The organism is Rhizobium sp. BK313 (assembly GCF_014193655.1).
In the GTDB taxonomy this organism is placed as follows: domain Bacteria; phylum Pseudomonadota; class Alphaproteobacteria; order Rhizobiales; family Rhizobiaceae; genus Rhizobium.
In genome coordinates, this window is the sequence record NZ_JACHZQ010000006.1 from 1 (window position 1) to 57,671 (window position 57,671).

51 protein-coding genes and 2 pseudogenes (1 of these 53 running past the window's edge) are annotated in these 57,671 nt (G+C 58.9%); 18 read left to right on the forward strand and 35 right to left on the reverse strand.

The features are described from left to right. Positions 1-191: 191 nt before the first annotated feature. From FHT86_RS26430 to FHT86_RS26465, 8 genes are all read right to left on the reverse strand, one after another. Positions 192-716 carry a DUF992 domain-containing protein gene (locus tag FHT86_RS26430; protein ID WP_133710222.1) on the reverse strand — a complete coding sequence of 175 codons (525 nt, stop codon included), beginning with the start codon at positions 714-716 and terminating at the stop codon, positions 192-194. 154 nt (positions 717-870) lie between these two features. Beyond that, positions 871-1,569 (reverse strand): class II aldolase/adducin family protein, encoded by a 699-nt coding sequence (locus tag FHT86_RS26435; RefSeq protein ID WP_133710221.1) that lies wholly within the window; start codon positions 1,567-1,569, stop codon positions 871-873. Next, a complete protein-coding gene (locus FHT86_RS26440; protein WP_133710220.1) occupies positions 1,562-3,046 on the reverse strand; it encodes an FGGY-family carbohydrate kinase in 1,485 nt (494 codons plus the stop codon). Before FHT86_RS26440 ends, FHT86_RS26435 begins: the two co-directional genes overlap by 8 nt. Before the next feature lie 86 nt (positions 3,047-3,132). Continuing rightward, complete coding sequence (locus FHT86_RS26445) at positions 3,133-3,981, reverse strand: sugar phosphate isomerase/epimerase family protein (RefSeq protein ID WP_133710219.1); 849 nt, start codon at positions 3,979-3,981, stop codon at positions 3,133-3,135. 5 nt (positions 3,982-3,986) lie between these two features. After that, positions 3,987-4,982: an ABC transporter permease gene (locus FHT86_RS26450; protein ID WP_133710218.1), complete on the reverse strand. Its 996-nt coding sequence runs from the start codon at positions 4,980-4,982 to the stop codon at positions 3,987-3,989. After that, positions 4,979-5,980 (reverse strand): ABC transporter permease, encoded by a 1,002-nt coding sequence (locus FHT86_RS26455; protein WP_133710217.1) that lies wholly within the window; start codon positions 5,978-5,980, stop codon positions 4,979-4,981. The genes FHT86_RS26450 and FHT86_RS26455 overlap by 4 nt, the downstream gene beginning before the upstream one ends. Continuing rightward, complete coding sequence (locus tag FHT86_RS26460) at positions 5,973-7,487, reverse strand: sugar ABC transporter ATP-binding protein (RefSeq protein WP_133710216.1); 1,515 nt, start codon at positions 7,485-7,487, stop codon at positions 5,973-5,975. The genes FHT86_RS26455 and FHT86_RS26460 overlap by 8 nt, the downstream gene beginning before the upstream one ends. 87 nt (positions 7,488-7,574) lie before the next feature. Continuing rightward, positions 7,575-8,564, reverse strand: a complete 990-nt coding sequence (locus FHT86_RS26465) for an autoinducer 2 ABC transporter substrate-binding protein (RefSeq protein WP_166656947.1) — start codon at positions 8,562-8,564, stop codon at positions 7,575-7,577. 243 nt (positions 8,565-8,807) lie between these two features. On the opposite strand from FHT86_RS26465, the gene FHT86_RS26470 reads away from it, so the two are divergent. Continuing rightward, positions 8,808-9,866, forward strand: a complete 1,059-nt coding sequence (locus FHT86_RS26470; protein WP_133710215.1) for a LacI family DNA-binding transcriptional regulator — start codon at positions 8,808-8,810, stop codon at positions 9,864-9,866. Positions 9,867-9,876: 10 nt separating this feature from the next. Here FHT86_RS26470 and FHT86_RS26475 read toward each other — a convergent pair. The 3 genes and pseudogenes from FHT86_RS26475 to FHT86_RS38190 form a co-directional block, all read right to left on the reverse strand. Then, positions 9,877-10,132 (reverse strand): annotated as a pseudogene (locus FHT86_RS26475) (IS5/IS1182 family transposase); the annotation flags it as partial. Positions 10,133-10,163: 31 nt separating this feature from the next. Next, positions 10,164-10,550 (reverse strand): alpha/beta fold hydrolase, encoded by a 387-nt coding sequence (locus tag FHT86_RS38185; protein WP_246779670.1) that lies wholly within the window; start codon positions 10,548-10,550, stop codon positions 10,164-10,166. Between the two features lie 22 nt (positions 10,551-10,572). Then, on the reverse strand, positions 10,573-11,010 hold the full coding sequence (locus FHT86_RS38190; protein ID WP_246779671.1) for an alpha/beta fold hydrolase: 438 nt from the start codon (positions 11,008-11,010) through the stop codon (positions 10,573-10,575). 256 nt (positions 11,011-11,266) lie between these two features. Between FHT86_RS38190 and FHT86_RS26485 the strand changes: the two genes are divergently transcribed. Beyond that, complete coding sequence (locus FHT86_RS26485) at positions 11,267-11,932, forward strand: alpha/beta family hydrolase (protein ID WP_133710214.1); 666 nt, start codon at positions 11,267-11,269, stop codon at positions 11,930-11,932. Positions 11,933-11,974: 42 nt separating this feature from the next. Here FHT86_RS26485 and FHT86_RS26490 read toward each other — a convergent pair whose 3' ends face one another. The 16 genes from FHT86_RS26490 to FHT86_RS26565 form a co-directional block, all read right to left on the reverse strand. Continuing rightward, positions 11,975-12,760 (reverse strand): SDR family oxidoreductase, encoded by a 786-nt coding sequence (locus tag FHT86_RS26490; protein ID WP_133710213.1) that lies wholly within the window; start codon positions 12,758-12,760, stop codon positions 11,975-11,977. A 156-nt stretch (positions 12,761-12,916) separates the two neighbouring features. Then, positions 12,917-13,690, reverse strand: coding sequence for an SDR family NAD(P)-dependent oxidoreductase (locus tag FHT86_RS26495; RefSeq protein ID WP_133710211.1), 774 nt, complete (start codon positions 13,688-13,690; stop codon positions 12,917-12,919). 9 nt (positions 13,691-13,699) lie between these two features. After that, positions 13,700-15,034: a dihydroorotase family protein gene (locus tag FHT86_RS26500; protein WP_133710210.1), complete on the reverse strand. Its 1,335-nt coding sequence runs from the start codon at positions 15,032-15,034 to the stop codon at positions 13,700-13,702. Between the two features lie 21 nt (positions 15,035-15,055). Continuing rightward, a complete protein-coding gene (locus tag FHT86_RS26505) occupies positions 15,056-16,849 on the reverse strand; it encodes a thiamine pyrophosphate-requiring protein (protein WP_312862521.1) in 1,794 nt (597 codons plus the stop codon). After that, on the reverse strand, positions 16,773-17,696 hold the full coding sequence (locus FHT86_RS26510) for an allantoinase PuuE (protein ID WP_133710208.1): 924 nt from the start codon (positions 17,694-17,696) through the stop codon (positions 16,773-16,775). Before FHT86_RS26510 ends, FHT86_RS26505 begins: the two co-directional genes overlap by 77 nt. Further along, the gene (locus tag FHT86_RS26515) at positions 17,696-18,739 is read right to left on the reverse strand and encodes an NAD-dependent epimerase/dehydratase family protein (protein WP_133710207.1); all 1,044 of its coding nucleotides are present in this window, start codon (positions 18,737-18,739) and stop codon (positions 17,696-17,698) included. Before FHT86_RS26515 ends, FHT86_RS26510 begins: the two co-directional genes overlap by 1 nt. A 36-nt stretch (positions 18,740-18,775) precedes the next feature. Beyond that, on the reverse strand, positions 18,776-19,564 hold the full coding sequence (locus tag FHT86_RS26520; protein WP_246779674.1) for an SDR family NAD(P)-dependent oxidoreductase: 789 nt from the start codon (positions 19,562-19,564) through the stop codon (positions 18,776-18,778). Continuing rightward, positions 19,561-20,994, reverse strand: coding sequence for a dihydropyrimidinase (gene hydA, locus FHT86_RS26525; protein WP_133710206.1), 1,434 nt, complete (start codon positions 20,992-20,994; stop codon positions 19,561-19,563). The genes FHT86_RS26520 and hydA overlap by 4 nt, the downstream gene beginning before the upstream one ends. After that, positions 20,991-22,262: an MFS transporter gene (locus FHT86_RS26530; protein WP_312862523.1), complete on the reverse strand. Its 1,272-nt coding sequence runs from the start codon at positions 22,260-22,262 to the stop codon at positions 20,991-20,993. The genes hydA and FHT86_RS26530 overlap by 4 nt, the downstream gene beginning before the upstream one ends. A gap of 2 nt (positions 22,263-22,264) precedes the next feature. Continuing rightward, the gene (locus tag FHT86_RS26535; protein WP_133710205.1) at positions 22,265-24,361 is read right to left on the reverse strand and encodes an ABC transporter ATP-binding protein; all 2,097 of its coding nucleotides are present in this window, start codon (positions 24,359-24,361) and stop codon (positions 22,265-22,267) included. After that, positions 24,358-25,233 (reverse strand): ABC transporter permease, encoded by an 876-nt coding sequence (locus tag FHT86_RS26540; protein ID WP_133710204.1) that lies wholly within the window; start codon positions 25,231-25,233, stop codon positions 24,358-24,360. Before FHT86_RS26540 ends, FHT86_RS26535 begins: the two co-directional genes overlap by 4 nt. A gap of 3 nt (positions 25,234-25,236) precedes the next feature. After that, positions 25,237-26,271, reverse strand: a complete 1,035-nt coding sequence (locus FHT86_RS26545; protein WP_246779676.1) for an ABC transporter permease — start codon at positions 26,269-26,271, stop codon at positions 25,237-25,239. Positions 26,272-26,319: 48 nt separating this feature from the next. After that, positions 26,320-27,993: an ABC transporter substrate-binding protein gene (locus FHT86_RS26550; protein ID WP_133710203.1), complete on the reverse strand. Its 1,674-nt coding sequence runs from the start codon at positions 27,991-27,993 to the stop codon at positions 26,320-26,322. Positions 27,994-28,181: 188 nt separating this feature from the next. Then, entirely contained in the window at positions 28,182-29,234 is a 1,053-nt protein-coding gene (locus tag FHT86_RS26555; protein WP_246779677.1) for a GlxA family transcriptional regulator, read from the reverse strand. Between the two features lie 247 nt (positions 29,235-29,481). After that, the gene (locus tag FHT86_RS26560; protein WP_133710202.1) at positions 29,482-31,314 is read right to left on the reverse strand and encodes a methyl-accepting chemotaxis protein; all 1,833 of its coding nucleotides are present in this window, start codon (positions 31,312-31,314) and stop codon (positions 29,482-29,484) included. Positions 31,315-31,532: 218 nt separating this feature from the next. Further along, positions 31,533-31,805: a hypothetical protein gene (locus tag FHT86_RS26565; protein ID WP_133710201.1), complete on the reverse strand. Its 273-nt coding sequence runs from the start codon at positions 31,803-31,805 to the stop codon at positions 31,533-31,535. A 223-nt stretch (positions 31,806-32,028) separates the two neighbouring features. On the opposite strand from FHT86_RS26565, the gene FHT86_RS26570 reads away from it, so the two are divergent. After that, positions 32,029-32,982 (forward strand): DUF4118 domain-containing protein, encoded by a 954-nt coding sequence (locus tag FHT86_RS26570; RefSeq protein ID WP_246779678.1) that lies wholly within the window; start codon positions 32,029-32,031, stop codon positions 32,980-32,982. 51 nt (positions 32,983-33,033) lie between these two features. Here FHT86_RS26570 and FHT86_RS26575 read toward each other — a convergent pair whose 3' ends face one another. After that, on the reverse strand, positions 33,034-34,236 hold the full coding sequence (locus FHT86_RS26575) for a sensor domain-containing diguanylate cyclase (RefSeq protein ID WP_133710200.1): 1,203 nt from the start codon (positions 34,234-34,236) through the stop codon (positions 33,034-33,036). 250 nt (positions 34,237-34,486) lie between these two features. On the opposite strand from FHT86_RS26575, the gene FHT86_RS26580 reads away from it, so the two are divergent. From FHT86_RS26580 to FHT86_RS26590, 3 genes are all read left to right on the forward strand, one after another. Then, positions 34,487-35,662, forward strand: coding sequence for an adenylate/guanylate cyclase domain-containing protein (locus FHT86_RS26580; protein ID WP_133710199.1), 1,176 nt, complete (start codon positions 34,487-34,489; stop codon positions 35,660-35,662). 179 nt (positions 35,663-35,841) lie between these two features. Continuing rightward, a complete protein-coding gene (locus tag FHT86_RS26585) occupies positions 35,842-36,864 on the forward strand; it encodes an LLM class flavin-dependent oxidoreductase (RefSeq protein WP_133710198.1) in 1,023 nt (340 codons plus the stop codon). Between the two features lie 148 nt (positions 36,865-37,012). Further along, positions 37,013-37,303: a hypothetical protein gene (locus FHT86_RS26590; RefSeq protein ID WP_133710197.1), complete on the forward strand. Its 291-nt coding sequence runs from the start codon at positions 37,013-37,015 to the stop codon at positions 37,301-37,303. A gap of 320 nt (positions 37,304-37,623) precedes the next feature. Here the strand turns inward: FHT86_RS26590 and FHT86_RS26595 are convergent, their stop codons facing one another. Further along, positions 37,624-37,971 carry a hypothetical protein gene (locus FHT86_RS26595; RefSeq protein ID WP_133710196.1) on the reverse strand — a complete coding sequence of 116 codons (348 nt, stop codon included), beginning with the start codon at positions 37,969-37,971 and terminating at the stop codon, positions 37,624-37,626. 478 nt (positions 37,972-38,449) lie between these two features. Here FHT86_RS26595 and FHT86_RS26600 point away from each other — a divergent pair, with 478 nt between their 5' ends. From FHT86_RS26600 to FHT86_RS26620, 5 genes and pseudogenes are all read left to right on the forward strand, one after another. Further along, complete coding sequence (locus FHT86_RS26600) at positions 38,450-38,773, forward strand: helix-turn-helix transcriptional regulator (protein ID WP_133710195.1); 324 nt, start codon at positions 38,450-38,452, stop codon at positions 38,771-38,773. Beyond that, positions 38,770-39,180 (forward strand): SRPBCC domain-containing protein, encoded by a 411-nt coding sequence (locus tag FHT86_RS26605; protein ID WP_133710194.1) that lies wholly within the window; start codon positions 38,770-38,772, stop codon positions 39,178-39,180. Before FHT86_RS26600 ends, FHT86_RS26605 begins: the two co-directional genes overlap by 4 nt. 157 nt (positions 39,181-39,337) lie before the next feature. Continuing rightward, complete coding sequence (locus FHT86_RS26610; RefSeq protein ID WP_133710193.1) at positions 39,338-39,559, forward strand: hypothetical protein; 222 nt, start codon at positions 39,338-39,340, stop codon at positions 39,557-39,559. An 11-nt stretch (positions 39,560-39,570) separates the two neighbouring features. Further along, positions 39,571-40,040: pseudogene (locus FHT86_RS26615) on the forward strand (DUF1801 domain-containing protein). Between the two features lie 114 nt (positions 40,041-40,154). Beyond that, on the forward strand, positions 40,155-40,595 hold the full coding sequence (locus tag FHT86_RS26620; RefSeq protein ID WP_133710250.1) for a DUF1801 domain-containing protein: 441 nt from the start codon (positions 40,155-40,157) through the stop codon (positions 40,593-40,595). A gap of 22 nt (positions 40,596-40,617) precedes the next feature. Here FHT86_RS26620 and FHT86_RS26625 read toward each other — a convergent pair whose 3' ends face one another. Further along, entirely contained in the window at positions 40,618-41,142 is a 525-nt protein-coding gene (locus tag FHT86_RS26625) for a DUF4334 domain-containing protein (RefSeq protein WP_409527626.1), read from the reverse strand. A 426-nt stretch (positions 41,143-41,568) separates the two neighbouring features. Between FHT86_RS26625 and FHT86_RS26630 the strand changes: the two genes are divergently transcribed. The 3 genes from FHT86_RS26630 to FHT86_RS26640 all read left to right on the forward strand — a co-directional run bounded on the left by FHT86_RS26630 (position 41,569) and on the right by FHT86_RS26640 (position 44,475). Beyond that, complete coding sequence (locus FHT86_RS26630; RefSeq protein WP_133710191.1) at positions 41,569-41,811, forward strand: DUF982 domain-containing protein; 243 nt, start codon at positions 41,569-41,571, stop codon at positions 41,809-41,811. 267 nt (positions 41,812-42,078) lie between these two features. Next, complete coding sequence (locus FHT86_RS26635) at positions 42,079-42,333, forward strand: DUF982 domain-containing protein (protein WP_133710190.1); 255 nt, start codon at positions 42,079-42,081, stop codon at positions 42,331-42,333. Positions 42,334-43,044: 711 nt separating this feature from the next. Then, a complete protein-coding gene (locus FHT86_RS26640; RefSeq protein WP_133710189.1) occupies positions 43,045-44,475 on the forward strand; it encodes a family 16 glycosylhydrolase in 1,431 nt (476 codons plus the stop codon). Positions 44,476-44,584: 109 nt separating this feature from the next. Here FHT86_RS26640 and FHT86_RS26645 read toward each other — a convergent pair whose 3' ends face one another. Both FHT86_RS26645 and FHT86_RS26650 read right to left on the reverse strand, forming a co-directional pair. Next, positions 44,585-45,895 carry an HlyD family type I secretion periplasmic adaptor subunit gene (locus FHT86_RS26645; protein ID WP_133710188.1) on the reverse strand — a complete coding sequence of 437 codons (1,311 nt, stop codon included), beginning with the start codon at positions 45,893-45,895 and terminating at the stop codon, positions 44,585-44,587. Beyond that, entirely contained in the window at positions 45,892-47,637 is a 1,746-nt protein-coding gene (locus FHT86_RS26650; protein WP_133710187.1) for a type I secretion system permease/ATPase, read from the reverse strand. The genes FHT86_RS26645 and FHT86_RS26650 overlap by 4 nt, the downstream gene beginning before the upstream one ends. A gap of 636 nt (positions 47,638-48,273) precedes the next feature. On the opposite strand from FHT86_RS26650, the gene FHT86_RS26655 reads away from it, so the two are divergent. Next, on the forward strand, positions 48,274-49,638 hold the full coding sequence (locus FHT86_RS26655) for an FAD-containing oxidoreductase (RefSeq protein ID WP_133710186.1): 1,365 nt from the start codon (positions 48,274-48,276) through the stop codon (positions 49,636-49,638). A gap of 79 nt (positions 49,639-49,717) precedes the next feature. Here the strand turns inward: FHT86_RS26655 and FHT86_RS26660 are convergent, their stop codons facing one another. After that, positions 49,718-51,208 (reverse strand): globin-coupled sensor protein, encoded by a 1,491-nt coding sequence (locus FHT86_RS26660; protein ID WP_133710185.1) that lies wholly within the window; start codon positions 51,206-51,208, stop codon positions 49,718-49,720. A 524-nt stretch (positions 51,209-51,732) separates the two neighbouring features. Here FHT86_RS26660 and FHT86_RS26665 point away from each other — a divergent pair. The 3 genes from FHT86_RS26665 (at position 51,733) to FHT86_RS26675 (ending at position 55,223) form a co-directional block, all read left to right on the forward strand. Continuing rightward, positions 51,733-53,406, forward strand: coding sequence for an arylsulfatase (locus tag FHT86_RS26665; RefSeq protein ID WP_133710249.1), 1,674 nt, complete (start codon positions 51,733-51,735; stop codon positions 53,404-53,406). A 98-nt stretch (positions 53,407-53,504) separates the two neighbouring features. Then, the gene (locus FHT86_RS26670) at positions 53,505-54,164 is read left to right on the forward strand and encodes a hypothetical protein (protein WP_133710184.1); all 660 of its coding nucleotides are present in this window, start codon (positions 53,505-53,507) and stop codon (positions 54,162-54,164) included. Between the two features lie 219 nt (positions 54,165-54,383). After that, positions 54,384-55,223: a class I SAM-dependent methyltransferase gene (locus FHT86_RS26675; RefSeq protein ID WP_133710248.1), complete on the forward strand. Its 840-nt coding sequence runs from the start codon at positions 54,384-54,386 to the stop codon at positions 55,221-55,223. 267 nt (positions 55,224-55,490) lie between these two features. Here FHT86_RS26675 and htpG read toward each other — a convergent pair whose 3' ends face one another. Then, entirely contained in the window at positions 55,491-57,383 is a 1,893-nt protein-coding gene (gene htpG / locus FHT86_RS26680; protein WP_133710183.1) for a molecular chaperone HtpG, read from the reverse strand. Between the two features lie 274 nt (positions 57,384-57,657). Then, positions 57,658-57,671: the end of a hypothetical protein gene (locus FHT86_RS26685; RefSeq protein ID WP_133710182.1), read on the reverse strand. Its footprint extends 469 nt past the window's final position; the window shows 14 of its 483 coding nt (coding positions 470-483); its start codon lies beyond the right edge, outside the window; it ends in the stop codon at positions 57,658-57,660.

The following is a 57,671-nucleotide window of genomic DNA, read 5'->3' on the forward strand; positions in this document are numbered from 1 at the left end:
CAACGACGGCCGCCCGCTCGCCCAGAACCGCCGCGCCGCCTAAAGCCGCAACACGGCAAACATACCGAACCGCCGGAGAGATCCGGCGGTTTTGCCTTATCGGGATGGCAAAAGCTCCCTATCCCTCAGAGATCGACATCTTCACGGTGAGCGCCTTACATGGCACCCCGCGAATGCGTTTCTCAGGGCATTTATCTAGCCGGGCGCAATTGCAGCCTCGACACGCCGGCAGCAACGTTAAGTCCCGTACCCGCTTCGCCACTCAACGGCTGCAGGCCGAAATTTTTGGAATTGCCCCCGATCAGGGCGTTTGCCCCGAGACCGACACCCACCGCAGCACCGGCAGATGCGCCGACATAACTGCCGGCCAAAGCACCCTCACCCGCGCGGGTCGCATTGATGCTGTAAACCACCCAGCTCAGATAGGATTTCCCCGTCACGCCGATGTCGATGCCGAGCTTGCCGATGGAGCCAACATAGTGCTCGGCCGGACCTGATCTTCGCTTGAACGTACAATCGACGGACTTGCTTGAGCCAATCACCATTCCAACGCCCCCGGCAATCTGGCAGGACAGGGTGCCGAGACGTTCTTTCGGTCCGGTCATGGCCTGTTCCTTTTCGGGGTGTCTTTGTGATCGATGCGCCGTTGCGGCATCGGCCGTGGGAATGCCGAGCACAAGCGAAGCGGCAGTGGCGATAAGAGCGAGCTTTTTCATAGGGGTTCCTCCTTGACCGTTCGCACCTCACTCAACGCGCCGAACCCGAGTTCGTTCGAACCGAAGAAGAATTCCCTCAAAGCTCGAAACGAGCGTCAACAACACCACGCTCCTCTGCCTAGAATTTTTCGCGAAGGCAGAGGGGACGGAATTATCAAGTTGCTCTTGGCCGAGCCAAGTCGTTTACGCCTTCAGCATCGGGAGCGTGCCCGTAACTCATCTTGCGCATTTGCTCGATGACGCGATCCATTTCGTCGTCGGGAAGCACCGGAGGCTCGCCGATGGTCAGGGCCTGCACATACATGCGCGACAATGTCTCGATCTCAATCCCGAGCCAAAGGGCGGCCTCGAGCGTCTTGCCAAGCGAGATCTGACCGTGCTGCCCGAGCAGGCATGCGAGCCGGTCTTTCAATGCGATGAGCGCGTTGTCCGACAGAGCCTGCGTGCCGAAGGTGGCATAGGCGGCACAACGCACGGTATTTCCGCCCGCAACACCTGTCATGTAGTGAAAGCTTGGGATGGTCTTGTGGTGACAGGCAAGCGTCGTCGCATACAGCGAGTGGCAGTGGAGAACGACGTTGATGTCCTGGCGTTCACGCAGAATATCGCGATGGAAACGCCATTCGGATGAAGGACGGCGGCCGACGTACGTGCCATCGAAATCCATTTCGACGATGTCTTCCGGCTGCATTGCTTCATAGGGAAGAGACGAAGGCGTGATCAGAAAACCACCCTCGACGCGGCATGAGAGATTGCCCGCGGTTCCTTGGTTGATGCCGCTGGAATTCATCCGCCGGCAGATGTCGACCATCTCGCGGCGTGCCGCCGTCTTGTCGCTCGGTGCGTCATGCATCGGAAAACCCTTTCTTTCCGTAGGTAGTGCTGTCGTTGAGGCCTGCCGTTCGCGCGCGGGTACGCCAGAGGGCGGCATAGGCCGCAAGAGCGGAGGCGAAAGCACCCAACCCTCGTGGCGTGGTCAGATTGATCGGCGCCGGCTCGCGCCGGTGGACGTGACCGGCCAGCAAGGCTGCCCCGGATGTCACCCCGACGGTATCGAGATTGAAGAGGATTTCGCGCCCGGGCAGCATCGCTGCGACAAAAGCAGCATAAAGCGGATCGCGCAGGAAATTCCCATCGAGCACAAGCAACCGGCTGCTGCCGAGCGCTTCGACGCATTCGGTCGTCAGAAGCGCGCCATAGAGAACGGCGAGCGCCTTTCGTTCGGCAGGATTTGCCGGCGCCGGCCCAACGAAACGGCCCTTGCCGGCACTTCCGGGAAACAGCCCGTCATCATGGCTGAAAGACGGAAGCGCCATGGTACCCTGCGTGACAAGCCGAATAGCAGCATCGAGTTCGATTTTTCCTTGAGGCGCATCCGGGCCGGCAAGCTGCGTGAATTCACGGCCGCCCATTGTGAGCACCCCGCCAAGAGGCGCGCCATGCACATCGCTGTTGCAAGTCATGCCGCGTCGCTCGTCGAGTGCGGCAAGCGGCGTCGTATCCGAAAGACCGACAATCCATGTCCCCGTCGAGACGAGTGAAAAGTCCTTCAGTCCGGCTGCCTGATAACGATAGTGATTCAGGCTGCTGTCGTGGCCTCCGGCCAGAATAGCGATATCAGTCGGCAACCCGTAGCGCGCCGCCAACGCCGGGCTGATGGTCCCGATCACATCCCAGGCATTGGCAAATGGCGGCATCAGTCTGCGCCAGCCACGCTCTTTAACGATCGACGTCCAGCACCTCTCGGCGGCGTTCCACAGATGTGACTGCGCACCCAGACAGGTTCTCTCCGATACGGCGACCCCGCTCAGGCGCCAGGCCCAATATTGCGGCACGCCCAAGAACCATTGCGCGCCGGCGACGGCATCAGGTCGCTCGCGCTCCATCCAATAAAGCTGCCGCGCCTGGTGGGTCGCCGCCAGCATGATCGCGCTGCCGCGGTCGAAGAAAGAGCCGCTTTGAGGCGCATAGCCGTCGCGGACATCCGCTGGCAGCGGCTGCTCGTAGTCGATCATCGGAAGCGCCGCCCCATCGCCCTCTTCCGGGTCTGCACTCGTCAGCACACCACCGGATCCGTGTCCGGAGCAGACGATGCTTCCTATGGGATGGCGGTGCACGACGGTACTCAGGGCCTCGAAAATCCAGTCGCCGAGCCGCCCCAGATCGTGATGGCGCCAGGGAGGGCCATCCCTGACGATATTCGGCAGGCTCATGGTTTCAAAGACAGTTCCGCGTGGCGATGCTGCGCTCAGCTTTACATTGGTCTTGCCGATATCGAGAACAGCCACCGACGCCTCGTCGTCGGCACCTCTTCTATCGGTCGTCACCATCGCATCCCTCCTGAGCAGTGCCCAATTCGATCGCCCGGGATGACCTCTCACCGCAGACTGGGAAGGAGGACATCCCGCCATCGCCGTCAGATCAATCCATACTGCTTCGCCTTATTGCGAAGGAATGGCAGGCCGTTGCCCATGACCTCTTCCTCGTCCTTGGCGACCGGGCGCCAAACCGACAGCCCGTAGGCGAGCTCCGGCGGCATATTGATGAAGCTTTCCATTGCAAGGCCGCCCTTGAAGCCGATCGCGGCCAGGGTCGCGTAAATCTCGTCCCAGTCACAGGTGCCATAACCCGGCGTACCGCGGTCACTTTCCGACAGGTGGATGTATTTCAGGTGATCGCGTGCTGCCAGGATGCCGTTGCCGACACCCTTTTCCTCGATATTCATATGGTAGGTATCGAGATGAACGAAGATGTTGTCGGCGCCGACGCGCTCGATCATCTCCACCGCCTGGCGGCCGGTATTGATCAGGTGGTTCTCGTAGCGGTTGACGGCCTCCACACCGAGCTCGAGACCACGCCCCTTGGCATGCTTGGCTGCTGCCGTCAGAGCCCGCGCGATGTTGTCATATTCCTGTTGTGTCGGCGGAACGCCGGTACGCTCGCCGATGCCGCCGTAGATCACGCCCGAAAGGGCCTCGCCGCCAAGATCGGCGGTTTTATCGATAGCGACGGCAAGATGGTCGATGGCGGCTTCGGGGCGGACTGACGCCCAGGCGCGTTCGGGGAGGCCAAGTGAACAAACGGCCCTAAGTCTATGCTTTTCCAGCAAAGCTTTGGTATGGGCCGTATCGATTGTGGTTGGATTGAGCATCGGTATTTCGATGAAATCCACCTTGTATTTAACGGCAGCGGCGACGGCGCGCTCGGCCCCTGCGCGGTCCCAGTTCATCGTCCACATGCTCGTGTGAACACCAAAGCCTTCCATAGCTTTCATCCTTTTCTATTGTTGAAGAATTTATAGTGGGAGGCGACCCAGCGCAGGAACATCACCCCGACGAGGAGCAGGCCCCAGACCGCGGTTGCCAGATGCTGATTGGCTCCCATCAGGTTCAGTCCCGAGGACAGAAGCTGAAGAACCACAAGCGCGACGAATACGGGGATCACACGGCCGAAGCCGCCGAATGGATTGACGCCACCCAGGAAGCAGGCAAGCACCGTTATCAGCAAATAGGACTCGCCGTGACCGACGCGGACGGAGTTGAAACGCGCGAGCATGATGAGGCCCGCCACAGCGCACATGGCGCCGGACAGCGTATAGACGAGGACCACGACCTTGCGCGTGTTGACGCCTGAATAACGGGCGGCTTCGATATTGGAGCCGATCATATAGGTATTGAAGCCGAGCTTCATGCGCGTCAGCAGCAGATGCCAGATGAGAACGCAGACAATGAAGATGATCAGAGGCACGGGAATGCCCAGCAACGATCCATGCCCCAAGGGCCGGATAAAGTCCGGAAAGCCCGATACGTCACCGCCCCTGGTGAGGAATTCGCCAAGGCCGCGCAGGAAGATCATCATCGACAGCGATACGAGAATGGGGTGGGCGCGCGTATAGGCGATGACCAAACCCATCACCACGCCGCTCGCCGCTCCTGCCGCCAGCGCCAGCACACATCCGAGGGCGAATGCCAAGGGTCCAGCATCCACACCGCCATTCGCTTGCAGCACCCAGGCAACCGTCAATCCGGCGATGTTCGCGGTGAACGTTATGGCCAGATTGAGCCCGCCGGTCAGAATGGGCAACAGCATCGCCAGCGTCAGGAGGCCAAGCTCAGGCAGTTGGAAGGCGACCGAACCGAAGGTCGCCTGGCTCAGAAATTGCGGCGATGCGACCCCGAAGAAGATCATCACGGCAATGAAGGCGAAGAAGGGTCCGGCCATTTCCGAACCGAAGCGTTTCTGGAAGCTTTCGACGAGAACTGTCATCGCACCTGTCCCTCCCGACGCAGTAGCGGCAAAAGTTTCTCGATCCGCGTATTCGACAGCGTGATAGCGACCAGAATGATGGCGCCGATGATCATCTTGAATGCGAAGGGCGAGACGCCCATCAGATTGAGCCCGTTTTGGGTGATGGAGATCAGCAGCACACCGAGAACGCAGCCGAGCACCGATCCCTTGCCACCGCCAAGACGCGCGCCCCCGAGAACGACGGCGGCAAGCACGTCGAGTTCGCGCCCATAAAGTGCGTTCGGGACGACCTCCTGCGCATAATGCGCCTGCACCAGACCGCCGATACCCGCCATCAAGCCCAGCCAGCCAAATGCAATGAATTGCATGGCGCCGATATTGATCCCGAAACGGCGCGCGCCTTCCGGATTATCGCCAAAGGCATAGAGCTGTCGCCCGATGGTGGTACGGGTTATGAGCACCCACGTGGCGACGACGCAAATTACCATGACCAGGACCGGAAGGGTAATCTCGATCCAAGTGCCGTCAGGCATCTCATGCTCGAACAAGACGACCTTGTCCGTGAGCCAATCGGGCAGGTCGTAGATCGACACGCCCTTCGTGAAGAACATCAGAAGCCCGAAATAGATGTTGAAGGTCGAGATGGTCGCGACGATCGAGATGATCCGGAAACGATGAATCAGGAAGGCGTTGATCGCTCCGAGCAGGATGCCGATCGATCCCGCGATGATGAGACCCGAAACCCAGCCTCCCCCACCGATCCAGCCAAGCGCGATCGCCGTCACGTATTGCACGACGGACGCACCGACCGCGAAGGAAATATCGATTCCGCCGGCGATCAGAACGACCAGCAGACCGACCGCGAAGATGATGTTGACCGAGCTGGTGTTGAGGAGATCGAAGGTATTGCCAAGCGAGAAAAAATTGTCAGTGGCGAAAGACAGGAAGGCGCAGATGACGATCATCACCGCCAACAAGGAACTCTCCGTCGCATGGGTGCCGATAAAACTACGCATAGACGGCAGCCTCGATATCGTGAAGGGAACATTGCCGTGGATCGAACGAGCCGACGACCCTGCCCTGCGCCATATGCAGCACACGGTCCGCATTGAAATAGACCTCGGGCACCTCGTCGGAGATCAGGATGATCGCCAGGCCACTTTCCGCGAGCTTGGCGACAATGTCGAAGATGCCGGCCCGTGCGCCGACATCGACGCCGACGGTCGGTGCATCGAGGATCAGCAGCTTCGGATCGGTCGCCAGCCATTTTGCGATGGCGACGCGCTGCTGATTGCCGCCCGACAATGTCGAAATCGCATCCTCCTGCCGCCCGATCTTGATGCCGAGCTCGCGGATCCAGCGCGCAACGAGGCTCTCCTTCCTTTCGTCGGATAGCAGCCCGCCGGACAGGATCTTGCGCAAGGACGAGATCACGAGATTGTCGGCGATCGATTGCGGTTGGATGAGCCCGAGCGACAGGCGGTCCTCGGAAAGATAGGCGATGCCCGCCTGAACTGCATCGCGATTGGACGAGAAGCGCGCCGGCCTGCCGTCGAGTACGATCGTTCCGGAATCCGGTTTCGTCATGCCAAAGAGAGCAAGGGCAAGCTCCGTCCGCCCGGCGCCGAGCAGCCCGGTGATGCCGAGCGTTTCACCACGCCGCACCGTCAGCGAAATGTCCTCGAATTGACCGCGCCGGCTGAGCGATCTGACATCGAGGACAACGGGCTGTTGATCCTTGGGCGTCGCCCGAACCTGATTGTCGAAGGTCTTTCCCGTCATCAGCTCGGTGATGCGAGACTGCGTCATGCCTTCGGTCGGGTAAACGCCGACAAGCGCACCATCGCGAAGCACGGTCAGCCTGCTCGATATGTCGAGCACTTCTGCAAGCCGATGGCTAACGAAAACGACAGCGACGCCAGAGGCGGAAAGATTGCGGACAATCTCTAAAAGATGGTTGGTTTCGGATTGGGTGAGCGACGCAGTCGGTTCGTCCATGAAGACGATCTTCGCTTCGCCGACCAGAGCGCGGGCGATGGCCACGATCTGGCGCTGGGCGATCGCAAATTCTTTGAGAGGCAGATCGACATCGAGCTTAACACCCAGTCGTTTCAACGCATTCATCGCCAACCGCCTCATCTGCGTATAATTGACGAGGCGAGGCCAGCGACCGAGCACGGTCTGGAATGCGATATTCTCCGCCACGCTCATCTCTGGAAACAGCGCGAGGTCCTGCCAGATGACCTGGATTCCTTTCGCCTGCGCGGTCACAGGCGACATATGGGAATAGGTCTGGCCGTCATATTCGATGACGGCGCCAGGCGCGGGACGGTAGACGCCGGTGATGATCTTGATCAACGTGCTCTTGCCCGAGCCGTTTTCGCCGGCAAGACAATGAATCTCGCCCGGATGGACTTCGAAAGCCACGTTCTTCAAGGCCTTGACGCCACCGAACGTTATGTTGATGTCGCGGAGCGATAGCAGCGCTCCGCCGCTCGCATTCGCGCTTTCGATCTCAGACATGCGGATCCGCCCGTCATACCTTGGATGGGTGGGGACATGCCGGGCCAGCCGAAGCCGGCCCAGCCTGCCGGGAGAACCGGTCTTGTTTCAGAGGCCCATCGCCGCGAGATCAGCAACCGTCTTCTTGTTGATCGGAACGAGCTGGTCCACGATGATGTTGTGCTTCTCGAAATCCGGATGGATCGTGCCCAACCCTTCGATCTGCTCGCCATCCTTGATTTGCTCACCCTTCATCAGCTTCTGCGAAAGCGTCACGAAGACCTCGCCCGCCTGTTTCGGGTTCCACATGAAGCCACCGGAAATCGCGTCCGCATTCAGGAGCTTCTGTCCTTGCCCAGGCGAGAAGGGGCCAAGCACGAAGATCTTGCCGACCTTGCGACGCTCTTCGATCGCACGACCTGCGCCGATCGGACCCTGGCTGCCGAATGCCAGGAAGCCTTTGAGATCCGGATGCGCGGAGATCAGATCGAGTGCCGTACTGCGGCTCTTGTCGACGTCTTCGGCAACTCCGTAGCGATCGCCAACGAGCTTCATGTCGGGGTAGTTCTTCTTGAGATAGGCAATTGCGGCATCGGCCCAGGCATTGTGCAGCGGCACCGTCAACGAGCCGACGAAGACTGCATACTCGCCCTTACCGCCCATTTTCTCGGCGAGAAGCTTGGCATGCGCCTCACCAAAGCCGGTCGAGGAGGCAAGCTCGAAATCCCAGTCCGCGCCCTTCTGGCCCGGTGATTCATGCGTGATGACGATGATGCCCTTTTCCTTCGCCTTGCTGAGAACGGGCTCAAGAACCTTGGCATCGTTGGGAACGACGCCGATGACCTTGACGCCCTGGGCGATCAGATCTTCGATGGCACGCACCTGAAGCGCCGGATCGGCGCTTGTCGGACCGATCATCGAGGCGTCGACGCCGAGTTTTTGTCCCTGCTCCTTGATGCCGGCTTCCATGGCATTAAACCATGGGATGCCGCCGATCTTCACAACGATGCCGACCTTGCCGGTCTCCTGCGCAAATGCTGTTGCGGCGGTCGCGAGCGATAGCGAGGCTGCAAGCGCAGCCACGATAAATCTTTTCATGATTTTCTCCTCCACAGTTCCCTTTCGGGGAACAAACAGGCACACCGCGAACGGCAGCCTTCCTCCCGGCGTAGGTGGCGAATAAAGGCCCCGCCTCCCTTTGGCAGCCGCTTCCTCAAACGGCACCATTATTGTGCACAATCGATCTTTCTTTTTTGCACAATCGATGGTGCAATTAATATCGATGAGATCTATCCTTTCGTCAAGAGGACTCGGACGCTAAGAAAAACCGAGGAGACGCTCATGAAAAAAGACAGTCGGAAGAAGGCCACGATCTATGACCTATCCATGCTCTCCGGGATTTCTCCCTCGACCGTCAGTGCGGTCTTAAACGGCACCTGGCGCAAGCGCCGTATTAAGGAAAGTACGGCCGACCTCATTCGCGATCTCGCGGAGAAACACCAGTATACCACAAACCGGCAGGCCCAGGGATTGCGCAGTTCCCGCTCCGGATTGGTAGGGTTGATGTTGCCCGTTTATGACAATCGCTACTTCTCTTCGATGGCCCAGACCTTCGAAGCCCATGTGCGGCAACGCGGGCAATGTCCGATCGTTGTCAGCTCCAGCCGTGATCCCCGGGAAGAACGCGAAACCGCTGAAAACCTGATTTCCTATTCCATCGACGAACTGTTCATATGCGGCGCAACGGATCCCGATGGCGTGCACCAGGTCTGCGAAGCGGCGGGACTGAAGCACATCAACATCGATCTTCCGGGGACGAAAGCGCATTCGGTGATCAGCGACAATTACGAAGGCGGTCGTACTCTGACAGAGGCGATCATCCATCATTTTCCAGCCGACGACCCCCTGGTCCCCGACGAACTCTTCCTGTTCGGCGGGCGAAACGACCATGCAAGCCGCGAACGCATCCGTGGATTCCGGGACGTCAAACGCGCGCTTCTCGGAGCCGACCCCGAGGCGTCGATTCAGCCGACCGGCTATTCGCCAAATACGGCACGGATAGCTTTTGAGACGTTCTTCGAGAAGGCCGGCCGTCTGCCGCGCGCGCTTTTCATCAATTCGTCGATCAATTTCGAAGGGCTGCTGCGCTTTATGTCGGCCCATCCGCACGAAACCTTCGCAGACTTGGTCGTCGGCTGCTACGACTACGATCCGTTCGGATCTTTCCTCCCCTTCCCGGTGATCATGATGCGCCAGGATGTGGAAGGCATGATCACCAAGGCCTTCGAGCTGATCGAAGAAACGCGGACACCGCCGAAAATTCACCTTATCCGCCCGGACCTCGTCCCGCCTCGAACAGCCCTGACCGGGCCGTTGGATGGGCTCAAGGACATTGTCTAGGCTGTAACTCTTAAGCGCGTAGCCACAGCCACAACGAGGCGAGCTGGACCACGGCGAGGAAGTTGGCGGCGAACGCGGCGGAAGTGCTTCAGCTTGGAGAAGAATCGCTCGATCAGATTGCGCTCGCGGTAGAGCCCGTTGCTGAAGCAAGGCTTCCAGCGCCGGTTGCTCTTGCGCGGAATGTTAGGGGTGACGCTCTGCTCCTGAATTAGTTCACGGATGCGATCGGCATCGTAGACCTTGTCCGCCAGCACAATGGTGCGCGGGTAGGCCGACAGCAAAACGCCTCAAGTGTGGTCAGTCAGCTTGCGCAGTTTCATTCCGGAAAGTCGCCAGTCTCCGCAGGAAGGACAGAACAACCCCACCCAATCGGCTTGGTTCGTCATAGGGAAGGCCATGACCGACATTAGCAATCAGCTCAGAGCACACCAACGGATTGAGGCGCTGCAATTCCTTGGCGGCATCGAGAGAGACGACCCCTCTTTCACCAATGACAAGCAGAGTCGGGACACGAACGCGTCGCACGAGCTCGCGGTAGTCAGGGTTGGGAGGCGTGAGCACCTCGAATGCCTTGAGGCTTGTCCGGAGCCTCGCGTCGACCAGATACTCAATCATTTCGTCGGAACGGTGCGGACTTCTTTGGCGCGCCCGGGCAAGCAGGTCGGATCTTGCCGACGTGAGCAATTGTCCATGCTCCGCGGCGACATCACTTTCGAAAACCTCGCGCTGCCACTCTGGACTGATGAATGTGGGGTCGACCAGGACGAGCCCGGAAATGGCCGATCCAAGCAGGCTGGCGACGACGGCAGCGGTCAGCCCCCCCCATCGAATGGCCGAGCAATATCGGCTGATCCAGCGCCAGCTTCTCGATCAGGCCGATAACGTCTGCCGCGAGCTCAGGATAGGAATACCCGCTGACCGGACCGCTGGACTGTCCATGCCCGCGTGCATCGGGCAGGATCACGTCGAAGTCGCCTTTCAGCGTGCGGGCTACAGGCGACAGGCATGCGCCACTTCCGATCAGGCCATGCAGGGCGACCAGCGGCGGCTTGTCACCGCCCGTTCGCAGAAAATGAATGTCGATGCCATTGGCTTGGCATCTGCCGCTCGTGCAATTTGCAAGTGACGTTCCGTATTTAGCCATAGGCCCATTGATTGCACACCCTCGCTAAGCCGTCGATAAGATTGTGCACTGCTGCAATGGCGGAATTCGCTGTTCTATCGCAAAGTGCCGCCGTTCCGTTTCCCCCAATCTCGGTCATTCCCGGTTTATGGGTTCAGGGCCTAGAGGCAAGCTGCCAGCCGGACAGCCTTTTGCCTCACCCGGGCTGCGAACGATAAATGCGGATTTGCCATTCCCGTGATTGCCAAACCCGAAAACGTGGGCGAAAACTAGCCGCATGACAATCGCAAACGGCAAGTTCCTCCTTCAAGGCCCCGAAGACGCTGAGATCACCATTCTCCTCGCGCATGGTGCAGGTGGACCGATGGATTCCGCTTCGATGAATGCTGCCGCCAGAACCCTTGCCGAATCCGATTTTCGTGTTGCCCGTTTTGAATTTGCCTACATGGCCGGGCGGCGCAGTACCGGGTTAAAGAAACCGCCGCCCCGGGCCGAAACGCTGAAGGGCGAATATCTGGCTGTTATCGACGAGCTTGGCGCCACTGGCACGCTCATCATAGGTGGCAAGTCAATGGGCGGCCGCGTAGCAAGCATGATCGCCGATGACCTCTATGCAGCCGGCAAGATCGCCGGATTGCTTTGCCTGGGCTACCCCTTTCATCCACCCGGAAAACCCGAAGATCTGCGTACGGCGCATCTCATCGAATTGAAGACGCCGACGTTGATCTGTCAGGGCACCCGAGATCAATTTGGCGCTCGTGAGGAAGTCTCCCGTTATGCGCTGTCGGAGACCATCGAAATACTTTGGCTCGAAGATGGCGACCATGATCTGAAGCCACGGAAGGCGGTTTCAGGTTTCACGGCCGCCGACCACCTGAGAACGGTGGCCGGGACCGTGCGGGCTTGGAGTGACCGCCTTCGAGATCGACGAACGCCCGGCTGAGCGCGGAATCGTCTATCGCTTGAGTGCTTCTATCAACCCGGCTTAGACACTGGCAATCAGGCCACCGTCGACGCGGATGACGGAGCCGGTAAGATAGGAGGCGCGCCCGCTCGCCAGGAACGTCACGACATCGGCATATTCCTGGGGATCTCCATAGCGGCCAACCGGGATCGACGCGGTGCTTGCGGCAGAGACATCCTCGACTGTCTTTCCTTCCCGCTTTGCTTTCTGCTCATCGAGAAACGTAATGCGCTGTGTAGCGACACGGCCGGGAAGGACAATGTTGACCGTGACGCCGTCGCGGCCGACTTCGCCGGCAAGGGTCTTCGACCAACCGAGCAGTGACATGCGCAGCGCATTTGACAGTCCGAGGTTGGGGATGGGCGCGACAACACCCGACGATGTCGAGGTGATGATCCGGCCCCACTTCTTTTCCCGCATTTTCGGCAGCACGGCATCGCTGATCGCAATCACCGAAAGCACCATGCTGTCGAAATATTTCCGCCAGCTTTCGGCGCTCTGGCCGGAAACGAGCGTCGGCGGCGGTCCACCGGTGATATTGACGAGGATATCCACCGATCCAAGTTGCTTTTCGATCAGGGACAAGTTCGGCTCTATTACCGTGAGATCGCCGAGATCCCAGGAAAGCGCCATGGCGGAGCCGCCGCTGGCCTGAATGTCCGCAACGGTCTTTTCGGCAGCTTCCTTGTTGATATCGGCAACGGCGACCTTGCTGCCCTCTTTGGCCAACGTCCTGGCGATAGCGTTGCCGAGGCCGCCACCTGCGCCGAGAACCAGCGCGGTCTTGCCCTTTATTCCGAGATCCATGCGTATTTCCTTTCCTTCTTCCGGCGGAGCCGGGTCTTCATTGAAAATCGCCGTCCAGAGCGGTTCAGCTTTTCACGGAAACGCAGAACCGCTCCATTTTCTTGTTTTTTCGCAATCCCGGACGGAAAACCGCTTCGCACTTTTCCTGGAATTGCTCTAACCGGCCATCCAGCCACCATCGACCATGAGGTTGACGCCGGTGATGTAGCTTGCCATGTCGCTTGCAAGGAAAAGTGCGGCACCCGCCACGTCATCAGGTGCACCGAGCCGCGGCCAGGGCGTGCGTCGGCGAGAGTAGTCAAGTGCGTCGGGATCATTGGCGACGCCGGGCTTGCCGGTGATGATCTTGCCCGGGGCGATCGCGTTGCAGACGATCAGGTCGTCGGCATGATCGACCGCGATCTGGCGGGTCATCTGGACGATGCCGCCCTTGCTGACCCCGTAAGGGAAGTCGCCTGGGCAGGCGACCATGCCGTGCTGCGAAGAGATATTGATGATGCGTCCGCGCACGTCGTTGATCGGTTCCTGTTTCAGGAACTGTTCCGCAGCCCGCTTGCAGCAATAGAAGAAGCCGGTGAGGTTGACGCCGATCACGCGGGCCCATTGTTCGGGCGTCGTTTCGAGCAGATTGGTCGAGGTATAAATCGCTGCATTGTTGACGATCACATCAAGGCGGCCGAAATGCTTGACTGTCTCGGCAACCAGCGCATCGACGGAATCCCAATTCGAAATGTCGGTCTTGACGAACAGCGCCTTGCCGCCAGCGGCGCGGATCCGCTCCAAGGTGGTCTCGCCGCCTTCAAGCGGCGCTTCCACGATGTCGGCGACGACGACCGAGGCTCCTTCGCCGGCATAGCGCAAGGCGATGGCACGACCCAGGCCGGAGCTTGCGCCGGTGACAATGGCGATTTTGTTCTGCAACATGGACATCGCTTTTCCTCAATCCTGCCGGGTGACGACCTGGCCATGGGCGTATGTGACGAGCGACCCCTCGCTCACGATCCGTTCGCCCCGCAAGAAAACATCGGTCAGCCTTGCAGGGATGCTCCAGCCATCAAAGGGCGTGTAGGCCGCGCGAGATGCCTGCTCGGCACTAGTGATTGTCGACGCCCGGTTCCGATCGACGATGACGATGTCAGCGTCATAGCCCGCGGCGATCCTGCCTTTCGAGCGGCCAAGGCCGAAGCGTTTGGCTGGCGTGAATGCGCACATGCGCACGAGGTCGGTCAGTCCGATCAACCCCTCGCCGACCAGCTTCAGCATGACCGGAAGCAGCGTTTGCAATCCTGGCATTCCGCCGGGGATCTCCGAGAAGGCGCTGTAACGCATCGCTTTTTCCGCCCGGCTGTGAGGAGCATGGTCGGTCGCAATGATATCGATCGATCCTTCCGCCAAGGCAGCGCGCAAAGCCTCCACGTCCTCCCTACCCCTCAGCGGCGGTGAGCCTTTCAGGCCTGCGCCCTGCGTCTGATAGTCATCGGCCGTGAAGAACAGGTTTTGCGGCGTCGTTTCGACAGTCGCGTCAGCCATGTCCCGAAGCCGGCGCCATACGCCGACACCAAGCAGAGAATTGATCTGACGAACGTGAATGCGCGCACCTGTCTCTGCTGCAGCCAAGACCGCACGGGCGATACCGCCCGCCTCGGCAAGAGGTGGCCGGCTGGACAAGAATGCCGGAATGTCGCCACTGCGGTCGCGTATGTCGCTGCCGAGCAGCAGCGACTGATCGCCGGGGGAGATGCCAATCAACATGTCGTGCGGGGCAAGCCGTTTCAGCGTCTGTTTGACGGCGTCAAGGCTGTCGAACATGAAGGCTGGCGGAACATCCGCGGTGAACAGTTCGAGGGATACCGGCCGGAGCGCGATCAACGCCTCTAGCGCTTCGAGATCTCTGCCGATGACCGCCTGGAAGCCGACGTCGACGTGAAGGCGTCCACCGGCGAGTGCCATCTTGTCACTGAGTTGCTTGCCCGTTGCCGTCCATGGGTCGTCCGTCGGCATGTCCAGAACCGTTGTCACGCCGCCGAGTGCCGCAGCCTTCGTGCCACTGTCAAAATCTTCCTTGTGGGTCAGGCCGGGTTCCCGAAGATGGACGTGCGCGTCGACCAGTCCGGGCAGCAGATGTCTGCCGGCTGCGTTGATTTCAGTCCGGGCCGTTGCCGCATCGCCGGGAGACAGGATCGCGGCAATGCGACCATCGGCAATGGCAACATCTGCCCTGACCTCGCCATCGGCATTGACGACTGTGCCGCCGGATATGAGCGTGTCGAACATATTGCTCTCCTCTTGCGGTTCTCAGCTCAGACCCGGAAGACGGGGTTCTTCATGCGTGACAACCTCGATGAGGGCGGCTTGCCCATTGTTGACCCGCTCGAGGCCGCGAAGCAATGCCGGCCGAAGATTGCCCGGCGCAGTTACACATTCGCCATAGCCACCGAGAGCTTCGGCGATGGGCGCGTACCCGCCTGACATGCGGTTTGCGCCATATTTCTTTGTCGCAATCGGCATGCTGGCGGCATAGCCACCAAGGACATTGTTGCGCAGGACGATGGTGAGGATCGGCAGATGGCAGCGGATTGCCGTCTCGAAATCGATACCGACCATGCCAAAAGCGGATTCCCCCATCAGATTGACGACGGTCGCCTCCGGTCGCGCGAGCTTGGCACCGAGCGCAAAACCGAGGCCGCTGCCGAGTTGGGTCGTCTTGCCCCAGCCGAGATAGCTGCCAGGCGCGGTCGCCTGATAAAACGGACTGAACTGGTCGCGTGGGTTTCCGGCATCGTGAGTGACGACCGATTTGTCCGGATCGACCGCCTGCATGATTTCCCACACGACGCGGTAGGGCGAAATCGGCTCGCTGTCGGCCGTGAGGAACGGCATCCAGCGCTGCATGAAAGCGGACCGTATGGAGCGGATTTCGTCCTCGATGTCGGATCGGTCGGCGATCTCAAGCTTTCGCTCCCGAACGTAAGCGATCATCTGCTTCAACGCCGCGCGGGCATCGCTGACAACGCCCTGGGCGATCGGATAATCCTTGCCGAGATCGCCCTCGTCGATGGTGACCTGCAGCAGCACCTTTTCCTTGCCGATCGGCAGGATGTAGTATGAACGCGTGAGGCTCGTGCCGAGCGCCAGCACGACATCTGCCTTTTCCATGAAATGATCGACCGTTGCCGGCCGCGCCCGCCCGGCTGTGCCAAGCGAGAGTGGATGGTTTTCCGGAAAACCGCTCTTGCCGTTGGGGGTCGTCATGACGGGGATGCGCAGCAATTCGGCAAATTCAACCAGTTCCTTCGATGCAGACGCTGCAAGCACGCCCTGCCCGGCAAGGACGACAGGATTCTTCGCCTTCAGAAGCGTGTCGACCAATTCGGCGATTTCGCTCGCATCGGCTTGCGGCGCACTACGCCGCGGCCTCTGATAGGTTTGTTGGGACGAATCGACCTTCTCCGCCAGCAGATCGACGGGCAACTCCAGCAAAACCGGCGCCGGGCGCCCGTTGCGGACGCGGGAAATGGCGGAATGCATCAATTTCGGCAGGTGCTCGACGCGGCTTGCAGCCTCGCACCATTTGGTAATGTGGTGGAAATTACGGCGGGCTTCGAAGTTCGGCGTGACCGCTTCGGAGCCGCGAGGATAGCCTGTTGGCAGAAACAGGATGGGGGCGCGGTCGTTGAAGGCCTGGGCAATGCCGCCGAAAGCGCTTTCCGCGCCCGGACCGTATTGCACAGTGACGACGGCCAGTTCGCCTTCCGCAGCCGTGCGGACATAGCCCTCGGCGATGTTGACGGCGACGCGTGGCGTGCGGGTGATAACCGGCGGTATATCGAGCGCTGCCGACGCATCGAAAAGCTCGCTGTTGGGGAAGCCGATAATCTGCTTCACCCCTTCCTGTTTCAGGATCGACGCGACGAGCTCAGCGCCGGTCATATCCTGTCGCCTCGTCTCAGCTTCCTTTGACTGCGCAGGTCGCAAGGAGCCCGCCTCGCCCACGGCGAGCTTGTCGATTGATTTATCCATGATTTTCAAGCCAATGGCGGGCAATGTCTTCACGGCGCATGAAGGCAGCGCCTGGGGTTTTCTGGACATGCTCGATGACCTCGCGCAGACCAGACGCCCGGTTCGGCTGGCCCATCCAGCGCGCGTGCACACCAATCGTCAGCATGCGGCCGCCGGTCTCGTCGGCCTCGCCGATCATGTAATCGATGGCCGAACGGCAGTCCTCGGCAAAGTCGCGCGGATTGCTGTAGCCCGGTGCGATCAGATAGCGGCTGTCGTTCAGCGTCTTGGAATAAGGAACAACGAGCAGGCGCGTGCCGTCGTGATCGAGGAAATAGGGAAGATCGTCGTTGCAGGGATCGGAATAGTAGAGGAAGCCACCCTCCCTGACGATCAGGTCTCGTGTGTTGACGCTTGGGAAAGAGCGGCAATTCCAGCCCATCGGCCGTCGGCCAGTCAGCTTCTTGTATAAAGCGATCGCTTCGCGAAGCTGACGCTCCTCTTCGCTGCGCTCGATGGTCGAGTATTCACTCCAGCGTAAGCCGTGGCCCAGCAGGTCGTGACCGCGCGCATTCATCCACTCGACAACGGCAGGATTGCGCTCCAGCGCGACGGCGCAGGCGGAAACAGTGACCGGGATCTTGTAGCGATCGAAGAGCCGCGCCAGACGCCAGACGCCGGCGCGGCTGCCATATTCGAAATGCGTCTCCGTACCGAGATCGCGCACCGGCGGGCTGTTGGGGATATTGTATTCGCCCCAATTATCGTTGCGGCCATCCTCCAGCCAGGAATATTCAGAGCCCTCCTCGTAGTTCAGAACGAGGTTGATCGCGAGCTTGACGCCATCAGGCCAGCTCATATGCGGCGGCTTTGGACCATAGCCGATAAAGTCGCGGGGTTGGCGTTCGGTATGCAACAGCGTGGTATCGTCAGACATTATTTTCCCTCCCCACTGGCGGCGCTCTCGTTGGCGACGATCCAGTCCATGTAGTCGTGAAACGCCTCCTTGCCGGAGCGCGGGCGCCAGTCGGTATCACGCTCGATCCGCGCCAGATCGTAGGCACCCCACATGCCATCCTTCAGCGCCGTGTCCTGGATGACGTTGGCGGTGTCGTGCGGGCTGACCTCAACCTGAAGGCCAGGCACACGCTCGCGCGCCCAACCGATGACATCCCCGATGGTGGAGGTGACGCCACTACCGATATTGTAGTGCCGGTAGCGCAAGCGCGGCGCTGATAGCAGCGCGATAATCGCCTTTGCCACATCGCCCGAATGCGCATAGTCGCCGACCGGCTCCAGGCTGTTGGGGCGGATTACCTCGCCTGAAAGCGCCATATGCGCAATCCGGTTCGGGACGTGGCGGAAATTGCGGCTTTCGGTCGCCCGGTCCATCGGACCGTAGACGGACGCCAGACGGACGCTCAGCGCTGACAATCCGAAGAGGTCGGCATAGCGATTGACAACCATTTCCGAGGCGAATTTCGAAATGCCGTAAAGTGTGAGCGGCGCGACATAGCCGTCCTCAGGCAGCGGTTCTCCCGCCCAATCCGGACCATGATGGCGATAGACCGATCCAGAGCTGACATACACAAAGCGTTTTACCGAGGGCTTGCTTCGTGCCCATTCCAGGACCCGCACAGTCCCCATGAGATTGACGTCAACGATGCGCGCCGGGTCCTCGGCCTCCGGCTGACGCTTGGCTTCCGTCGCGGTGCCGCGCGAAATCGGCGTGATCGTTGCGCCATGCACGACGGCCGAAATGCTATGCGCATCCAGAAGGCCAGCCCATTGATCCGAATCCAATATATCGGCGGCAATCACCGTCAACCGATCGCGAACAGGCGCGAAATAGCGTTCGGCCATCGCGTCCAGACCGGAGCGGTCCAGGATGACCGCGCGGGCGGCGGGATCGCGGTCAAGCCATTCGCGAACCAGAACGCTCATAACGAAACCGGTGCCGCCGGTTACAAGAAGAGTCATCTCGAAATCCATTCCATTTTATCGTGTGAAGGACATTCAGCGAGTGGCATAACCGCCATCCACGAGCAGGTCGGTGCCGGTGACAAAGGAGGCATCGGAGGAAAGAAGGAAGGCTGCCACAGCAGCGATCTCATCCGGTTGTCCGATCCGTCCGAGCAGGTGCGCCGGCCCGAGACTTTCATTGGCCGCCACAAGATCGGGCCAGCGCTGAAGAAGTCTTGGCGTCGCCACTGCCCCTGGCGACAGGCTGTTGACGCGAATGCCATCGGCGGCATGATCGACAGCCATGGCCTTGGCGAGATGGATAAGGCCGGCCTTGGCCGCGCAATAAGCCACCGCCTTGCGGGTCGCGACGTGGCCGAACTGCGAGGCGATCAACACGATCGAGCCGCCGCCGCCCGATATCATCAGCGGTATGGAAAACTTGCTTGCAAGAAAGGCCCCTGTCAGGCTGACGTCGATTTCCAGCCGCCATTGCTCTTCACTGAGATCGACCACCGTACCATCCAGCGACGGCGCGGCTGCATTGTGCACCAAGCCGTCGAGACGTCCGAAGCGAGCACGCACGGCCTCCACCGCCCGCTCCATCGACCTTTGGTCGGTGACATCGCAGCGGACAGCCATGGCGGCGGTTCCCAAAGCTTCGGCAAGGTTTGTGGCGGCATCCGACGAATGATCTGCGCAGACGACGCTCGCTCCTTCAGCCACACAGCGGCGTGCGATCGCAGCGCCTATACCGCTGGCCGCTCCGGTGATCATGATCACCTTTCCGGTGAGTCTTTCGGTTACGGGCCTTTCGGCCATGAGATTGTCGGCCTGCCTCATGACGCAAGAATCCGCGAAAGAGCCTGCTGCGGCGGAAAAGGCCGCTGGCGGGGGATAAACTGCCCGCGCCCCGGCTGCGACAGCACCTTGCCGTCATCCCAGACCAGTTCGCCGCGCGAGATGGTCATGATGGGCCAGCCGCGCACCGTCTGCCCCTCATAGGGCGTGTGATCGGTAGCATGGTGCAAAAGGTCGTTGCTGATCGTGACGACACGCTCGGCATCCCATATGGCGAGATCGGCGTCGGAGCCGACGGCAATCACACCCTTGCGCGGATAGAGCCCAAAGAGGCGGGCTGGTGCCGCCGATGTGAGATCGACGAACTTCTGCAGCGAGATCCGGCCGCCATTGACGCCAGCCGAAAACAGCAGCGCCAGCCGTGTTTCGATACCGGGGATGCCGTTCGGAATCCGATGGAACGGGGTATCCGGGCCGCCTGCAATCTTGTCAGCGTAATTCCACGGCGAATGGTCGGAGGAAAACACCTCGAGCGTGCCATCCAGAATGCCGTCCCAGATCGCCGGCTGATTGGACTTGTCGCGTGGCGGCGGTGTGCAAACGCATTTCGATCCGGAAAGATCATGCGTGTCGATGTCTTCTGCAGAGAGGAAGAGATATTGCGGGCATGTCTCGGCATAAATGGGCAGGCCGCGCGCTTTCGCACGGCGTATTTCGTCGACCGCGCCACCAGCGGCAACATGGCTGACAAGGATCGGCGTTTCGATCAGTTCCGAGAGGCTGATGGCGCGGTGGGTCGCCTCACGGTCGCCGATCGCGGAATGAGCCTTTTCGTGATAGCGAAGCTGCGTCTTGCGGGCCGCGATGAACTTTTCAGTCAACCAGCGGATGCAGGCGTCGTTCTCGGCATGGACCATCACCATCGCGCCTTCGGACCGGGCAAGATCGAGGACGTTCAGGACCTCGTAGTCATCAAGCTTCAGCCCGTCATAGGTCAGGTAGATCTTCATCGAGGTGCAGCCTTCGGCGATCAGCGCCGGAATCTCGTCGCGAAGCACCTCGGGCGACGGATCGCCGACAATCAGATGAATGCCGTAGTCTATATGCGCTTTCGGCCTTGCCCGCTCATGATAATCCTCGACGATGTCGCGCAGCGACTGGCCGCGCATCTGCATCGCAAAGGGGACGACCGTCGTCGTTCCACCGCAGAGTGCCGACAATGTGCCCGTATTGAAGTCGTCGGCAGTCGCCTTTCCCTCCCAGGGCTGCTGATCCATATGGCAATGGCTGTCGACGCCACCGGGCAGCACGAGGCGTCCCTCGGCCGATATCTCTTGGCTGCCCTTCGGCAGATCAGAGCCGAGAGCGGCAATCACGCCATTGCGTACCCCGACATCAAGTTCACGCGTGTCGTTCGGCAGCACCACGCGGCCGCCGCGGATCACGAGGTCAAAAACAGGTTCGTTGCTCATTCGCTTATTCCCGAGGCTATGCAATCTGATCCAACGCTTCTTGGAAGAGACGCGCGACGGCGCAGAAGATTGTAACTTGCAGCGACAGCGACGAACGCGGCGCCGCTACCGAGCATGACAAACAGCATTAGCGGCGCTACGCGCTCCATCAGATCGGCGGCGACCCCTGGCGTCATGACGTTGCCGATTGAATAGAGCAACAACAGCCCGCCTGACGCCGACACCATATGGCGGCTTTCGATCTGCGAATTGGCAAAGGCAATCGCAACGGGGTAGATCGTCAGCGCCGTCGCTCCGTAGGCGAAGAAGAGCACAAACAGCAACGGTGCGAACCGGTTTCCTGCCCAGACGATCGCAGCGCAGAGCGACGCGGCGAGGATACCCTGCACAAGCAATATCAGCCGACGGTCCAAACGATCCGACAGCCAGCCGATCGGCGCCTGTGCGAGCATGCCGCCAATGCTGAACGCAGTGACCAACCCGACGGCCGTTACCGCGGGGAGTCCGACATGACCGCCATATATCGGCGTCATGGCAAAGACATTCATGTTCGTCATGCCCGCTTGGAACACGCCAACGATGGTCACTGGCGCAAGCAACGCGAGACGCCAGAGGCCGTAGCGCTGCTCGGAGGGAGCGACCGTCAAAGGGTCCGGCTCCAGCTGCCATACCGGCAGAGATGGCCAACGGCCGCCGATGAACTTGCAATAAAAGAGGCCCAAAACGATCGTAACGGCTGCGATCAGGAATAGATGCGGCGAATGCGGTCCGGCCACTTCCACCATCAGCTGTCCAAAAAGCACCGCAAGCGAGGTCATCATCATATAGAGCGAAAAGTACCTGCCGCGATTGCGGTGGTCGGCATAAAGATTGATCCAGCTTTCCGAAACGATGAACAGGGCGGCCATCGACAGCCCGCTCACCAACCTCAAGCAGACCCACACGGGGATCAGCGTCGTCATGGTGAAGCCGCATGTCGCAAGCGCCGCCAGCAGAGACACAAGCAAAAAACTCCGCTCGTGGCCGAGGCTGCCAACCAGGAAGCGAGTGATAAGGCAACCAGCAAAAAAGCCGACCGGAAAAGCGGTCAATACAATCTGGACGACATGCGGATCGATGCCGGGATCGCTCAAATGAAGCGATACCGCTGTTGTCAGCAAACTGTTGCCGGTTCCGACAACACAGATGCTTGCCATGATCGGCAGGATGGCTCGGGAGCGCTCCGCTTTCTGCCACAGCCTTGCGACGGATGACGACAATCGATCCACGATTATACCTGCCCTTCCGGCAATGTTTCGAACGCAGGCAGCGTCGCGCGCAATTGCGCCTCATCGATATGACAGGCGATCTCGTGCGTTTGCGACATTTTGCGGATGGGCGGAGGGACGCTATCGCAGATTCCGCCGACCTTTCGGTGGCAACGCGTTGCAAACCGACAGCCGGCGGGCACGTTGACCGGGCTTGGCGTATCGCCGCCAAGCTGAATGCGTTCGCGTGGCTTCTCGTCGAGATTTGGGCTGCGGATCGCCGAAATCAGGGCTTCCGTATAGGGATGTGTGCCCCCGCCGAAGACCTCCTCGACAGTGCCCTGCTCCATGACCTTGCCAAGGTACATCACGACCACCTTGTCGGCGACGTGGCGGACAAGCGCCAAATCATGGCTGATGAAGAGCATGGTGGTGTGCTTCTCTCTCTGGATGTCGAGAAGCAGCGTGACAACGGCGGCCTGGACCGAGACGTCGAGCGCGGAGACCGGTTCGTCGGCGACGATCAGCGATGGATCGGCGGCAAAGGCGCGGGCGATGGCAATACGTTGCTTCTGTCCACCGGAGAGCTGGTTTGGCTTGCGGTCGGCAACAGCCGACGATAGGCGCACCATTTGCAGAAGCTCGCCCACGCGCTGCTCGATCGCCGCCTTGCCCTTTCGGACACCGAACTTCTTGATCGAGCGCCGGATTGAAAACGCCGCGGAATGCGACGGATTGAGCGTGCTGTCGGGATTCTGGAAAATCATCTGGACGGACTGCAGAAGGTGGCGCGGACGGTCTCGCGCCTGGAGTTCGGCAATGTTTTCCCCAGCCAGCCGAATTTGTCCGGACGTCGCGCGATCCAAACCCGTAACAATGCGCGCCAATGTCGATTTTCCGCAGCCGGATTCTCCGACGAGCGCGACAATCTCCGCCTTATCGGCGCTGAAGGAGACGGCTTCATTCGCCTTGAGCGTTTTGTTGGCGCCAACCCTGTAAAGCTTGGTCAGATCCGAGACCGCTATTGCTTCGGTCTGCGTTTGGGCATTGCCAATCTCTGCAAGCGGTTGGGGGGTGGCACGGTGCATGTCCGGCCACCGGGCGCAGCGCACGAGATGATCTTCACCAATATTTTCGAGTTCGAGATCAGGCCGGTCGCAGAGACCGGCGGTGAAACTTGAACAGCGCGGTGCGAAGGAACAGCCGACCGGCCGTTCCTGCGGCAGCGGAATGTGGCCAGGGATGGCGGCAAGCGAGCGGCTACGCTTGTCATGCGCGATATCCGGAATGCAGTCGATCAGCCCCTGCGTATAGGGATGGCGTGGTTTGCGGAAGAGATCGCCCGTCGTCCCCTCCTCCACCATTTCGCCGGAATACATGATGCCGACCCGATCGCAGGTTTCGGCGATCAGCCCGAGATTGTGGGAGATGAACAAAAGGCTGGTGGAGTAGCGCCGACGCAACTCGCCGATGAGATCGATGACGGCCGCTTCCACCGTCACATCGAGGCCGGTCGTCGGCTCGTCTAGGAGCAGCAGCGACGGACGCGCCAGCAAGGCCATAGCGATGACGACGCGCTGTTGCTGGCCGCCGGAGAGTTGATGCGGATAACGCTTCAGCATATCGCCTGCATCCGGCAGGCGCACATCCGCCAACATGGCGGCAGCCATCTCCATGGCCTCTTTTCGCGTGGCTCCGAGATGCAGCAGCGGCACTTCCGCAAGCTGAGCACCAATCGTCTTGACCGGATTGAGCGCGCTCATCGGGTCCTGATAAACCATTGCGATCCTGCGACCCCTGATGGCGCGAAGCTCTTTCGCGCTGGAGCCGACCAATTCCTTGCCCTCAAAGCGGATGCTGCCCTCGGCGATCACGCCGGTATTGCCGAGATAGCCCATGATCGCCATGGCGGTCGTGCTCTTGCCGCAACCGGATTCCCCGACAAGGCCGTAGCTTTCTCCCGCCTTTACGCTGAAGGACAGGTTGGGGACGGCAACCACGGTTTCGCTCTTCCCGCGGAACTCGATCCTCAGATCCTTGATATCGAGAACGGTATCGGAATCGGACGGTGATTTGCCGGACATAGCCGCTCCTTTAGGGCTGGATATGATCAGGTTCATGGCTTCCAAGCCTCTCGCATACCGTCGGCCAACAGGTTGAAGCCAAGAACGAGGCTGACGAGCGCTGCAGACGGTACCAACGACATCAGTGGCCAGACGTTGAGAACGGTCACACTCTCCTTGACCATCCCGCCCCAATCCGGATTCGGTGGCGGCAGGCCGAGACCAAGGAAGCCGAGGATACCGATGGTAATGATAGTGTAGCCTATGCGAAGGCAGGCATCGACGATCAGCATGCTGCGGCAGTTGGGCAGAAGCTCGACCAGCATGATGTAGATCGTGCTCTCGGCCCTGAGTTTAGCCGCGGCGATATATTCCTGCTCCTTGAGGCCAAGGACCAGGCCGCGGGTGATACGGCCGATGCCAGGGGCCGAGGCGATCGTCGTGGCGATCACGATGTTCAGAACCGATGGGCCTATATTGGCAATCAGGATGACGTAGATCACCAGCACCGGGAACGCCAGGATGATGTCGGAGAAACGGCTGATGATGGTGTCGATCCAGCCGCCGTAGTAACCGGCAACCATACCCATCGTGATGCCGACGATCATTGCGACGGCAACCGAAAGCGGCGCGACGGACAATACCGTTCGCGCACCGAAGACAAGCCGCGAGAGCACATCACGGCCGAGAACGTCGGTACCCAACCAATGAGCTGCAGAGGGATAGGGATTGCCCATTGCCATGACGTCGGAATCGGTCGGCGACGGAAGCGGCAGGATCGGCGCAAGCAGGGCCGCGGCAACCCAGAAGACGACCAGAAACAGGCCGACGACCGCCGTTTTGGAATAGAAGATTCGCATCCAATTCGGGCGTGCACGGCGTTGTGCAGGTGCCAATTTGACTTCAGCGAGATTGTCTTGCAGCGCCATGGTTTACCTCACACGGATGCGTGGATCGAGCAGCATGTAGCCAAGGTCGCCGAGCAACTGCGTAACGACGGCAATAGCGACGGTGATCAGCGTGGCCGCCTCGAGCGTCGAGATGTCTCCGAAGAGGCTTGCTTCGAGGATCAGGCGGCCGAAGCCCGGATAGGCAAAGACCAGCTCCGTCACGACAACGCCGCTGATGAGAAAGTTGATTTGAAGGAGCAGCACCGTGAAAGGCGCGATCATGGCATTGCGGAGCGCGTGACCGAGGATGACGCGGCGCGTGCTCATGCCCTTCAGCACGGCGGTGCGGATATAGGGCCGTTCCATAACGCCGATCATCGAAACGCGGATCATGCGGGCGACATAGCCGAAGTCATAGATCACGAGCACGGCGACCGGCAGGACGAACTGATAGGGAATTGCCCAGCCGCCATCGCTGTTGAGGGGACTGGTTCCCGGCAGGATCGGCCAGAGGATGACGAACAAGGTCACCAGAAAGACACCGGAGGCGAATTCGGGAATGGACGTGAAGGTGATACATATGACCGACAACGTCCTGTCGAGCGCTCCGCCCTCCTTCAAGCCTGAGAGAACGCCGAAGATGATCGACAGCGGCACGATCAGCAGAAAGGCGAGACCGGCAAGAATCGCGGTGTTGCCGAGCCTGTTCCAGATTACGTCGTTAACCGGCAGCTTGTTGAGCGTCGAATAGCCAAAATTGCCGAAATATTGCGCGCCGCGCGAATCCTTGAAATTCAGACCCGTGCTTGGGTCTTGCAGCGGATCGGGAATGGCGCCGACGAGAACACCAAGCCAACGCCCATAACGGACAAGCAGGGGATCATTGGCCTTGAGCTTTTCGGTCAGCAGGTCGACCTGCTGCTGCGTTGCAAATGGCCCGAGTGATTTGCGTGCCACGCTGCCCGGCGTAAATTCGCAGACTGCGAACACCAGAAATGATGCGCAAAGCATTGTCAGCAGCATCATCGCCAATCGATTGAGCAGGAATTTCGTCATGGTCGTCAATTCCGTCGACATCGGCACCGCACCCGGCCGCCCGAAGGCGGCCAGGCGCGGGCCGGGAGATTACGCCGCGATCGCGTATTGATGCGCGAAGATGTACTGCGAAGGATGGAGCTCAAAGCCCTTGACCTTCTTGTCCATCACCGTCGAGAAGACGCGCCAGAACGGCTGAACGATCGGCCCGTCGTCCTGCATGATCGCCTCGATCTTCGCCATGACCTTGCTGCGCTCCTTCGGATCGAGGATGCCTTCCGCTTGGGTCAGCAACTGATCGAATTCGGCGTTGGAATAATGGGACTCGTTCCAGGCCGCATTCGAGCGGTAGGCGAGCGACAGCGTCATGATGGCGAGCGGTCGGTGGCCCCAGGCGGTCAAGCTGAAGGGGGCAGTTGTCCAGACTTCCCAATACTGTGCGCTTGGCAGCGACTTGATGTTGATCTTGACACCGATGTCCTTGAACTGTTCGGCAAGGACCTGGGCCGTGTTCAGCTCCCAGATCGGATCAGGACGCGTGACCATGTCGAATTCGAAGCCGTTGGGATAGCCGGCGTCGGCGAGCAGTTTCTTCGCCTTCTCGATATCGCGGGGATATTTCGGCAGCGCCGCATATTCCGGATGAGACGGGGCGACGTGGTGATCTTCGGCCGGAGTGCCTGCACCTAAGAGCGACGTTTGGATGACCTTGTCGCGGTCGATTGCGTAGCGCATGGCTTGGCGAACGCGCTTATCCTTGAACTGCTCCACGTCGGGATGCATGCGGGCGACAACGGTTTGGGTCGTCTCGACCTTATAGACCGCAACATGCGGGAAATTCTTCATCGCGTTGATCTGCACGGCGTCGGCTTCCGACAGGCCGTCGACCTGCTTCGATGCCATGGCAGCGATCCCCGCGCCGGGGTTGTCGCCGAGGTCGACATATTCGAACGTCTCGAGATAGGGACCCGTGCCCCAGTAATCGGTGCGAGCCTTGTACTTGGCACCCTTGCCAACCGTATATTCGGTAAGTTCGAAGGGACCCGTGCCGTTGGCACCGGGACCGAAAGCGCCATTCTCTGCCGGGTCGATGATGAACATCGGGTAGTGGTAGAGATGTTCCGGAACGGCGATCTGCGGCGCGAAGCAATTCAGACGGACGGTGTAATCGTCGACCTTTTCGATCGCATTGTCGGCCCAAAGCTTGCTCGACTTCTTCGGGTTGCCCTTTTCGTCCTTCTCGCCGGCGTCGTATTCCTGCACGAGATAACCGGTGAACAGGCCAAGTACCGAAGACCCGATTGCCGGATCGCTGACGCGTTTCAGGTTCCAGACGACATCGTCGGCCGTGAGCGGCTTACCGCCCTTGCGCCATTTGACATCTTTGCGGACATGCAGCGTCCAGGTCTTCAGGTCGTCGCTGACCTCCCATTTCTCCAAGAGATAGGGATGCGTAATGTTGTTCCTGTCGGTAAAGGTCAGATACTCGCAGACCTGCCGAATGACATTCGACTTCTCGGCAAAATCGGCGAGGTGCGGATCTTTGATTTCCATGCATCGCATGCCGATGCGAAGATTTCCGCCTTTGGGCATGTCATCGGCTTTTGCGATAGTCGCCGGGTTCGGAAGCCCGGCCAGCGTATAGGCCGCCGCCGCGGACACACCAAGAAGGGTCGCCTTGCGTAGGAAATCCCGTCGATTGATGCTTCCGCTCGTCAGGTCATCGACGAGCGTCGGGATATAGGGGTGCTGTCTTTTGTCCATGATCTTTGTCTCCAAGTTGCCGCAACGCTGTTCCGTTTTTATTTTTTTGAACCCGGCCGACGATTGCTGTGATCGGTCCGAGGCTGCTGCGAACTTTTCGTTCGCCAGCTATCCGTCAGGAAAAAAATAGAAGCGTTTAGGCCCTCGAGATATGCACTGAATCGACATCTTCTGCGCGTCGATCGACATTAGAAACCCAGTGCCAGCATGCCAAGCCTCGGTTCAGCCTTTCGAGTCGCGGCCGGACTCTCGTTAAAATGCTGGCGATAGATGCGACTGAAGTGGGAGGTGGATTCATAGCCGCAAATCTCGGCTATGTTCGCAATGGCAAGCTCGGTGTTTGCCAGCAGCTCGCGAGCACGAGACATGCGCAGCTCGATATAAAATTTCGACGGGCTTTTACCTAGATTGGCATGAAAAAGACGTTCCAACTGACGAACTGAGAGTGCGACGCTGTCGGCGAGCTCTGTGATTTCGATTGGATCGTTGAGGCTCGCCTCCATGCGGCGAATGACGAAGCCGAGCTTCGCATTGCGAATGCCAAACCGGCCTTCGGGGTCCATCTTTTGAACGTCATCCTGCCTGCGGATGCGAGGATGATTAAACTGGTCCGAGATCTGCGAAGCGAGATCACGACCTTCGGCCGCTGCGATCAAATACAGCATCATGTCGAGGGTGACGGTGCCGCCAGACGATGTCAAAAACCGCCCGTCAATCGCGAAAATGTCGTCGGTGGCCAGGCAGTTCGGAAACTCGCTGCGAAAGCTTGCAAGCGACTCCCAATGAATTGCGCAACGACGACCCTCCAACAGGCCCGCCTTTGCAAGAAAAAAGACCGCAGTGCTGACTGCCCCCAGGATACAGCCTTCCGAATAGACGCGGCGGAGCCAGGCGAAAATATTGGGATCATAGGAATCGACGTAGTTAATGCCCGCGCATACGATCACGACATCGCAGCGAGGAGCTTTGGTCATTGCGGCGTCCATGTCGAACCCAAGGCCGCTGCTCGATTTGACATGGCCGCCATCTGCCGAGATCAGAATCCACTCGAAGACCTTTCGCTTTGCCAGCCGGTTGCCTTGGCGCAGCGAGTCGAGCGCTGCAGAAAACGTCATCAGCGGAAAGTCGGGAACGAGCAGGAAGCCGATCCGGATTGGGCGGCTACCTTGCGCAAGCTGTTTTAATGAAAAGGTTTCCTGGGGCATGTGTCGATCCGCTCTCTTCACTTCACCATTGCGCAATGATGATGAAAGCGAAAATCACTTTCGCCAAAACCGGCTGCGTCTAGATGCGGTCAGCAGTTCTCCCCGATGACAATCGACTTCATCACGAATAAGGTTTGCCTCTGGCCAGCCAGTCGAGCGCAAGCCTCCCGGAGCCGTGGTCGCGCACGCAGCATACTGGCGCTGACCTGAACGCGCCAGCGTTCATCCCGTATCACGAAAGCCGGATCGCCAGGACGCAGGATATCAGAGCAGGAAAAGCAGCTTAGGCGGCCATCCCGTTTACCCCGCGCCGAAATGCAACGGATTGCATTGAAGCCGCCTGCAGCTTGAACTGAGCGACAAGATCGCGAAGCTTTGCCGCTTCCAGGGCAAGACTGGCCGACGCGGCGGTGGATTGCTCGACCATCGCTGCGTTCTGCTGTGTTGTCTGGTCCATGGAATTGACGGCGACATTCACCTCGGCAAGTCCGGTTGACTGCTCCTTGGCCGAGGTGGCGATCGCGTTCATATGTTGATTGATGTCGGCAATTTGTTCGCCAATAGTCTTCAGAGCCTGACCCGTCTCAAGAACCAGCTTCACGCCGCTTTCAACCTCAGCCGAGGACTTCTGAATGTGTCCCTTGATTTCCTTTGCAGCTTGAGCCGATCTTTGCGCGAGTTCGCGCACTTCCTGGGCGACCACGGCAAAACCCTTGCCGGCGTCCCCGGCGCGAGCGGCTTCGACGCCGGCGTTCAGCGCCAGAAGGTTGGTCTGGAATGCGATTTCGTCGATGACGCCGATAATGCTCGAGATTTGTTGCGCGGAGGCCTCGATGCGACGCATCGCTTCTTCGGCGTGCGAAACGACCTCAGCGGACTTTGCCGCGCTGTGATTTGCTTTTGTGGCTTCCGTGCGAGCCTCGTCGGTGCGCTTGCTCGAATTCGACACATTGACTGTGATCTGATCGAGTGCCGCGGCAGTCTCTTCAAGCGATGCCGCCTGCTGTTCAGTTCGTCTGGAAAGGTCGTTGGCGCCCGATGCAATCTCCTTCGTGCCGTCATCGATCGCCGTGATGGCCATTGAGATTGCACTGAGCGTATCTCCGAGCTGCTTCACCGAGCTGTTGAAATCGTGCCGAAGGCTCTCGAAGTCTGGCGAGAATGGGTCATCGAGTTGAAAGGCAAGATCGCCGGAGGCGAGCCTTTTCAGCCCGGCGCCGAGGCCTGATGTGGCCGCGCGAAGGCGCGCACCGGCATCTTCATCGGCCTGCTTGCGCGCCGCGATCCGGTCAGCTTCGGCTTCCACCCGAGCTGCCTCGGCCTGCTGTTCGAGCTGCCTGTTGGCAATCGCAGCCTGCCGGAAGACTTCGACAGCCGATGCCATGGTTCCAATTTCATCCGAACGACCAGCGCCTTTGCAGGCAATATTGGTGTCGCCAGCGGCAAGTTTCTCCATATCGCTGGAGAGTGCGAGCATCGGTTTGGTGACCGACATACGGGTCAACAAGTAGAGGCCGACCGAAAACAGCGCCGTCAGCCCGAGGATCACTTTCAAAAGCGTATCGACAAGAGCTTGCGTATCAGCGCTGCGTTTCGTGATGTCTTCGGAGAGCGCATTGATCTGATCTCCAGCTTGTTCCATCGCAGTTTCCAGAGCGGAAAACTGTTTCATGAATCCGGGCAGCGATTTCATCGCCGCAGACGGGTCCTTGCCGGCAAGGTCGACCATCTTCGTGGCGCTGTCGATATAGGCAAGAAGCGGCGGTTCGACACCGGCCAGCACGCGCTGCGTAGCCGCATCGGTTGCGAGTGCTTTATTGGCCGCGATCATCTCCCGGAACGACGCTTCATGTTCCGCCAAATCCGCCTTCACCGCGTCAGCGGCCACGCCTGCAGCCGGGTCGGTGGCCAGCAGCGCCGCAAGCACGTCCGCGCGAAGCGCATCGTGCATCATGTCGGCCTGCATATGGTTGCGAAGCACTTGTGCTGAACGGGCAACTTCGGCGTTGTTTTCGGCCAGGATGGATGTCGACCAGATGCCCACACCCGTCGCGCCGCCTGCCAATACGAAAATTGCGACGCTTGCAATGATGATTTTATGCTGAATTGACGCCATGAGTGCCCCCCGCGGTAAAGACCAAATACGAGGATATCCAAACATGCTTAATTATTTATCATTCATCAATATTGCATAACGATCGACTTGCATCAAAAAAGTGAATACAATTAGAATTGCCTAAATTACTTGGAGCATCAGTACAAATTCCGGTATTCAAGCACCCGGACCGGCCCCTTTAGTCATTCGCCATGATGGAGCTCGAGCTGCTGAACTTTTCAGCGTTCCGAAAAATGCTCTTGGATGATTTTCCGGTCCACCAATCTGAGGCTGCGGTCCGGCTGGATGATATAGGTTTCGAAAACCTCGTCTCCCCACTGGTCGGTGAAACGGTGAGGGACCTGGCTTCCAATGGGAGATTTCGTGAGCTTCATCGTCGGCTGGCCGCCATAGGTGATGCTTCCCGGAATCGGTTCCAACGAAAAAGTGCCCGTCTGATTGCATGAACAGGTGATCAGACCGACGATTGCCAGAAGAATGATGCGCCGCATAGTTCGCTCCATATTGCCATTCTGCTCTATCTGTATCGGTTGCGAAGCCAGTCGCTTGCGCCACGAAACTATGCTCTCCAACGCCCAGAAAGAGAATATCACATGGCGAAAGCGGCGTTGCTTGGCTTTTAGACGGGGTCTTCCTGATATGTCGACGGCCCGTTTAGCTGCCAAACGACGGTAGTGTCGGCATCCGGAGCACGAAACCTCATATTGCATATTGATGGAAGTGCGCCCATCGCATTTATTCGATGTTTATAAATCTCCCCACGTTTCCCCATGGAATTCAAATGCCCGGCAAACCACTTCCATTTGGAAGGAGGATCTGGTCATGTCCGCGAACAACCATCTCGATGAAGTCGCAACCGGCGTGGCAGCGGATTCTGCTACTCGCAATCTGGGCCTTTCAGATATGCCGTCGATCGTGCAGTATCTTGGTTCTTTGGTCATGACAGCAATGGCCACCGCGATCGCCGCCGGTTTTGATCGCTATGAGACGATACCCAATCTGTCGCTCATTTACGTTCTGCCGGTCGTGGCGAGTGGGGTTGCGTTCGGTCTTGGTCCAGCATTGTTTTCAGCTCTTCTCGGAGCCCTTGCCTATAATTTCTTCTTCACTGAACCCCGTTTCTCACTCGCCGTCGCGGATACTTCCAACATCTGGGCTATCGCGTTGCTGTTCGTCATCGGCTGCGTCACAAGCACCATTGCATCGACAAAGCGGCACGACTCGGCCGAGCTTGATCGCCTTCATTTTCATCAGGCCAAAATGCAGGTTTACGCACGCCAGATGATTGCCTCGAGATCTGCACGAGAGGCAACGGATCTTACCCGATCCGTCCTGGCGTCACTTTTTGAGGCTCCGGCCGCGATTATTTTCGTTCGAGACGACGAGGAACTGCAGATCGAAGGCGAAACGAAGCTTACCCAATTGGAGAGAGACGCAGCAAAGATGGCGGCCGTGTCGAACGAAATCGTGACTGCGGGTGTCTATCCTTTCGATCAATCACGGTTCGATTTCTGGCCAGCGCCAACCAAATCCGACCGCACGGTTGTCATTGGTGTCGGATTCGATCCGCAGCATCGCCCGGCAAATGCCGACGCGACGGTTGAGATTATCGCGCTGATGCTTTCCGCCACACTCGATCGATACGAAGAGCAGGCAAGCCACGCATGAGCATAGTCGCCTCAGGCACACTGTGAGCCGCGAATTCATATAGCCGAACATTCATCGGCCCCCTCCGGACGTTGCCGATTGCGCGGCAAGCCGGATGCCCGTCGCGTCGCGTGGGGGCTTTCCATCGAGCATTACGCGGTTGCGCCCGGCTTCCTTGGCGGCGTAAAGCGCCAGATCGGCGCGCGAAATGCGATCCCGCAGGTCATGCTCGTTGTGGTCTTTCGTGGCAACGCCGAAGCTCGCGGTTACCGCTCGGTTGATGCCGATGCCGTGTCGATCGACATTTGCGAAGGTTGTTCGAAGCCCGTTGGCGAATTGAGCTGCAGCGTCGAGCGAGTGATCAGGCAGGAGAATGACGAATTCCTCGCCGCCGAAACGCGCAGCAATGCCATCTAGAGGCAGCCGGGCCTTTATCAGCGTTGCAAGCTCCTGAATGACGGCATCTCCGGCCGCATGGCCGTGGGTGTCATTCACCTGTTTGAAGCCATCGATATCGCAGGCCACGATAGCGCAGGACGAAAGCACCTTGTCCGATAGCCCTTCCGTCGCGCGCTCGAAGCCTCGGCGGTTGAGCAGGCCGGTCAGCACATCCGTGTCTGCGGCACTGCGATACTGGGCGATCACGTCCAGGGTCGAGGCAGCAAGTGCAGACAGGGCGAAGAACAATGCGAGGACCGATGCACCGGCCTGCATGGCAAAAGCGTATGGCGAATTCAGGAAGCTTTCCGTGCTGCCGTAGGAAGGGACGAGAAATACCAGTGCGACATTGCGAGCGATGGTTTCTACGACGATCAGACCCGCAATCATGAGCAGGGCATGATCGGCCGTGTGGCTTCGACGCCCGACCACCATCGCCAGTGCGAATGTCAGAAGAGTGGCGCATGTCAGGTCGTTGATGACCAGTTCGGCGGCGAGATTTTGCAGGACGAAAACAGCAACTGCCGTCGCCGCGTATGTCAATAAGCAGAACGTCAACCGAATCGTGGCGAACGTCGATCGTTGAAAGCGGATTAAAAGGGCGCTTCCATAGAAATAGAATGCTGCCGTAAACAGGCCATCGGCAACAAAGGAAAGCACGGGAGCGGGTATCGTTGCCGGAGCGAAGGGCATCGAGAAAGCAGCGCCCGCGCTGAGATAGCCAAGCGCCCACGATGTCGACTGACGGTGCCCGTGCCTGGATAGCGCCAGGAACACGAAACCGAACGTCATCATGATAACGGGCAGCAGAAACGCAAAACTATCGTCAGAAACCACGATTTCCTCGTTTGGTAGCGCAGGGCCAAACTGATCTTTTGGTAGAGTAGCCCCGTCCATTTAACAAGGCATGAGCTGGCGGCATGTGCCGATCGCGGGCGTGCGCATGGTGGCGAGACTGTAGGTCAGGAAAGCGCACCGAATGGACGCCGGAGCTTGACTTCCAGCTCGAGCGTCCGATTTTTCGCAGTTGAAGGATCGGCTTTGTCAGCCATACTTTTGGATTCGGCGGACCTCAAGGACATCCGAAATGCGGGAGTTGCAGGAACTGGTCGGCTGGATCATCGGCAAAGGCCTGTCCACGGACAATATCGGCGATATTCTGAAGGGCGTCGCAGAGCGGCTGATGATGCTTGGATATCCGCTTCTTCGAGCTTCAATTACGATGCCAACCATCGATCCCCTGCAAAGGGGCGTCACGGTCGCATGGTCGCGAACTTCGAGCATTTCGGTGGAGGTTCAGGGTCATGACGACGCGGGTCAGGAGATGTTCCGCAGGTCGCCCATTTCCTATCTTCTGTCGAACGGTCTCCAATTTGGTCGCTGGAGGCTGCCCACCGATAAGAACACTGCAGCCTACGCACTCCTGACGGAATTGGCTGATCTGGGGGCGAGCGATTACCTGCTGAAGCTCATCGCCTACCCCGAAGGAACTGCCTTGGCGGGCGTCGGATTTTCTCTGGCCGGTGAGGGTCCCACGGGTTTCACGGAAAAACAAATTGCCGATCTCGATATATTTCTGCCCGCCCTTGCGCTTGCCTGCTACCGGATCGCGGCAACACGCGTCGCCGCGGATATGCTCGCAGTCTATACCGGCACCCGCACCAGCGGGCGAATTCTCAGCGGACAAACACAGCGAGGGGAAGGCGCGGCCATCTATGCGGCCATCCTGCTTGCAGACCTCAAGAACTTTACCTCGCTCAACGAGAACCATGCGCCGGGCCACATCATTGCCTGGCTGAACGAGCATTTCGAGGCAATAGGACAGCCTATCGAGCAGGATGGCGGCGAAATCCTGAAATTCATGGGCGACAGCCTGCTCGCCATTTTTCCGGCCGACATGGAAAATCCCGCCGAGGCATGCCACCGGACCCTGTCGGCAGCCAAGAAGGCAATGGAAGCCAATGCCGCAGTCAATCGCAGGCGATTGGAGGCCGAGCAGCCGGAAATCCTCGTCGATATCGTCCTGCATGTCGGCGAGGTCTTCTATGGAAACGTCGGCGCTGCCCGCCGCCTCGATTTCACAGCGATCGGAAAGGCGGTCAACGAAGCGGCTCGTATGGAGAAGCTGTGCGACACCGTTGACCGTAGCCTCTTGGCATCCGGAGCTTTTGTATCGCACTTTCAAGCCGGATTCGAAAAAGTGGGCACCTTCTCTCTTAAGGGCGTCACTCGGCCAGCCGAAATCTATGCTTTGGCCAAGTGATCGGCGCTCCGTTTCTCTGCCAGAGAACTGCGGATTCCAAACATATCTGGTAATGCCTCATTTGTGCTGCATTAGGACCATCTCTCCAGGATGCAGAGAGCAATAGAGAGCTGTGTGTCGAGCTGGAATTGTGCCAAGAGGCTAAGCTGCGCATGTCACACTTTTGAGGCTACAGGACTATGAAGAAAATCGGCTTCCTATCGTTCGGTCACTGGACGCCCTCGTCCCAATCGCAGACGCGATCGGCATCCGACGCACTTCTGCAGTCTATCGACCTCGCCGTCGCCGCCGAGGAGCTGGGCGCGGACGGCGCGTATTTTCGCGTGCATCATTTCGCCCGCCAGCTCGGCGCGCCGTTTCCGCTGCTGGCGGCCGTCGGCGCCAAGACCGGCCGTATCGAGATCGGCACGGCTGTCATCGACATGCGCTACGAGAATCCGCTCTACATGGCCGAAGATGCGGGTGCTGCCGACATCATTGCCGGCGGGCGCCTGCAGCTCGGCATCAGCCGTGGGTCCCCCGAACAGGTCATCGATGGATGGCGACACTTCGGATACGCACCCGCCGAGGGCGAGACCGACGCCCAGATGGCCCGGCGCCACGCCGAGGTCCTGCTCGATGTGTTGCGCGGCGAAGGCTTCGCGCAACCCAACCCGCGGCCGATGTTCCCAAATCCACCCGGCCTCTTACGCATCGAGCCGCACTCGGAAGGCTTGCGCGACCGGATCTGGTGGGGCGCAAGCTCGAACGCCACCGCGGCCTGGGCGGCAAAGCTTGGTATGAACCTGCAGAGCTCCACGCTCAAGGATGATGAGAGCGGGCTTCCTTTCCACGTTCAGCAGGCGGAGCAGATCAGAGTGTATCGCGAGGCTTGGAAGGCGGCCGGTCACAAACGCGAGCCGCGGGTGTCGGTCAGCCGCAGCATCTTTGCACTGGTGGACGACCGCGACCGCGCCTACTTCGGATACGGCAACCAGAACGAAGACCAGATCGGCTTTATCGATGAGAAAACCCGGGCGATCTTCGGTCGCAGCTACGCCGCAGAGCCCGACGCCCTCATCGAGCAACTGGCGAAGGATGAGGCCATTGCCGAGGCCGACACGTTGCTCTTGACCGTCCCCAACCAGCTCGGCGTGGACTATAACGCACATGTCATCGAAGCAATTCTGAGCCACGTCGCCCCTGCCCTCGGCTGGCGTTGAAGCCGCCGCCCGCACGGGTGTCAATCGTTGATAATCGACAGTTGGACGGCCCCACCCCGTCTCAGCTCGATATCCGATGGCAGTCAAATGTTGGAACCATGTCCTTCCTCAATCGTTGCTTAAATATACAAGCAAGGAGGATAGACAAATGCGATATACAATCATCGGATGCGCGGTGGCAGCTCTAGCTGTGTGTTCCATGGCTGCGCCTGCATTGGCAGACGACGTCATCATTGGTGGCCCTTCCTACGACGAGGGCTATCATCAGGAGCACCATCGTGATCGCGCCGGCATCATCATCAGCGATCAGGGCATTTCGGTCGGCAAGGTCCGCGATCGCGATCGTTATCACAATCGCGACCGGTGCGTTACCAAGAGCATTACCCGCACGAACGAAGACGGTGGTCAGATCACAAAGACGATGCGGCGTTGCGACTAACCCCGCAATCGAGACCCGGCATCCCATGTCGGGCCTCACTGATTTCGGATAGCAATACGGCGTGTCGGGGCTTTTCTCCCCGTCGGCTTGGGCGAGTGGTGGATGGCGTCGATCTCATAACACGCTACCGACAAGCCGTTTCACCCGTGTCACCGCAGAATGACCCGCTAACCCAATTTCCCATTTCTCATTCTCATCAAGCTACCGGACATGATCGACGAGAGCCGCCTTTCTCGCCCGAGCTTATCCTGCCGAAGCCGTCCTTGGAATGTACGTGCGTTTGCCGGCTACCTCGGCTGGTGACGAGGGGACCTCGCGCGCTAGTCGATAACCGGGCAACCACGTCTGTTGGCAAAGGCCATACGGTCGGGCCCGCCGTCATTCCAGCCACGAACGATAATGCGGCGTCCGTTCATTTGGATGGAATCGATGCGTCGAAAGCCTTCGTCACGGGCGGCGGCCACGAGATCGCGCCGGCTGCAACCACCGCGGTCCCAATCCCTCGGCGGGCGACCCCAGTCCTGATTATCTTGGCGGCGATCCCACTGCGGCGGCCTGTAGTCCTGATCGTCGTCGTAGTACTGCGCCACGGCGACTGAGGGAAGCAGTTGTGACGCAACCAATCCGGCCAACGCGATGTAGGAAATCCCTGCGAAACGTCCAAACATCTTTCACTCCTTCTGATGTCGGCAATATAGATGGAAGATAGGGCGCTTTATCTGAACACCACCCGAACAAGCCATTCATACAGCCACTCTAATGCACGGGGCACGGCACAGCTCGTTCATCCACTGCCAAGTCGGGACCGTGAGAAGTGACATTTCCCATGCCCTGTTTGCGAAGTTGAATTCCGCAGACATCTGCGGACGGCAGCCATATGGCGCTCGTCACCACACCGCCGCGGCCGCGCATGCTCAACAAGGTGATGCACGATGCATAGCTGGCGAGGTATGGTAAGCGCAAACATCCCTGTCCAGGAGCCATGCTGCTTGCATCGTGACCGACTGATCTCAATCGCTGAAGAATAACGCGCGACCGCTGGTGGCTTCTGTGTCAGGATCGCCATGTCGCTCCGCGCTCCCGCTTGACTCATGTATAGCTCCGCGGCTATACGTCAATCAATAGCCAACAGGGTATAGATCCCAAATGTCCAACGATCACGATGTGCTCTTCAGAACGCTCGCCGATCCGACCAGGCGGGCTCTTTTCGAACGGTTGTGCCGCGAAGGAGAGAAGACCGTCGGGGCCTTGACGGCTCGGGCCGGGGTCTCGCAACCGGTCGTCTCAAAGCATCTTGGGGTCCTGAAGCGGGCCGGGTTGGTACGCGACCGCCACGAAGGTCGCCAGACGCACTATAGTGCGCAGCTCGGCGCCCTGGGTCCCCTGATCGATTGGACAAGCCAAATGGCCGGGTTTTGGCAAAGCCGATTCGACCAACTCGAAGACCTGCTGAAAAGGATGGACCAGTGACCCATACTGCGACCGAAACGCGCTCCGTTATTGTCGAACGTGAAATACCTTACCCGCCAGAAAAGATCTGGCGCGCGCTCACCCAACCACACCTGATCGAGGATTGGCTGATGAAGAACGACTTCAAGCCTGTTGTGGATCACCGTTTCAATCTTCGCGCGGATTGGGGCGCTGTCGACTGTCAGGTCCTCGCAATCGAGCCGAACAAAACGCTGTCTTACACCTGGGCCGCCTATGGTCTCGAGAGTGTAGTCACTTGGACCCTCACCGCAACGAGCACGGGGACCCACCTGCGCATGGAGCAGTCGGGCTTCCGGCCAGATCAGCAGCAGGCCTACCAGGGCGCCAAGTACGGGTGGCAGCAGTTTTTTGCAAACCTGGAGCAGGTCTTGGCGCGGACAGATTGAGTCCAATGGCACAATTCGAAACCGGCCCTGTTCACAATTGCATAGCGTAAGCGTCTGCGGCCCAAACGACGTCTAAAAAGTCGACAGAGATCGCGAGGAAGGCGGGCGCCAAGCGCATCGCCAAATCCGCTTTGGCTCATTTTCAGAGGAGGTCCCATTGGATTGGAACAAATGGATCCGGAAGATCCACCGCTGGGTGTCCATCGCTTTTACAGTGGCCGTCATCATCAACATCGTCGCCTTGAGACAGGGGCAAACTGCCACCTGGATAGGCATCTTGGCGCTGCTTCCACTCGTCTTGCTCCTGCTCACCGGTCTATACTTGTTAATGCTGCCGCATGCCAGCAAGTGGCTTAGCGAGCAGCGCACTGGCGGATAGGAGCAAAGACAATGGCCAGCAAGACGTCCGAGAGGTCGGCGAATGTCGCAAAAAGGACCGTCGCCAAGCCGATTGTTGCGAAACCGGCCCTCCTCGCGGCGGGAACCCTCAGATCGCGAAGGCCGAGGGCGACGCCCCCGTGCAGGCCTACATCGCAGCTTTGCCAGGCTGGAAAGGCGACGTTGGGCGACGCCTTGACGCGCTCATCGTGCGCACCGTCCCCGGTGTGCGCAAGGCGGTCAAATGGAACTCCCCGCTCTACGGAGTCGAGGGCCAAGGCTGGTTCCTCGGTATCCATACCTACACGAACTACGTCAAAGTGGCTTTCTTCCGCGGCACCTCGCTCCGTCCTGTTCCCCCTGGCGAGTCCAAGAGCAAGGACACGCGCTACCTCGACATCCGTGAAGACGACCAGCTTGATGAAGCTCAACTCGCCGCTTGGGTGAAGCAAGCAAGCCAATTGCCCGGCGAACGAATGTGAGCGGCCACTACATGCGGGGCCTCGATTGACCGTCGAAGACCCCCGATGGAAACGAGCTGCGATCGGACCAATGCTGATGAGCGATACTCAAACGACGCGCGAGCAACAACAACCATGAGGAAAGCGACAACAACCATGAAGCAGAGCGTTTCGAAGGAAGGGGAAGACTCTCCCTCCCAGCTGATAGATGCGAGAATCAAGGAGCTGAGTGATTGGCGGGGCGAGACACTCGCTCGGATCCGAAGTCTCATCAAACAGGCCGATCCCGAAGTGGTCGAGGAATGGAAGTGGAGAGGAGTTCCGGTGTGGTCGCACGCCGGGATCATCTGTACCGGCGAGACGTACAAGGAAGTCGTAAAAATGACCTTCGCCAAAGGCGCCTCGTTGGAGGACCCTTCGAGCCTCTTCAACTCCAGCCTCGAAGGCAATACCAGGCGCGCCATCGATTTCCATGAAAGCGACAGGATGGATGAAGAGGCGTTGAAGGCGCTCATTCGCGCCGCCGTGGCATTGAACACATCGGCGCGGGCTAAGAAGAGGCCAAAGAGCGCTTGAGGAGCATTATGAAACCGGCTTCCTAGAGCTCCGTTTTTATGCGCGTGAGAACGAAAAAATAATGTCGGCCATCGCCCTCGACGGCCATGACGCCCAAGAGCCGGTCATCGTCAATTCTGCGGAAATGGTCGATGATCGGCTGCCTGTCATATACCATTGCAGCGCTCGTCTTGTCCCTGAAGGACATCGATCGGAGGGAGGCGACCGGCCCCTTTGCTCGCCCCAGTTTCTGTAAATACGAAAACAAACCGCGCGCCGCCCTGGTCCGCCCGAAGCGATGAAAACGAAGCGCAAGTTTCAGAGGGATCATTCCCGGGTCAATGGCCACGAGCCGGTGAGGTCCTAGCGCAAACAGCAGAGCGTCGGCTCTGAGATTGGCGGTGAAGCGCTTGCCGTACCATCCGAGATTTTCCAGCACACCGTCGAGCGGGTGGCCGGACGCAATACCGTGACCTTGCCAAAGGCCGGCAAGTTCGCTGATCGAAACCACGCTCAGGCTGTCGAAATAGTCGAAGGCTTCGGCCTGCGATCGGAAACTGCTCGGAATTTGCCGGGCGGTGTTTTCCACGTCGCTCAACTCGCCCTTCCGACAGTCGTCAGCACTTCTCCAGTTCCCCCGTCTTCCAGACATTTCTGAGTAAGGCCTTTTCCGATACTACTCCACTGAAGGCAGAGATTTCTGCTGCATTTGTCCTTCCGCCCGGCACGGTATGCGAATTCTTCCGCGTGTTCGACACGCGATTTTCATGACTCATGATAACAAGCCCCTAAAGGGCCGGCGGGGTAGCTCGTTTCGGGACCTTCCAATGGCGGGTGCTTTTGACTGGTCCCGTCAGAATCTCCCCTGATCTGTAACCCTCGTTTACCTGCGCAGCTTTTTTCTTGCGGAGATGGAATTTTTTATCTCGCTCTTGGAACAGAGCGGCGAAACCATCGTTTGTCTAACTTCAGCTGAAAGAAAAAGGAGGTCAGAATGAGCGCTCTCGCATGGGAGGCACCCGTTTCGGTCATTGTCAGCAGCGGGAAACAAAAGGTCGTCAAAAGCCCGGCCGAAGCCGTCGGATGCCTGGAACGAGAATGGCCGATCGCCGATGGCGTCTTTTTGAGGGAGGCTAAGAAGGTCTGCATCGCCGCCCTCGAGCACGAATGTACGGCGAGCGAAGCGCGTGACGCCTTTGAAATGGCCTCGCTCGAGGCGGTTCTAGTTTGTCGCTGAGGCTATTTGCCGATTGCTTGCATACGCAATGACACGAAAGCACGCCAACCGGCGGAGAGCTTCACCGACATCTTTTTCTCTCAGCTTAAGCTTTGGCCTCGTTAAGCCCAACCATGCCGCGTCACTGTCACCGGCATCAGCGTGGGCTTTTTTTGCCCCTCTCCCGTCATCTTCTGTTGATTGGCCAAAGGCGGATTAGTCGTGCCGCCCTCCCGGAACGTTTTTTGCAAGGTTACTGAAGTCTTTATGTTTCGGAGGTAATGCGTTTTGAAACGAAACACTTTGCGGCCATTCTCTGCCGTGACGCTCGTGATGGGAGGCACGGAGGGTTATCGGCGGGTCAATTCGGTACAGGAGGCGGCTGAGACGCTGCTGGAGCATTGGCCGGTTGAAGATGGTGAAGAGTACGTAACCGCGGTACGAATATGTCTCGATGCGATGATGGGTGTGGTCTGCCCACAAGCCGCGCGAGAAGCATTCATCAAGGCGGCAGAAGAAGCCGGGATATCTCTGTTGCAGTGAGGTCCACAGGCCGCTCTTCGTCGCGTGGACAGCATCAAGCCCCTTGTATTACTCGCGCGAAGGCGGAGAGGATGCAGACCTTTGACGTCCGTCAGCTTGACATATTTCTCAAGCCGCGGCCGTCTTTGTCGTGCGCGCCCACCTACGACCGGACGAATTGTCGCGACCACGATAAGGCGCGGGAACCAAAGCGCTTCTTCTGAGTTTCAGATCAGCGGGACGCTTACCCCGCAGCTCACGGTGTACCACGCCGGCCACTGGAGCGTGAGCCCGCCGCGACTATCGACTCCCGGTCTGCGGCGGGCTTTTGGCTTTTGTTCGTGGCAGCAGGTCCTTGCGGAAAGCCGCAACCGGATTTCACGTCAGCCTGCTATCTCATTCGCAGACACTCAATCGCTTCAACTCTGCGGTGATAGCCGAGAGCGAATGGGAATAGCTCGTTGCTGTTCCACGCCGCGATGCGGTTTGCAGGCTAAGCTCACTTCCCGACTTCATAACCGACCAATACGGCACGCTATGTGTGAAGCAGCATTCGATCTTGATGCGCGATTAAGCATGGGGGGTCTTTAAGCCGGCCATATTTCACATAAAGCTGAAATCAACCTGTAGGGGGCTGTGCTGCAATGCGGAAAATGTTATCTCTCTAACGTAAGCGCGGAGGAATGTTGGCTCTGTGGAGGAGACAGCCACGCACAACGGAAGAGGTTTCGAATGCCCAATACGGTACTCAATGCCCTAGGCCAAACGCTCTACTACAGTGGAACTTCGACAAGTTGGTTTTCAGCCACAGGCTCCGGTCCGACGCTTAACGGCACGGCTGGAAATGATTCGATGTATGGCGACAGCTCCGTCAACGTAACGATGGCGGGCGGCACTGGAGATGATATCTACTATCTCTATTCGAGCATCAATCACGCCTACGAGGCCCCTGGTGCTGGGGTAGATACCATCAATACGTGGATGGACTACACGCTGCCCGCAAATTTCGAGAATCTCACGGTGACCGGCGATGGCCGTCATGCCTTCGGCAACAGCGCCGACAACATCATCACTGGCGGTGCAGGCAGCCAGACCATCGATGGCGGTGCAGGCAACGACGTCCTGACCGGCGGCGGCGGTGCCGATACCTTCCTATTCACCAAGGGCAATGGCAGCGACCTGATCACTGATTTCAGCAGCGACGATAAGGTGCGTCTGAACCAATATGGACTGACGTCCTTCGATCAGGTCGTCAGTCATCTTACCCAGCAAGGCGCCAATCTGCGCCTCGATCTTGGCGGCGGCGAGAGCCTGGTTTTTGCCAACAAGACCATTGCCGATCTGCATTCGGACCAGTTCCAGCTCGGACTCGACCGTTCCGCGCTCACGCAGACCTTTTCGGATGATTTCAATTCGCTTTCCCTTCATCAGGGAACGCAAGGCACCTGGGATGCGAAATACTGGTGGGCGCCGGACAAGGGCAGCAGCATGACCGGCGAGCTGCAATGGTATGTCAATCCGCTCTATGGCCCGACCGCATCGGCCAATCCATTTTCCGTTTCGAACGGCGTGTTGACTATTTCGGCCAAACCGACGCCCGATTCGCTGAAATCGCTTCTGGAAGGCCATGACTATACCTCCGGCATTCTGAACACCCATTCCACGTTCTCCCAGACTTATGGCTATTTTGAAATGCGGGCCGACATGCCACATGATCAAGGCACATGGCCTGCTTTCTGGCTTCTGCCGGAAGACGGCTCATGGCCGCCTGAACTCGATGTGGTGGAAATGCGCGGGCAGGATCCGAACACGGTCAACGCAACCGTTCACTCCAACGCGACGGGTCAGCACACCATGCAAACCATTCCGGTGCAAGTTCCCAGCACCGATGGTTTTCACAATTACGGCGTGCTGTGGGACCAGGATCAAATCGTCTGGTATTTCGACGACGTCGCCATCGCGCATGCGGCAACACCGGCCGATATGCACAGCCCGATGTACATGCTGGTGGATCAGGCCGTCGGCGGCACAGCAGGCACTCCGACTGACAGCCTGAAAGACTCGGAGATGAAAATCGACTACATCAAGGCCTATCAGTTGAACGACCATATGACCCAGACGGCCGCGGCCGCGGCTGCCCATACTCCGGACTGGCATATCTGATAGGGTCCGACCTGCACCAAGCGTTCGGCGCAGCCGTTTTTTAATCGCGGCTGCGCCGTTCGTCCTTAACCGGCAAATCGGCTTAAACAACGCACGTTAGAGAAACGTCCTAATCCCCTCTGAATGCACGCTTTATCTGATCGGTCATTGGCTTGGTCAGATAGGCGAGAACGCTTCTTTTTCCGGTCTGCATGAAGGCCTCCACGGGCATGCCGGGCAGAGGCGTGAGCTTCCCCAATCGGTCCCACTCTTCCTTCGGCACTTTGGCGCGAACGATGTAATAGCTCACACCCGTATGCTGATCGGTCGTCAGATCCGCCGAAATGGTTTCGACGCGTCCGTTGAGTTCGGGCGTGATGCGTTGGTTGAAGGCGGAAAATCGCAACGCGACCACCTGACCGACGGCAATCTGATCGATATCCTGCGGCGCAAGCTTCAGCTCGGCGACCAGCGCGTCCTTGTCCGGTACGATCTGCATGATCGTTTCTTTCGGCCCGATCACGGCGCCGGCGGAATGGACGTTCAACTGATCGACAATACCCGCCTGCGGCGCCCGTATATCCACCCGTTTGAGATCATCCTCGGCAGCGATCAACCGTTCCGAAAACTGACCGATATCGCTTTCGGCCTGTCGCAGTTGGTCGGAGACTTCCGAGCTGTGATCGTCGTCGATCTGAATGATCTGAAGCTCGGTTTCGGTAATTTTGCCGTTGGTCTGTGCAATCGAGGAAACAAGATTACCGAGTTCACCGGTCAGGCGAGCGCTGTCTCTTTGCAGCGAATAGACTTTCGCCGCCGGGACGATGCCTTGATCGAACAGTCGCTGGAGGCTGCCCAGCTCCTTGTTGACGAGCTCAATCTCGATCCTCTTGCCCTTCTCCTGCGCGACGAGGCCGTCCACTTCCTGTTTCAACTGTTGAATTCTCTCACGCAGCTGCGACTTCTGACCCTGTCGCGATGCCAACCGGTCGCTGAAAAGTTGGCGCTCGCCGGCCAGTATGTTCGCCACGCCATCGTCGCCGGCGATGGATTGGAGATCTGCCGGAAAGCTGATCGCACTCTTGTCGTCGCGCTCCGCAACCAAACGCGCCCTTCTGGCGGACAGTTCATTCAAACGCTTTCTGATAATGCCGAGATTGGCTCGGTTTTGCGTATCATCCAGGCGGATCAATATCTGGTCGGCATCGACGTGGTCGCCATTCTTCACGCGGATTTCGCCAACGATTCCGCCCTTGAGATGTTGAACAGTCTTTACATAGCTGTCGACGACCAGGGTGCCGGAGGTAATGACCGCTCCCGAAATCTTCGTCGCTGCCGCAAGACCACCCATGACGCCAAAAAGGACAAGAATCGTCGCCAGCACGAAAATGGAAAGGCGGCGGATCGCACGCTCGGTGGAAGACAAGCCCATGTTTTTCATCCGCTCACATCCTCGCCGGCAATCATCAAACGCACTGGCCCGGCCCCCGAATGCCTGGTGGATCCGCCAAGAATCTCGTCCTTCGGTCCGAACGCCTGCATCTGACCGTTCGCAATGATCAGGACCTTGTCGGCGGCCGCCAAAGCGCTCGGCCTGTGCGCTACGACGACGGCAATGCCGCCGCGTGCCCGAATGCCTATCAAGGCTTTGGTCAAGGATGCCTCCCCCTCGGCATCCAGATTGGAATTCGGCTCGTCAAGAACCACCAAAAATGGATCGTCATAGAGGGCCCGGGCCAGGGCAATGCGCTGCCGCTGACCAGCGGAAAGTCGCGAACCACCTTCGCCGATGACCGTGTCGAACCCATCCGGTAGTTTGACGATCATGTCGTATACGCCGGCCGCCCTCGCCGCCGCGATAATCGGTCCGGGCTGCATGTCTTTCGCGAAGCGGGATATATTCTCCGCTATCGAGCCGTCGAACAGACCAACATCCTGGGGTAGATATCCGATATGCCGCCCCAGGTCGCCCCGTTCCCATTGCGACAACGCCGCCTGATCGAGCCTGATTGCGCCGATCACAACCGGCCATAATCCCGTGATCGCTCTGGCAAGCGACGATTTTCCCGAAGCGCTCGGGCCAATCACGCCGAGCACCGTTCCCGCAGATATCTTGAATGAGACATTGCGGAGGATGAAGTCGCGGCTGCCGGGGGATGTGAGGCTTATGTTCTCGACGCCGAGCTCTTTTTGCGGTGTCGGCAGGGCCACGGCCCGGTGTTCGGTAGGGACAAGGTCCAACAGCTTGGCGAGGCGCGACCAACTTTGGCGGGCCCCGACAAAGCCTTTCCATTGCCCGATTGCCAGCTCCACGGGGGCAAGCGCGCGGGTGACCATGATCGAGCTGGCGATGATGATGCCGCCCGTCGCCTCCTGCTTGATGACAAGGATTGCGCCGACAGCCAATACAGCGGACTGCAACATCATCCGCAATATCTTCGCGATCGTGGTCAGCGTGCCGACGATGTTGCCGGCGGAGAGCTGATTGCCGAGATACTCCTCATTCATGGCCGTCCATTTCTCGGTAAGGCGGCCGCTGAAACCCATCGCGACCACTGCCTCCCAGTTCCGGCGGGCCGCTTGTGCAAAGCCGAGACGAGCCGCGGAAGACTTCGCGGCTTCAAGCGCTGGTTTTTGCGACAGGATCTCTGCAAGGGCTGTCAGGACAATGAGTAAAACGGCGCCGCACAAGGCGGTGAAGCCGATCCAGAAGTGGAACAGAAAGCACAGGATCAGGTAAAAAGGCATCCAAGGCAGATCGAATAGGGCGGTCGAGCCGCTCCCGGACAAAAACGATCGGACCTGTTCCAGATCGCGAACGGACTGCAGCCCATCATCGGGCGTTTGCGCTCTCGTTGGCAGATAGATGAGCGAGCCGAAGACTTTTCGGTTCATCCGTTCATCGAGAGACATGCCCACGCGCGCAAGCAGCATCGAACGCAACAGTTCGAGGGTCCCCTGGAATATGAACAGGGTCGCGGCGATAATCGCCAGTCCCGCGAGCGTTGGAAGACTACGGCCCGGAATGACCCGATCGTAAACCTGCAGCATAAAAAAGGAGCCGGTCAGCGCCAGGATGTTTATTGCAGCGCTCGCTATCGCAATGCTGAAAAACGCCTTTCGAAGGGACGACAGCATCAAAGAGATGAATTTTTGTGGTGGTTCTTTCGGAACAGCAAGCACGTTGCTTAAATCCTTAAGTTATCCTTCGCACGCAGCAGAGATGGCCTCCGACGCTTGTCAACGCCGTTCTCTAGCCGGGTGCCTGGAGCTTGGACTGCGCACGAGGGGTCGGGCGGCCATCCGATAGTGACGACGGCAACTGCCGCGCCGCGATTAAGCCTGCAGCCTAAAGGCCGATCGCTTCATCCATCAGCTTCGACCATCCTTCGCATTTTATGAAGTCGGAATTTACTTCGCTTTCACTCTCAGTGAATCTAATCTTAGCGTTTCGCATTCTGTCTCCTTGCGACACATATGCGACCAGACATGGCTTTACGGCGCTTGCCGTCAAGGTTTGGAAACATTTGTGCGGAGACCGTGACATAGCTGCCTCACCGGCATCAATGTTTCCCAACGGCAAAAAAGACGCGCTGGATTGCTGGACAGCTTAGCCTGCGCAAAAAGATGCTAAAGACAAAACGCAAATACGCGTTGATTTGCCGCAGACAGGAGCATTTTATCGAAAGCCATCCGATCGCTCCTTCAGGTTTTCGGCCAAGGTTCCGCTCAAGTCTGCTAAACTGCACTGGGACAAGGTGTCGGCACCCAGTCGAGCCGGTGGGAAAAACAATCATCAAACTGCGGCAGGGGATAACCATGAAGACCTTCGACGCGATTATCATCGGTGCCGGGCAGGCAGGGCCATCTCTTGCCGGACGTTTTGCGGCCGCGGGCATGACGGTGGCTCTGATCGAGCGGAAATTCGTCGGTGGAACCTGTGTCAACGCGGGCTGCATGCCGACCAAGACCTTGGTCGCCAGCGCCCGAACCGCTCACGTGATCCGGCGAAGCGCGGACTATGGCATCCACACGAACGGCGGGGTATCGACGGATATGACGGCCGTCGAGAAGCGCGCGGCGACCGTCATAAATAATACCAGGAATTCGCTGACGACGTGGCTCGAGTCCACGGACAAAATCTCCCTGAAACGCGGACATGCGCGCTTCGAGAGCGCAACGACCATCCGCGTCGGTGATGAAACATTGACCGCACCACGCATCTTTCTCAACGTCGGCGCCAGGCCAGCCGTTCCTGCGTTGCCCGGGCTCTCGGACGTCGAGTATCTGACAAGTACCTCCATGATCCACCTGACTGCCCTACCCCGCCACCTCGCCATCATCGGCGCCGGCTATATCGGCCTCGAATTCGCGCAGATGTACCGGCGCTTCGGCACCGAAGTCAGCATCATCGAACGCAGCCCGCGATTGGCCCCGCGAGAGGATGACGATGTCTGCCAGGCGATCGGTGACGTTCTTCGTTCCGAAGGCATATCGATCCATACGAATGCACAGGACATCAAACTATCGAAAAGCGGTGAGGACATCCGCATCTCGACCGCCAGCAATCCGGACGTCGACGCAAGCCATCTCCTCATCGCCACGGGCCGCCGGCCGAACACCGACGATCTTGGTCTTTCGGAGGCAGGTGTGGCGCTGGACGACAAGGGTTATATCATCGTCGACGATCATCTCTCCACCAATGTCGCCGGCATATGGGCGCTTGGCGATTGCAACGGCCGCGGCGCTTTCACGCATACCTCTTACAATGATTTCGAAATCGTCGCCGCCAATCTTCTAGACGGGGAAGACCGGAAGGTGAGCGAGCGTATTCCGGCATATGCGCTCTATATCGATCCGCCGCTTGGGCGCGTCGGTATGACGGAGCGAGAAGCACGGGCAACCGGGCGGGCGATCTCAGTATCGACCATGCCGATGAGCCGTGTCGGGCGCGCCATCGAAAAAGATGAGACAAAGGGCCTGATGAAGGTCGTCGCCGATGTTGAAACCGGACAGATTCTGGGTGCCGCAATCCTCGGTGTCGAAGGCGACGAAGCGATCCACGGCTTCATCGACGCGATGCATGCGCGAACGCCCTACCCGGTTCTGAAATGGGCCGTGCCGATCCATCCCACCGTATCCGAGCTCATTCCGACGCTTCTCGGTGGGCTCAAATCGGCTTAGCAGCTTCGGCCGGCGTCTTTCCTTCAGGGACTTACCGTCACTGCTTCATTCTCACGAGAGCAACAAATCGGCCGCCCGATCAGGCGGCCCGGTTCAAGCGGGCGGCTTCTTGGCCGGCGGTGCCGAAACGCTGGAGGAGGTGCACGAGACTCTCGACCTCGTTGCGAAGTCGGCGTGTTTCCGCGGAGGTGCGTTCGACCATGCCGGAATTCTGCTGGGTGATCGTATCCATGCTGCGGATCGCGACATTGACCTCGTCGACGCCGGTTGCCTGATCTCGCGCCGTGGCTGCGATGTCGGAAACGAACTGGTTGATGACATCGATGCGACCGATCATATCGCTAAACGCCTCGCCCGTACCGCTGACGATACCCACGCCCTTGTTCACCTGATCTGAGCTTTCCGAAATAAGCTGCTTGATCTCCTTGGCTGCCCCGGCGCTTCGCTGCGCCAGTTGCCGGACCTCTTGGGCCACAACAGCAAAGCCCTTGCCGGCATCTCCGGCACGAGCCGCTTCGACACCGGCGTTGAGCGCCAGCAGGTTCGTTTGGAAGGCGATCTCATCGATCACCCCGATAATCTTCGAAATCTCGGTTGACGACTGTTCGATTGCGGCCATGGCCGAAGCGGCATCGGTGACCAATTGGCCCGAGTTCCTTGCCCGTTGCTGGGTTTCGCGAACAGCCTCGGAAGCCTTTTCGGCATTAGCAGCCGTCTGGCCGACAGTGACGGTGAGTTGCTGAAGGGCGGCCGAACTTTGCTCGACGCCAGCGGCCTGCTGGGCGGTCCGCAGCGCCAAATCGTCGGTCGCCTTCGATATCGTCTCGGTGCCAGTCAAGATCTCGCCCGATGTCCTATGGACCGACGCGAAGGAATTGCGCAACGCGCCGACCGCCTTGTTGTAGTCCAAAGCCATTTCCTGAAAGTTTCCCGGCAGATCCGCAGGAAGTTTGGCATCGAGATCGCCCTTGGCGAGCGCAGCCAGCGCCCGACGCAGATGGGCCAGCGCCAGCGCCTGGTCGGCTTCGGTACGCAGCCGTTCCGCCTCGAGCGATTTACGCTTCTCTTCAAGGGCTTCGAGGTAAACGCTGATGGAATAGTCCATGTCCAGCATGGCCGCCTTTACGACGGCGGAAATTCCAGCCGACAGCTTCTTTCCTTGTCCGCGGCGAAAGAAGGTCGACGATTGCTTTTCAACGATGCCTTTGATCAATTCGGACATGACGAGCGCATAGCCGCCAATATACCAGCGCGGCTCGAGGCCGACGCGGGCATGCGTTCTGCCGATGGCCTGCACTCCCTGCACGTAAGAGGCATCAAAGTTTCCATTGGCGAGATTGGCCCAATGATCCTGTTGCCTCTTCTTGGCGCCGGCCATATGGCTTTCACTGTGGAAGAAGCCGGCGACGTCGGCAGCTTTCGCGACCTTCTTATAGAGTTTGTCCAGCGCACCGCCGATTTTTTCCGCGATCAGGGGCCGCAATTCCCTGAGGGTATCGCGAGTTACGACGTCGAGCTCAATGAAATCAAGACGTTGCTGGAGATTGTTCGTCGAATGGTCAAAGGTCATGGAAATCTCGGTCAGAAGGTGGCGGCGCGGGACTTACTGCCTTCCTTGTTGCCAAATATGGTTTCCCAAGAGTTAAGCAGGCGCTATGGTTTGTGGCCTATCATCGCCTGTTGGCAGTCTTCACATCCCCAAAATGCTTTTACCGCGCGCAGCTGAACGGCTGGCCGGTGTCGGGATCAGCATGTGCCCATGGGATTCGGATAGATCGCTTGCGGGCACTCCTGTGTCATGATGCCACTGCTGGGCAACGTTGCTTCCCCAAAGGCCAATATCGGCTCTGGCACCTTCGAGTTAAGGTTACAGTTGGAGGGGAGACAATTCTCCTCCGCAAATCAATGGTCAGTATGCCCGACGCGGAGTACGCATCCGAAGTGACGGGGCCGCACCAATTGTCGACTTAGCCATCTCGATATCTGCCCGCGTTCTGCTTTGACTCGTCTTTCAACCAACCTTGGCCGTCCTTGCGATGGCCTCTCGGGGGAGGCATAGAAATGAGACGGACTACGAAGTTCTTCACAGCAGCAATGGCGGTCGCGGGCAGCCTGTTGGCGAGCACGGCGGCAATACAAGCGCAGGAGACCAGGAAGCCCAACATCCTGTTCATCATGGGTGACGACATCGGATGGATGCAGCCGAGCATCTATCACCAAGGTCTCGCGGTCGGTGAAACACCCAATATCGACCGCATCGGCCGGGAAGGCGCGAAGTTCATGACCTATTATGCCGAGCAGAGCTGCACGGCAGGGCGGACCGCATTCATCACCGGCATGCAGCCGGTGCGCGTCGGCATGGTTCTGCCGGAGATTCCCGGAAGCCCGTCCTACCTGCGGGCCGGCACGCCTCACCTCGCCAAGTTCCTGTATGATCTCGGCTACTCGACAGGTGAGTTCGGCAAGAACCATCTCGGAGATACCACCGAATCCCTACCGACGGCACACGGATTCCAGGAATTTTGGGGCTACCTCTATCACCTCGACGCCATGCAGGGGGTGAGCTTCCCCGACATCAACAAAACCCCAACCGAGCAGGGGATCGCACCGCCTTGCAGAAACACGCCGATCCCCGGCTTAACGGAAGACCCGGCATCCGTGGACCCGAAGACCACGACCTGCCTGACGCCGCCGCGTCCGATGCTTTCGTGCAAATCGTCCGACGGATCCCCGGCCAACCAAAGCTGCAAGGACGAGGGCCCGCTGACGCTTGAGCGCTCCAAGACGATTGACGAAGAGATCTCAAGCAAGGTCATCGATTTCCTCGACCGCAATGACCCGAAGAAGACCAACAAGCCCTTCTTCGTCTGGTACAACCCGGCCCGCATGCACATCACGACTGTGTTGCCCGACAAATATCTGAACATGGTCGGCGAGGCCGGGGGCAAGGACTGGGGCGTCAACGAAGCCGGCATGAAGCAGATGGACGACAACATCGGCTACGTTTTGAAAAGGCTCGAGGAGATGGGAGAACTCGACAACACCATCGTCGTCTTCACGACCGATAACGGCGCCGAGACGATCACCTTCCCAGATGGTGGCACCACCCCGTTCAAGGGCGGAAAGCTCAGCACCTGGGAAGGCGGCATGCGTGCGCCACTTGTGGTTCGCTGGCCGGGGCACATCGAGCCCGGTACGGTCAAGAACGACATCTTCTCGGCGCTCGACTGGCTGCCGACGTTTGTGGACATCGCAGGCGGTCCGAAGGGTGACGGGCTGAAGAAAGAGATCGAGGCGGGTACGTATCCCGGGATCGTCAAGACCACGCTCGACGGGATCGATCAGCGCGACTTCCTGGAAGGCAAGTCTCCATCCGCGCGCGACACTTTCTTGTACTATTCCGGCAAGGAGCCATCGGCTGTCCGCTACAAGAACTGGAAGATGTACTTCGCCATGGTTTCCGACGATCCGGCTGGCTTCGTTGGCGGCGTGCAGCCGTACGCCTGGACGCAGGTCGTCAACATCAAGCGCGACCCGTTCGAAACCTCGGTCGGTCAGCAGATCAAGACACTGTTTGGCATGGCCGGATCGATTGCGTCACCGTCCACCGCCTATGTCTATGACTGGAACATCCTGCCGATCGGCCAGCAGTTGTGGCTGAAGCATCTCGAGACCTACATCGACTTCCCGCCGCTTCAGGACCCTGCAAGCTACAATCTGGAGCAGGTCATGCAGCAGGTCAAGGAGATGAAGACAGGTCACGATTGACGCGCGCAGGAGCGTAGCGACGTCGGAGCGGACGCCCCGAAAGGCGTCCGCTCCATGCTTCACCTGTCAGGTCCTTGGGGCCGATTGAGGGCGGGACGATGAGCGATGTCATCCAAGCAGGTCGTGACGAACCCCGATGGCCTCCGGTGGTGGCGATACTTGCAGTGTTCGTCCTTTTGGAGGTGCTGCCGCACCATGTCTACGCCATGCCGCGATGGGTGTCCTACGGGGTTTTAGTCGTCGCTATCGCTCCAATGGTCATGGTGACGGTGTCGACTGACAACGCTGTCTGGCTACGCATCGAGCGCGTTGCGATCATGCTGCTTGCCAGTGCCTACGCAGGCAATACGGCGGCGGAACTTGGAGATATCATCGGGATCATCACCGTGCACCCGCCCGAGACACGATCAGTATCGCTGTTGACGTCATCATTTGCGATCTGGATCACCAACGTTCTTACCTTCTCGCTGCTTTACTGGCAGGTTGATGCGGGTGGCCCGTCGCGCATCGCTCGTGGGGTAGCAAGAAGACCTGACTGGCTCTTTCCCCAGGCGTCGGCCCGCGAATTCGCGCCGCCGGATTGGCGGCCGCTCTACATCGATTATCTATCTCTGGCGTTCAATACGGCGACGGCTTTCAGTCCCACCGACGTGCTACCACTCACGCAACGTGCGAAGGCGCTCATGATGCTCGAAAGTGCCATTTCGCTGCTGACACTCGTCCTCGTGGCCGCGCGTGCAGTCAATGTCATTCCGTAGCATATCCACGGCGATGCGGCCGTTTCCTGTCGCGACGGCATCTGCGCAACAAGCGAAGCCGAACATTCCGTTCATTCTCGGCGACAACGTCGCTGGATTCCAGCAAACGTGGCATTTGCTTCCACAACGCCGCATATTTCCATTGAATCCCGACATCAGTGGCCCATAGTGGACCACTTCCGGGCTTTGCCGGTTGGACGCATCAGGGAGGAGGCGTGCATGTCAGCGAATCTCGACGATATCCGTAACCAGCAACGTGAGACCTGGGACAAGTTTTCGGCCGGCTGGAAGAAATGGGACAGCTTGGTTCTAAGTTGGCTCGCGCCGTTTGGTGACACCATGCTCCGGCATGCAAATCTCTCGAACAGCTTTAGCGTGCTTGACGTAGGCACCGGCGAACCCGGCCTAACGGCTGCAGCGGCAATCCCCGACGGTTATGTGACCGTAACCGATCTCTCGGAAAATATGCTGGCCGCGGCCGCCGAAAATGCCGCCAAACGTGGCCTGAAAAACTTCAAAACTCAGCTATGCGATGCGGGAGCGTTGCCTTTCGCCGATGCCCGTTTCGATGCCGTCCTATGCCGGTTTGGATTTATGTTCTTCCCGGACATTGCTACTGCCGCAAAGGAGATGGCACGCGTGGCAAAGCCCGGGGCGCGAGTCTGCACCGCAGTATGGAGCACTCCTGCCAAAAATCCTTGGGCGACCACGATCATGGGCACTATCGCCCGCCACGTGGATATGCCCTCGCCGCCACCCGGCTCTCCAGGTCTGTTCCGCTGCGCGCCGGAAGGCATGATGGTCGAGACCTTCAAAGAGGCGGGCCTTCTCGACGTCGCCGAGGAGGAGGTGTCGACTACTATGGTGCACGATTCACCCGAGCGCTACTGGGACTTCATGACCGAGGTCGCCGCGCCGGTCGTCGCCGGACTATCCAAGGCCGATCCGGCAACACGGGAGAAAATCCGTCGCGAGGTCCTGGAGCTAGCGCAACAATCCATCAGCGATGGCAAGGTTCAGCTCCGCTCAACGGCAACGGTAATCGTAGGTACGCGATAGCCTTTTGGTGCCCTTCCTTTAAAACAGCTTGGTCGGCGCACCAAACCTCCCCTCAGGAGAAACGGCGCTGGATGCGGCAATCCCAATTGGGCTTTGGAAGGCAGGCGCATTGGCCGCGCCTTCAAAACAGCCGAGGCAAGCTGCTTTCCGGGCTTGGCTACTCGATCAATCCGCGGTGGATGGGCAACAGACCCATCCACCGCGGGACAGCTGATGGCGGAAATCACCCCGGCGGCAACAGGCCGCGAGATTTCGAACAGAACTCCCTTATTGCAATGCTCTTTCCATGAGCCGTGCTAACCGCTCGGCGAAGGCGCGCGGATCAGCCGGTTTGTCACCGTCCAAAACCCGTGCCTGATCGAGCAGCAGGAATGCCGCGTCATCGCGCAGGGACGGCTGATCGCTTTTGGCGGCAACGGCCTTCACGACGGGATGATCCTGATTGATCTCCAGGATAGGCTTTGCTCCGGACTGCAGACGGCCAGCACCCTGCAGAATTTTTTCGAGCTGCCGGTCGTAGCCCTGTTCGGGCGCAACGAGGCAGACGGCACTTTCGATCAAACGGTCAGACGCACGCACGTCCGAAACCTGATCGGCGAGCTTCTCTTTCGCAAATGCGATGAATGCCTGAACCTCTGCAGGTGCTGTCTCGCTCGCCGCCGTGCCTTGCTCGACCTTGCTGAATTGCGTGAGGTCTGCGGAACCCTGGGTGATCGACTTGAAGGTCTTGCCCTCGAATTCCGGGGCATTGGTAACCCAGAAGCTGTCGACGGAATCGGTCAGCAGCAGAACCTCGATGCCGCGTGCACGAAAACCTTCGAGCTGCGGCGATGCTTTCAGTTGCTCCAGGCTGTTGCCGGCGAGATAGTAGATCGACTGTTGGCCTTCCTTGATGTCCTTGACGTAGTCGGAAAGAGAGCGATAGCCCTCCTCTCCGGACGCCGTTGTTCGGAAGCGCGACAGCGCCATCAGTTGGGTGCGCCGCTCGAAGTCTTCATAGATACCTTCCTTGATCAGGCTTCCGAACGCTTCCCAAAGCTTCAGAAAAGCGTCGTTGTCGCTTTCCGAAAGTTTTTCGATGGCCGCAATGATCCTGTTGGCGACGCCCTTGCGGATCGACGAAAGGATTGCGCTTTCCTGGATCATTTCGCGCGACACATTCAATGGCAGGTCGGCGGTATCGACAAGGCCGCGCACGAAGCGAAGATAACGGGGCAGGAGCTCGGCCTCGTCGGTGATGAAGACCCGCTTCACGTAGAGCTTCATGCGGCCCTTTCGATCGGGGTCGAAGAGGTCGAAGGGCTGAGAACCGGGGATAAAGGCGAGTGCGGAATATTCGTGGCGCCCTTCAGCGCGAAAATGCACCGTCAGAGCCGGTTCGTCGTATTGGCCCGAAATTCCGCGATAAAAGTCGGTATATTCCTCGCTCGTGATGTCGTTCTTCGATTTGGTCCAGAGCGCGGTGCCGTCGGTTAGTTGCGCCGGTTCGGCACCGGGCTTGTCTGCAATCCTGATCGGCACCGGCACATGACCCGACTGTTCCTTGACGATCCGCTCGATGCTCCAACGGGAGGTGTAGCTCTTGGCGTCGTCCATGAGATGCAGAGTGATCCGCGTACCGCGTGCCGGCGCCTCGCTGATATCGATCGGGCTGACGCTATAACCACCCTTGCCGTCGGAAGACCAAAGCCAGGCGTTGTCTGCGCCCGCATGGCGCGATACGACATCGACACGCTCGGCAACCATGAAGCAGGAATAGAAGCCAACGCCGAACTGTCCGATGAGTTGCGCGCCCTCGCCCTGCTTGTTTGCTTCGATTCGTTCCATGAACGCCCGCGTGCCGGAGCGAGCGATCGTTCCGAGCGCTTCGATCATCTCGTCGCGGCTCATGCCGATGCCGTTATCCTCGACGAGAAGCCTGCCGCCCTCCTCATCGAGCGTCAATACGATACGGCTGTCTGGATCGCTTGCGAGCAATGCAGGCGTAGCGATTGCCTCATAGCGAAGCTTTTCACAGGCATCGGCCGCATTCGAAATCAGTTCTCGTAAGAAAACATCCTTATCCGAATAAACTGAGTGAACCATCATATGCAGAAGGCGGGCGACGTCGGCCTCAAAGACGTGGCTCTCAGCGGGATTTTCTGCGGTGGTCGTGGTCATCTGCGTCTGGTCTCCAGAAAATGTTGAAAGTCGCGCCGAAGAGGTGGCGGAAGAAGGGCAGAATTTCAAGCGGGTGTCGGTCTGTCTGGGTTCAGCGCGATGCTTTTCCGCGACGTGAATTTGAGTGGGAAGGGAAGGCCTTCAACTTCGCTCCGACAGCTTTGGCATGGCCGGCGGGTTCGAAGTGGCAAGCGGTTCAATGCCGGCACGGTAAGTTCAGTACCGATTTCGGGCGTTATCCGCCAGCCTGTCGGCTCTCATATTTCCGGGCACGTTAATGAAACGCTG

Excerpts from the sequence above, each read along its gene's own strand:
- FHT86_RS26430 (WP_133710222.1), bottom strand. The coding sequence starts at position 716 with ATGAAAAAGCTCGCTCTTATCGCCACTGCCGCTTCGCTTGTGCTCGGC.
- FHT86_RS26435 (WP_133710221.1), bottom strand. The coding sequence starts at position 1,569 with ATGCATGACGCACCGAGCGACAAGACGGCGGCACGCCGCGAGATGGTC.
- FHT86_RS26440 (WP_133710220.1), bottom strand. The coding sequence starts at position 3,046 with ATGGTGACGACCGATAGAAGAGGTGCCGACGACGAGGCGTCGGTGGCT.
- FHT86_RS26445 (WP_133710219.1), bottom strand. The coding sequence starts at position 3,981 with ATGGAAGGCTTTGGTGTTCACACGAGCATGTGGACGATGAACTGGGAC.
- FHT86_RS26450 (WP_133710218.1), bottom strand. The coding sequence starts at position 4,982 with ATGACAGTTCTCGTCGAAAGCTTCCAGAAACGCTTCGGTTCGGAAATG.
- FHT86_RS26455 (WP_133710217.1), bottom strand. The coding sequence starts at position 5,980 with ATGCGTAGTTTTATCGGCACCCATGCGACGGAGAGTTCCTTGTTGGCG.
- FHT86_RS26460 (WP_133710216.1), bottom strand. The coding sequence starts at position 7,487 with ATGTCTGAGATCGAAAGCGCGAATGCGAGCGGCGGAGCGCTGCTATCG.
- FHT86_RS26465 (WP_166656947.1), bottom strand. The coding sequence starts at position 8,564 with ATGAAAAGATTTATCGTGGCTGCGCTTGCAGCCTCGCTATCGCTCGCG.
- FHT86_RS26470 (WP_133710215.1), top strand. The coding sequence starts at position 8,808 with ATGAAAAAAGACAGTCGGAAGAAGGCCACGATCTATGACCTATCCATG.
- FHT86_RS38190 (WP_246779671.1), bottom strand. The coding sequence starts at position 11,010 with ATGGCTAAATACGGAACGTCACTTGCAAATTGCACGAGCGGCAGATGC.
- FHT86_RS26485 (WP_133710214.1), top strand. The coding sequence starts at position 11,267 with ATGACAATCGCAAACGGCAAGTTCCTCCTTCAAGGCCCCGAAGACGCT.
- FHT86_RS26490 (WP_133710213.1), bottom strand. The coding sequence starts at position 12,760 with ATGGATCTCGGAATAAAGGGCAAGACCGCGCTGGTTCTCGGCGCAGGT.
- FHT86_RS26495 (WP_133710211.1), bottom strand. The coding sequence starts at position 13,690 with ATGTCCATGTTGCAGAACAAAATCGCCATTGTCACCGGCGCAAGCTCC.
- FHT86_RS26500 (WP_133710210.1), bottom strand. The coding sequence starts at position 15,034 with ATGTTCGACACGCTCATATCCGGCGGCACAGTCGTCAATGCCGATGGC.
- FHT86_RS26505 (WP_312862521.1), bottom strand. The coding sequence starts at position 16,849 with ATGTCCAGAAAACCCCAGGCGCTGCCTTCATGCGCCGTGAAGACATTG.
- FHT86_RS26510 (WP_133710208.1), bottom strand. The coding sequence starts at position 17,696 with ATGTCTGACGATACCACGCTGTTGCATACCGAACGCCAACCCCGCGAC.
- FHT86_RS26515 (WP_133710207.1), bottom strand. The coding sequence starts at position 18,739 with ATGACTCTTCTTGTAACCGGCGGCACCGGTTTCGTTATGAGCGTTCTG.
- FHT86_RS26520 (WP_246779674.1), bottom strand. The coding sequence starts at position 19,564 with ATGAGGCAGGCCGACAATCTCATGGCCGAAAGGCCCGTAACCGAAAGA.
- hydA (WP_133710206.1), bottom strand. The coding sequence starts at position 20,994 with ATGAGCAACGAACCTGTTTTTGACCTCGTGATCCGCGGCGGCCGCGTG.
- FHT86_RS26535 (WP_133710205.1), bottom strand. The coding sequence starts at position 24,361 with ATGAACCTGATCATATCCAGCCCTAAAGGAGCGGCTATGTCCGGCAAA.
- FHT86_RS26540 (WP_133710204.1), bottom strand. The coding sequence starts at position 25,233 with ATGGCGCTGCAAGACAATCTCGCTGAAGTCAAATTGGCACCTGCACAA.
- FHT86_RS26545 (WP_246779676.1), bottom strand. The coding sequence starts at position 26,271 with ATGTCGACGGAATTGACGACCATGACGAAATTCCTGCTCAATCGATTG.
- FHT86_RS26550 (WP_133710203.1), bottom strand. The coding sequence starts at position 27,993 with ATGGACAAAAGACAGCACCCCTATATCCCGACGCTCGTCGATGACCTG.
- FHT86_RS26560 (WP_133710202.1), bottom strand. The coding sequence starts at position 31,314 with ATGGCGTCAATTCAGCATAAAATCATCATTGCAAGCGTCGCAATTTTC.
- FHT86_RS26565 (WP_133710201.1), bottom strand. The coding sequence starts at position 31,805 with ATGCGGCGCATCATTCTTCTGGCAATCGTCGGTCTGATCACCTGTTCA.
- FHT86_RS26570 (WP_246779678.1), top strand. The coding sequence starts at position 32,029 with ATGGAAGTGCGCCCATCGCATTTATTCGATGTTTATAAATCTCCCCAC.
- FHT86_RS26580 (WP_133710199.1), top strand. The coding sequence starts at position 34,487 with ATGCGGGAGTTGCAGGAACTGGTCGGCTGGATCATCGGCAAAGGCCTG.
- FHT86_RS26585 (WP_133710198.1), top strand. The coding sequence starts at position 35,842 with ATGAAGAAAATCGGCTTCCTATCGTTCGGTCACTGGACGCCCTCGTCC.
- FHT86_RS26590 (WP_133710197.1), top strand. The coding sequence starts at position 37,013 with ATGCGATATACAATCATCGGATGCGCGGTGGCAGCTCTAGCTGTGTGT.
- FHT86_RS26595 (WP_133710196.1), bottom strand. The coding sequence starts at position 37,971 with ATGTTTGGACGTTTCGCAGGGATTTCCTACATCGCGTTGGCCGGATTG.
- FHT86_RS26600 (WP_133710195.1), top strand. The coding sequence starts at position 38,450 with ATGTCCAACGATCACGATGTGCTCTTCAGAACGCTCGCCGATCCGACC.
- FHT86_RS26620 (WP_133710250.1), top strand. The coding sequence starts at position 40,155 with ATGAGGAAAGCGACAACAACCATGAAGCAGAGCGTTTCGAAGGAAGGG.
- FHT86_RS26630 (WP_133710191.1), top strand. The coding sequence starts at position 41,569 with ATGAGCGCTCTCGCATGGGAGGCACCCGTTTCGGTCATTGTCAGCAGC.
- FHT86_RS26640 (WP_133710189.1), top strand. The coding sequence starts at position 43,045 with ATGCCCAATACGGTACTCAATGCCCTAGGCCAAACGCTCTACTACAGT.
- FHT86_RS26645 (WP_133710188.1), bottom strand. The coding sequence starts at position 45,895 with ATGAAAAACATGGGCTTGTCTTCCACCGAGCGTGCGATCCGCCGCCTT.
- FHT86_RS26655 (WP_133710186.1), top strand. The coding sequence starts at position 48,274 with ATGAAGACCTTCGACGCGATTATCATCGGTGCCGGGCAGGCAGGGCCA.
- FHT86_RS26660 (WP_133710185.1), bottom strand. The coding sequence starts at position 51,208 with ATGACCTTTGACCATTCGACGAACAATCTCCAGCAACGTCTTGATTTC.
- FHT86_RS26665 (WP_133710249.1), top strand. The coding sequence starts at position 51,733 with ATGGCGGTCGCGGGCAGCCTGTTGGCGAGCACGGCGGCAATACAAGCG.
- FHT86_RS26670 (WP_133710184.1), top strand. The coding sequence starts at position 53,505 with ATGAGCGATGTCATCCAAGCAGGTCGTGACGAACCCCGATGGCCTCCG.
- FHT86_RS26675 (WP_133710248.1), top strand. The coding sequence starts at position 54,384 with ATGTCAGCGAATCTCGACGATATCCGTAACCAGCAACGTGAGACCTGG.
- htpG (WP_133710183.1), bottom strand. The coding sequence starts at position 57,383 with ATGACCACGACCACCGCAGAAAATCCCGCTGAGAGCCACGTCTTTGAG.